The organism is Pengzhenrongella frigida, from assembly GCF_004168625.1.
In the GTDB taxonomy this organism is placed as follows: Bacteria; Actinomycetota; Actinomycetes; order Actinomycetales; family Cellulomonadaceae; genus Pengzhenrongella; species Pengzhenrongella frigida.
In genome coordinates, this window is sequence record NZ_SDWW01000017.1 from 1 (window position 1) to 57671 (window position 57671).

The window sequence follows — 57671 nt, forward strand, 5'->3', positions numbered from 1 at the left end:
GGGTGGGGACTTCTACCTGGCCACCAGCGGGGACTTTCTACTGGCCACCTGCGGGGACTTTCTCATGGCCACGGACACAGGGCCGGGTGAGCGAGTATCTTGAGTTGACCACAGAGCCGACAAACAGATGGATGGCCATTGCCCGGAAAAGACGCGCCGAGTCAGTTGGGCCAAGTTGTCGACGCAGGAGTGAACGAAATCGTCCGCCCGAGACAGTTGCTTCGTCGCGACCGGAGGACGGAATCGCTGCGGAGGTTCGGTGACGCGGGCGTGATTGCGGCCGTGCTGACGGTCTTCCTCGTTCATTTCCGTCCGTGGCAGGGAGGGCTCCTGGAGGATTGGGGGCTTGCTCTCGCATGGGATCAGGAGGGTTTTGGCGGTTTCGTGTCTCGACTGCCCATGACTCTCGGTCGACCTCTTCACCTGTTGCCCCAATACATCGGCATGGCGATGTCGGACGGGGGCTTCGTCGGGCCGTATGCAGTTCTCGGCGCGGTCGCCGTCGGCCAACTCCTGGCCGCCAGGTGGGCGGTCGCTCCGCTCACCAGTTTGCGCAGCCTTCAGTGGACCTTGGCGCTGGCCGTCGCGCTGCACCCGTGGTGGGCGGCGGGCGACATTCTGAGGTTCCTGCCAGCGCAGGTTTCGGTACTTGCCTGCGTCGTCTGGTTCGGGGCGAGCATCCGCTACCTTGCGACTGGGAGGTGGTATTGGGCGAGCGTGGTAGTCGCAGTGCCCTTATTTGGCCTTCTCGCGTACCAGGCACCGGCCGGGGCGTTGGTGATGGCTGCGGTGCTGATCGCACTGCTACGTGACACCTCGATACGACGTAGGATCACACTCGTCGCGCTCACCACCGCAGTGGTACTTGCCGTGGTGACCTGGTCTGTCGTGCTCGCGCCGTTGTACTCCTCCGACTCGTACGAAGCGCAACTCGAGTCCCCGAGCATCGCGCTGGTGGCCTCCATCCGCGCGATCCTGCGCACCCTCGCTCTGAACGCACCCACCGCGGTGGCTGCCCTCATCCTGGTTGGTGCCGGCGTGATCGCGCTCGGCTTTCGGCAGTCGCTGTCGGCGGTGCACGCGTGGCTTCTGCTCTTTGCTCTGGCAGCGACACCGTTGGCTGCCTTCACCTACGCGTCCCAGCTTGCGCACCTCAACGATCCGGAACGTGTTGCCCTGCCCGTCGGCTTCATGATCTGGGTTGTCGCGTGCTGCGCACTGCCGGCACTGAGCAGAGACCGTCAAGTTCGCCTCGCGGGGGTAGTCGCCGCGCTTGCGGGCACAGCGCTCGCGACGGTTGTCGGCTACGGCACCTGGACCACCTACGCGGCGTCGCAGGCCGTGCTAGTTGACTCCGTGCAGACGGTTCGCGAAGCTGTCCCGGAGAGCGCGCGCCTCGTTGTTTCGGATCCGAGTGGTCACTTCGGCGACATCTATACGCTGCTGCCGCCCCACCTCAATCTGGCGCTCGATGCCGAGTACGGTCCAGGCGCGGACGTCGAGCTCTGCACGCCCGCGGGAGTAGTGCGGGACCATCCGACGGCAGCCGTGTACCCGATCCCGACAACTCCGGGCTGTGGCGCGCTCCTGGATGGCATAGCGGTCACCTCTTTGGGGGCGCTCAAGACCTCCGAGGGGACTTTTGATGTCTTCGAGTTGCCGGCGCCAGAATAGTCGGCGGACATGATGTCGGCCCTTTGGTGCTCGTCGAGGTCCCGATTGCGCACACACGCGGGCGTTTGGTGACCCGAGCCGTCTCGAGCTTTCGACCATTCAGACCGTCAGCTGGCGCCGAAAAATCAATCGATTGAGGAGAAGGTAGTTCCAGCAGGCGATGAGCACCATACAACTCACCTTCGCAATCAAGGGCCAGAGCCCCGCGGTGACTAGAGCATGGATGACAAGCGAGGATGCCCCGACGTTGACGAGCGCGAGGGTCGCGTATGCGCCGAACTGACCTCCGATGGGCAAGTCATGGTCTCCGGCGAATGACCAGAGCCGGTAGCCGACGAAGCTAGTCGTCATCCCAACGAGGAAGCTCAGAGCATTTGCCGCGACGGGACCCATTCCGGCAAGCGCGAGGACCTGGAAGATGGCGAGCTCCAACAGGGCAGCCCCGCCACCGACCACGAGGAATCGTGCGACGGGCGGCCCGTGCAAGAAACGGAGCACCCTGCTCCGGATCCACCGAGATGGGCTGTCTTTGTTGGTCATCATCGGTCACCGGACCTCTGCGAAGTGGTGCGGAAGCACATCATCTACGGCCCGCGTGCGTGGCTCGGCCAGGCTGTTCGGGCTCGCCTGCACTGTTGGCTCCGCTGCGCAGACGGTCATCGGACGGCGCGTGGGGGTCGCGGGACACGCGTCTGGGGAGGGTTTCGCCCACAAGGATCTGCGGGCGGCGTTTGGCCTCGTCGAAGACGACCCCGAGATAGAGCCCGATCAGGCCAAGGGTGATCAATTGCATGCCCGACAGGAGGGCAACCATTACGACCAGGGTGGTCCAGCCTGCGGGAATATCTGCACCCGACAACCTCAGAACAAGGGACACGAGGCCGCTCAGGAGCCCCAGCGCCCCGACGACCAGGCCCAGCACGATGCCCAGGTGCAGGGGAGCTTTGCTGAAGGAGACGATGCCCGACGCGGCGAGCGAAAGACTGCGACCGAAGGAGTACTTGCTTCGCCCCGCCTGGCGGGCGGGTGCCTCGAATTCGAGCGTCGCGGTAGGGAGACCGAGCCAGGGGATCAAGCCGCGAAGGAATCGGTCGCTTTCGACGATCTCGTTGGAGAGGATGTTCACGACTCGCGACGACATCAGACGGAAGTCTGCGCCACCCTGGACCATCTGAACCTTGGACAGGTGGCCCATGAGCCAGTAGAAGCCGCGTGACAGTGCTTGCGGCAGCCAACCTTGACCCTCTGTCTTCGATCGAATGGTCTGGACGACGTCGACCCCGGTCTCGAAGAGAGAGAGCATCTGCGGTATGAGTTCGGGCGGGTGCTGCAGATCACCGTCCATGGTGACCACTGCGTCGGCTGTGCTGCACTCCATACCGGCAATGAGTGACATCTGGTGCCCCGCACGTCGCAGGAGTAGCACGGCACGGACCCGATCATCTGCTTCCACAAGCTCCCGGATCAAGAGCGCGGTGCCGTCGGAGCCGGGATCGACCACATATATCACCGACCACGAGTATCGGTCTTGAAGCGACTCCAGCACCTCGACCAAGGCCTTGTGAAAATGCTGGATTCCCTCTGCCTCGTTGTACAGGGGCACGATGACATCGAGGGTAGCTCGAACCGGTGCCTGACCGTCGGGCGCTGAGGTTGTCATATCCGATCATCCAAACGACGGTCACTCGTGACGTGGTCAAATTCAGGAAGCGTGGCGTGAATGCGCTCGAGGAGGTCCTCGACGCTGGGTCCAGGCAGCTCGTTGCAGGCGCGTCCGATCCATTGGGCGACCTCGACGCACGCCCCTCGTGGTGGGGCGGCGGCAATGATATCTACCGAAGGCAACCACGCCGAGCGTTGCTCGGCCGCGCCGATGAAGGACTCGGCGGCCTTTTCTCCGGCTGTATCCCGTGCTGTAACGAGAATGCGGGCAACTGAACGGTCTTGATTCTGACCCTCCGCGTCGCTGGCCTCCACCTGACGCCAGGTCAGCCCCAACGCGCTGAGGATGCGCTTGAGTGCAACCGATAGCTCGACGGAATCGACCGCGCCGTCGGCCGGCACGACGATTGATCCTGGCGGAGCGACGGATGCGAGCATGCAGAGCTGCCCTGCCTCGACCGGTCGGACAAAATAGCGAGTGGTATCTGCGGGGACGGGCAGCGCGTGACCGCGTCCCAAGCGAATGAGCCAGCTCTCCAGGAGAGAGCCACTCGAGAACGCGACGTTGGCAAACCGGGTGGTGTTGACCATCGGCAGTTCATGCTTCACGTACTCTTCCATGACGCGCTTGCTCGCGCCCATCAGGCTCGATGGGTCTGCAGCCTTGTCGGTCGATACCATGAAGAGGCGGCATGCGGGATTACTTTCAGCGGCGGCGCTCAGCGCCCGAAATGTGCCGTTGATGTTGACGTTCAGCATGTGGAGCGCTGACACGGGCTCTCGTTCAGTGCGCACGTGCTTTGCTGCGGCGAAAGCAAAGACCGCATCAAATGGGCCATCGTCGTGGACCACTCGGTTGAGAAGCGGGCTCGTCACGTCAACCAATCGCGGCTCAAACACCGTTTTTGCCGAAATTGCGCCTTCGGACCGAAGGTCGCGCACCAGTTCGGCGAGCCCATTTTCCCAGGTGTCGGCGACGACGACCTTCGCCGGCTCGAGCGCCAAGAGCAAGCGCAATGTCTGACCGCCGATGAAGCCGGCTCCACCTGTTATGAGGATGCGAGATCCATGGTAAGCCTGGTAGATCTCGTCATTCATCGCAGACAATGCCGGCCCAAATACGGAGTCAGTTCGGCCGGTCACCGCCTGGCCGAGTGCGTTTAGGTCGGACGCTAGGGCTATCACTTGTGCTCACCTTCAACGGAGTTTGCAGATCCCGATTGACCGCACATCAATTTCGCCAAGTCCGAAGGGGTGACCTGTTCGCAAAGCTGTGACGCTGCGAGCCATCGCTCGGGTGCCCCGATCACCACGGTTGGTGGTGACCCACGCAGGTCCTTCACTCGAATTGGCGAGTCAAGAATCGCAATTGCCAACTCAACGGATTCGCCCATGCGGACTCCAATCCCCGAGCAGATGTTGAAGAGGCCGATCGGTCGATGTTTCGCTGCATACAAGATACTTGCAATGACAAAATCAGGGCGTACCCAATCGCGCACCGTGCCGGCCGACCATAGTTCGACATCCGTTCCTGACTTGCTTGCCAACGCCAACTTGTTTGATATTTCGGCAAGTGGGCTTCCCTGCTGTGGGGGATTCGCTGCGACATTAAAAACCCGAAGAACGCTCGCACTTCCGGCCTCAAGCACAAGCGTCGTACCCGTGAGTTTCGATCGACCGTAGTCTGACTCGGGTGCGGGGACGCTCTCCTCGCGGCATATGCCGTCCGGCTGATTCGTTCCGTATTCCGCGGCAGACCCAAGGTGCACCAGATGGCCCCCCGTGTTAACGACCTGCTCAGCGAGAAGCCGGGGGAGATCAACGTTCAGCCGCTGCATTGTGTCGTGGTTCCCCACCCGGGCTCCGGCGACGTTGACGACCATCCGGTTGCGCCCCGCAAGGAGTGGTCGAAGAATCTCGCCGCGACTTGCGAGTACATCTCTTGCGGGCACTGCGACCAGGTTCGGAGCATGGTCGAGCAACTGTTTCCCGAACCACCCGGAAGCGCCTACGAGAACGATCTCGGTCATATCAGGCCACGCTCTAGAAGGTCATTCGCGGCGGCGAGATCCTCGACCCGTCCAAGATCCATCCAAAGGTCTGGCACGGTCCGACAGACCACACGCTCTCCACCGGCGGCGAGGTTCATCAAAAAATCTGGCATATCGACGCGCCCGGTCGGCAGCTGTCGGAGTGCCTTCCCGCTGATGACGTTGATTCCTGTGCTGAGCGTATTGAGCGTCGAGGGCTTCTCTTGGATGCCGACCAGATTGCCCTGCTGATCTGCCATCACTACGCCGTAGTCGATTTTGACTTCACGCTCCACACACACCATCGCCGCGCTCGCACCACGTTCCTCGAACCAGTCCAGCAGTTCGCCCATATCGAGGGAAGTGAGAGTGTCGCCGTTGACGACGAGGACCGCGTCTTCGTCCGCGACGTCGAACGGAATGAGACGAAGTGCGCCCGCGGTTCCCAGCGGTTCATCTTCCCGCGTGTACTCGACGTGGACCCCATACTTGGTCCCGTCACCGATAACGGCTTCGACGAGGTGGCCTAGGTAGCCGAGACTGATCACCACCTTGTCGAGTCCCGCGTCGCGGAAGGATCTGAGGACGCGCTCGATGATCGACTCCGCGCCGAGCGGGATCAAAGGCTTGGGTAGAACGAAGGTGTAGGGGCGCAAGCGCGTCCCCGTCCCGCCCGCGAGAATGAAGCCGTACCGCATGTTTCCTCTTCGTCTCATTCGATTCCGCCTATCCCGTCTGGCATCCTTCAGCCCAGATCAAAGAGATCGAAGGCCAGGTCTGTGACGGCGTTCACGAACATGGGCTCCCGATTCAGTCCGAGTCTGCGCAGGCGTGAGCCAAGATCGGCGTTGAGGTAGGCAATTGGCTTTGCCGCAAGGGCTAGTTCACCCGCCTCAAGAAGGGCCTCCGCGTACTTTGCGCCGCTCCGGGACTCTCGAACGTACTCCCGTGCGCGATCGCCGCGGCGTCCTCGGTCGGCACCGTCATCCACGAGTATCCTGAGGGCAACTCGGACTCCCTCGAGCGCGTCCTGCGGGTCAACCTTGATCGCGACGTCATCCGGCAGTTCGGCGTAGTGCGCATGGTCAAAGACCACGACAGGGGTCCCCGAGATCAATTGAGTGAGCACTGAGGCTGATTGTCCCTCAAGGACCGGATCGCGGAGGGCTGCAGCTATGTCAGCGCGTGCGAGGATTTCCTGGAGCAGCGAGTCCGTAACGCGCCCGGTCATCGCGAACTGGTTCTGGAGACCAAGTGTCCGCGCCAGTCCGCCGAGCTCGGCGCGTGCGTCCTCCGTGGCTGGCCCAACCGCCCACAGATGGACATTCTCAGTGAGCACCGGGTCTTTGGCGATTGCCTCAAGAAGCAGATCGATCCGTCTATTGGCATTCGCCGCCCCCACGGTGACAAGTAGGAGCGCATCGTCCGGCAATTCGCTGATAAGTGCGGATGAGCTCGCGCGCTCATTCGACTCGAACCCGATGTGGGGTGAAGGCACAGGCAGTGGCGCGACCGTCACGTGGCCGAGCGTGAGCCCATCGACTCTTCGTGCATGCCAGACCGAGTGCACCACGGCGCCCAGACTTCCCTCTGCGGCAACATCGTCGAGGGGAACCTCCGCACAGAAGCGCAGCCACTCTGCCGCCCCACCGGGTGGAGACGCAGAGCGGAGGATCCCCGCTAGCTCGGGACCCCGCTCGAGCTCCACGCGCTCGACGAGGGCCTCAAGATCATTGCCTTCGATGGCCACGAAGCGCACGAGGTTGGTCAGGGATGCATCGTGGAGGACGACCAGCCCGGGCAGGGAATGCGCGAGCGGCAAGATCCGAGAGTGCCACGGACTATCGCCGAGGACGTAGACCACAAGGTCGAACGCAGCGAGGGCGTTGACGACATCGGTGTTGGCCTCGGCGTAGGGACGCAGTGGGACCGAACACGAGCGGTAGCTTTCTTCCGTAGGGCACCAAATCTCAAGGTCCCAATTCGAACGTAGTCCTGGAATCGCTTGGCTCATCACGTCCGCGATGGCGCTCTCGGGTGCCATTGGCATGACCATCGCGACCTTCACCGCGTCAACTCCTCGATAACGTGGTGCCAGGATAGATCAAGGTTAATTGCTAGATCGTAGGCGGTCCGTCCCATCGAGGCCGCGCGTTCTCGATCGAGGGCGATCTCGTCAAATGCCATCGCGAGGGCCTTCGGCTCGGGTGCCGCTACGAGCCCGGTCTCCCCGTGTTTCACAAGCGTGAGCGTGCCGCCTGAGTCGGTCGCTGTGATTGATGGCTTGTTTGACATTGCAGCCTCGTAGCAGACGTATCCGTACGAGTCCTCGTCGATTGGTAGGTAGACCGATCCGATGCAGCGGGCCAGGAGGTCGATCTTCTCGTCCTCGGTAATGAATCGAGGAATCAACTCGACGCGGTCTTGGATTCCCGCTTTGTCGATTTCCCGGCGGATCTCGTCGAGATCCTCCGGCCTATCGGGTGCACCCGCCACCACTAGTCTGTATCCGGCCTGGGCATGCTGCATGGCTTGTATCGCAAGCCGTTGCCTTTTTCCGTCCGAGATGCGCCCGAGCGCGAGGATGAAGTCCTCTGCGACCTGTGTCTGGTGCTTCACCTCACTATGTGGCGGCGTCATCAGGACCGTGGCCTCAAGCCCCGTGCTTCGCTGCAACCTGTCAGCGATCATCGGAGATATTGCATAAAGGCGCGTCGCACTGGCGAAGGCTGCACGATCGGCAGTGTGGATGGCCTCCACTACTGGGTCGAGGACGGGGTCCGGGGCCCAGCCGACCGGCGGTGGGTCGTATGCTTGCCGCAGTTGGTGGACCAGCCAGATCACCACGTCCGGGTGCGGTATCAAGTATGCCGGGAACTTCAGCCCGATAATTCGATCAACGTTCACCGCGTGTAGAAGCGTGGCTGCAATGATGCCGTCCCGAATCTGTTCGGGCGTGTCCCCAAGGGGGAGTCGGAGTAGCTCCGCCTCATGGCCAGCACGGCGGAGTTCGACAACCAACCGCTCAGCGAGGAGTTCCGCTCCTCCTCGGACGAATGGCGCAGCGTTGTTGGCGACGAGGATCTTCACTGGTCCTCCCCAAGGAGGCGATTGATGACATGGGGCCAGGCAATCTTCAGCTCGGCACGTCGCGCGTAGCTCTGTGTGCCCATCCGCTCCGCCTCTTCCTTGTCCTCGTACAGTCTGTCGAAGGCGAGGGCCAGATTGCGAGGGTTTGGTTCGGCGATGAGGCCCTCCTGTCCGTCTCGTACAAACTCGAGTGCGCCCCCGGAATCGCTCAGGGTAACGATCGGCTTCGCTGAGTGAGACGCCTCGAGCGACGGATAGCCGTAGGAGTCCTCATCTAAGGGCAGATAGGCAAGGGCAAGGCAGCGCGACAACAGATCGACTTTGACATCCTCGTGCAGCCAGCCAAGGAGGTCGACGCGGTCCTGCAACGAATATTCGCGAATGTAGTCGCGAATTTCCTTTCCGAACAGAGCCGAGTCGGGTTTTCCTGCGATGACCAGCCGAACCGGCGTCTTCGTGTAGCGCATCGCCTGCACTGCAAGGAACTGACGTTTGATCGGTGTGATTCTGCTCGGATAGAAGATGAAGTCGCCATAGCAGTCAGTGTGGAAGCGCGAAATATCGCCGCCAATGGGTGGGAAAAGTGGCTCGGGATCGAGGCCGTTGTATGTGCGGACGCGGTCCCTGACAATAAGGGAGTTCGTGAAGACGTCCCGGGACTCACCAAGGCCTTGATTGTCGATTCTTCTCAAGGCTTCACGGTACGCAATGCCCTCGGCATTTGCTGGAACTCCCCGATAGGGCGAGTCCCAGAGATCGAACAACTGTCGATAGTGGTGGATAAACCAGGTCGCCTTGTTCTCGTGCCTGAGGACATGCGCTGGCCAGCGGATCGCTATGAGCCTGTCTCCGGAGCCGGCAAAGGGGGTGGCTCGCAGTCCCACCATGGCCGCGAGCGATGGGCGGGGTTCGGTGGGGAAGGGTAGGTAGAACTCTTCCACCTCATGTCCAGCATCGCGCATAGCCTCGGCCGTCCAGCGCGCTATGAGTCGTCCGCCTCCGTCGATGTGCGGGACGGAGGTCGACGCGATGATGACACGCATTTTCAACGCTCCAATGCGATGCGGGTGCTTCGAGGCAGGTCGCCAAGAATCTGTGCGACTTGCCGCGCCTCGGCTTCGGTGACGAGCGCGCGGAACGTTTCCAGATGGCGCCGTCCAGTTCGCCATTGGCTGAGTCGTCCGCGGAGGGCCCCGGTTGGCTCGCCGAGAAGTCGGGATTTCACCGCGGGGTTGGCTGCGTATGCGCGGATGAGCCACTCGCGCCCTACTCCGCCGACCAGCTTGTTTACCTCGAACTGCACTTCATCTGGGGTGGGTCGGCGCTGTAGCGCTACTTCGTAAAGGGCTTCGATGAAGATCTCGTGGGAGACGGTGCCACGCGTGTAGGTGCGACCGGGGTGCCAGGCGGCGATGCCCAGTTCATTAAGTGCAATCAGGCTTTCCCAAGCGATGAGATCAGAGCGCACCCGCGCAATCCGCTCTTCGGGAAGAGTGAGAGCCTCGTCAGAGTCGGCCAGTTCGTGAGCGACCTCGAGGAGTGACCTGCCTGCCTCGAGCCGGTTCGTCCAGGCCGCAAGGCCCTCAGAGTCGGCCGTGCGACCCAAGATCTCCTGATAGAGCACCAAGACCGCATCTGCCGGCGCCCTGTCGCCCAGCGCGAGTTGCAAGAGGCGGTCGAGCGCTGGGGCAGGAGGTCGAGGCAAGGCAGCGGGCGCGCCCTGCAGCAGTCGAGAAAAGGAGATTCTGCGCCGGGCGGCGCGAGTCTCCGGGTCGAATGTGAGAGCTGAGGTGTCGGGCTCTGGGGGCAGGGGGCCGGGTTCGACACGAACGTCCGCGTCGCCGTCTGCGGGTGCCGGCAGCGGAAGATCGCTGCCTTCAGGCTTCGCTGGGACCTCATCTGCGGGCACATGATCCTCCGGCCCGACATCCTCGCGCGTTGCAGGACCGTCGAGCTCGAGATCTGCTTCAGGGATTGGAACGGGTGGCGCGGCATGGACCGCTCGCAGAACGAGATTCTCACCGGCTAGCGAGGCGATCGTGGATTGCAGGTCGTGGCGTTCCCGAAGGAGGCGATCGACCAGATCTGTTTGGTACCCGTCGAGAGGGTTAGCCGGCACAGACAGCGCAGACTCGAGCTCTGGATCGACCGTAAGATAGTGATTGAGGCCATCGAAAAGGCAGTGAACATAGCCTGCCTCGACTAGCAGACCCACCGCCTCGTCACCTGCAGTTCGGCCGATTCCGGGCGCGACGCCTTCGACCACGCAAATCAGTGGTCGGATCGGGCCGTCAAGAAGGCCTCGCACAACTGCCGGTTCCGCCCCCTCGACATCGATCTTAAGGATGTCCACGCGATCAACGCCGCGCTCGGCGAGTAGCGTGTCGAGGCGCCGGATCGGGACTTCCAACGTGCGAAAGCCCATTGCGTCGCTCCCTGTCACGGCGGGAGCCAGCAGGGAGGCCCAACCGGGGTTGTCAGGGAGTGTGAGGGTGGCGACACCGTCGCGGTCCCCAACGGCCAGGCTGAGGTTGGAGTCCTCCGGGCGCTCGCGCTCGAATGCTTCAAGACGCTCGGGTTGTGGCTCGATATTGATTCCGCGCCAGCCTCGTTCGTACAGGGCTCGGGTCACCGAATCGTACGAGGGATCGAAGGCGCCGACATCGACGTAGAAGCCCGCCGGGCGCTCACCTAAGGCACGCCAAAGGATCACATCCTCGCCGTGCTGGGAGTACGAAATGAACTGAGCGGAATTGGTCACGCGGGGTACCCCATGATCTGCCCTAGGCCTTCCGTGCTTCTCTAGCCGATCGCGTCACCCGACACGACCGGGATCGCGTCGATGCGAGGAACTCCCGATTCCACGGCTTGGCCGTTAGCGCTGATCAATCATAGTCAGCGCAGACGTGCCCCACGAACAATAGTGGACCGATGCTGGCCTCTCGGGCGTCAGCATTTGCGACCGCTCCCGAATCCGCGAGGTCGATGAGCGTGGGGCGGTGCCATCAAACGGGTTTGCGGCCTCTGCGCTCATGTGTCGAGCGCACCGCTGAGGGCCTCGCAGACGGTCGCGATGTCGTTCTCCGAGAGCCCCAGGTGGGTGGGTAGCGAGATCCCCGAGGCGCCGAGTCGCTCGGCGACAGGGAAGCTCGCGTCGGGTTGCAGGTAGGGAGGGAGGTGGTGAAGGGGGTGGAAGACCGGGCGCGTCTCGATGCCCTCGGACGCGAGGTCCACGATGAGCTGGTCGCGTTCGTCTGCGCTGAGGCCCTCGACGGTCACCGTGTAGAGCCAGTTCACCCGGCGAACCTCGGGGCGCGATTCCGGAAGCGCGAGCCGAGCGTTTCCGGAAAGCAGAGCGTCGTACTGCTTGGCGATCTGGTCACGCCGAGCCAGGCTCTCGTCGAACCGCTCGAGCTGAGCGAGTCCGATGGCCGCCGCGATATTGGTCATGCGGTAGTTGTAGCCGACGTCCGTGAACCAATAGCGACGCTCAAGATCCATGCCCTGGCCACGCAGAAGGCGCATGCGCGAGGCGAGCGCGGCGTCGTTCGTGGTGACTGCGCCGCCCTCTCCGGTCGTGAGGATCTTGTTCCCGAAGAAGCTGAACGCGGTCGCCAGGCCGAACGATCCGACTCGGCCACCGTTGATCTCGGCGCCGTGCGCCTCGGCGGAGTCTTCGATCACGGCGATGCCGTGCAGTTCGGCGATCGCCGCGATCGCGACCATGTCGGCGGGGTGGCCGTACAGGTCGACGGGGATGACGGCGCGGGTGCGTGGCGTGATGGCTGCCTCGAACAGGCGGGGATCCATGTTCATGGTGTCCGGCTCGACATCGACGAACACCGGCTCCGCCCCGCAGTAACGAACCGCGTTCGCTGTGGCGATGTAGGTGAGGACGGGGACGACGACTTCATCACCCGGGCCGATTCCGAGAGCGGCAAGCACGAGGTGGAGGGCCGTTGTGCCGTTGTTCGTGGCGATGGCGTGCTTGGCGCCGCACGCGTCCGCGAAGGCGCGCTCGAAATCGGTGATGAATCGACCTGATGACGAGATCCAGGTGGAGTCGAGACACTCGTTCACGTACAGCTTCTCGTTCCCGGACAACTCGGGACTCGCAATGTGGATCATGCCGTCAGTTCCTTCTCTTCAGTGGTCGGGCTGGCACCCCGGCGACAGCCTGGCCATCGGGAATGTCTGAGATGACGACGGAGCCAGCACCGATGACGGCGCCCGCGCCGATCTTGACTCCGGGGATGACGGAAGTTCCGACACCCAGCATGGAATGGGCGCCAACCTCGACGTTTCCCGCCAGATGGGTGCCGGGAGCGATGTGCGCGTACGGCCCGATGACACAGTCGTGGTCGATGCTCGCACCCGTGTTGATGATCGCGCCTTCACCTACGCGCGAGAAGGCGCCGACGATCGCGCCGCGAAGCACGGCGGCGCCTGCCTCGATACTGGCGGTTCGCGCCACCTGTGCGCTGCCGGCGACGAGGGCGTGCGCGACGTATCCCAGCTTGACCGCGTCGCGCTGGCAGCGTTCCCGCAACCTCGAGTCGCCGAGTGCGACGAAGACGCGCACGTACCCCTGGGCGAGCAGTCCGGGAAGCACGTCGTCGGTCCCGAGGTAGGCGACCTCGCTCCGCTCGTGGGGATCGAAACCGGTGCAGCCCAACGGCTGGAACGACGATGTGGGGTTCCAGGCATCGACGCAGGAGCGCGAGTGTCCGCCGTTGCCGATCACAACTACCGGAAGCGGAGGGGACAAAGCGCCCAAATCGCCCGCGAGCGGATCTGACTCATCGGCGGACCCGCTGTCAGAGGACGAGGCGTCGAGCATGGACTTCCCTGGTAGCCGTGACGATTTGTCGTCGAGTTTACCGGACGCGTGAGTCGAGTAGGCCTAGGTGAATCCCGTCCCGGTCAATTCGGGAAGCTGCGGCGCTCGAGTGCCGGCGAAGCAAGGGCGACCGGGCTCGTCCCGGTGAAGACCAGCCGCCGGTAGAACACGTACCGAAATGCGGTGCCCAACGCGAGCCCGACGACGTTCGCCGAGATGTTGTCCGCGAGCGGGGACGTCAGGTTCAGGGCGTAGTGCGAGAACGCCAGGCAGCCGACGCCGATCACCAGCCCACCGAGGTTCACCACCACGAACCCGGCCAGCTCGCGCCGGGGCGAGGACGTCCGGCGACTCGAAAAGGTCCAGTACCGGTTGCCGAGCCACGCCACCAGCGTCGCGACGGCGACCGAGATGACCTTGGCCGTCAGCGGCTTGTGGATCAGCAGCTCTCCGGGGCCGAAGCGAAGCAGGTTGAACAGGCCAAGGTCGACGACGTAGGCGACCGCGCCGACGGAGCCGAACCGGGCGAGCTCGGCGAGCCGCCCGCGTGCCGAGGGGAGCCAGGCGCGCTCGAGCGCGGATCGAGGCGGGCCGAGCCTGCTGGTGGTCACTCCTTGAGGCTAACGGAGGCGCCTGGGCGAGGGGTGTCCAATCCGCTGGGATCCGCTGCGCCGGGCGGCGAGGCGGACCGTCTAGGCTCACGCCTCGTGGCAGCTCCTGTGGTGGCAGTGGTCGGCGGCGGACAGCTCGCCCGGATGATGGCTCCGGCGGCGGCGGCGCTGGGAGTGCACCTGCGCGCCCTGGTGGAGGAGCCGACGTCGTCGGCCGCCCAGGTCATCTGCGACTCGCGGGTGGGCGCGGCGAGCGACGAGGCCGCGATCCGTGCCCTGGTCGCCGGGTCGCAGGCCACCCATGGCCGACGCTCGGCTGCTCCCGCCGCGGACACCCCCGAGGGCGTGAGCGCCGAGGCCCGCGCGGCCGATGTGTTGACGTTCGAGCACGAGCACGTGCCGAACGCGCTGCTCGAGCAGCTGGTGGCCGAGGGGCACCCCGTGCGCCCGGATGCCGCCGCGCTGGTGCACGCGCAGGACAAGATCGTGATGCGCCGCCGGCTCGGCGAGCTCGGCGTGCCCTGCCCGCGTTGGGTCGAGCTGCCGGATGCCGCCGCGCTCGAGGCGTTCCTCGCCCAGGTCGGCGGCACCGCCGTGGTGAAGACCGCCCGCGGCGGGTACGACGGCAAGGGCGTGAGGATCGTGCGCTCGGTCGCCGAGGCCGCGGACTGGTTCGCTGCATCGCAGGCCGACGGTGGCTCCGGCATCCCGCTGCTCGCCGAGGAGAAGATCCCGTTCACGCGTGAGCTCGCGGTGCTGGTCGCACGGCGGCCCTCCGGCCAGATGCGCGCCTGGCCGGTGGTGGAGTCCGTCCAGGTCGACGGGGTCTGCGCCGAGGTGATCGTGCCGGCGCCCGGGTTGGACCCGGCGGTCGCGCGCGCGGCGACGGTCCTCGCGCTCGAGATCGCCGAGGGCCTCGGTGTGACGGGCGTGCTCGCGGTCGAGCTCTTCGAGGTGCCGGGAACAGGTGGCGGTGCGCCCACGGTCGTCGTCAACGAGCTCGCGATGCGCCCGCACAACAGCGGCCACTGGACCATCGAGGGGTCGATGACCAGCCAGTTCGAGCAGCACCTGCGCGCCGTGCTCGACCTGCCTCTCGGCGAGTCCACGGCACGCGCGCCCTGGACGGTCATGGTGAACGTGCTCGGCAACGGTCTCGTCGACCCGGTCGATGCGCTCGCCGCGGTCACCGCGCTCGACGCCGGTGCCAAGGTGCAGCTCTACGGCAAGTCCCCGCGCCAGGGTCGCAAGCTCGGCCACGTGACGGTGATGGGCGACGACCTCACCGAGGTCCGGGCCCGGGCTGCTGCCGCGGCCGCCGTCCTGAGAGGCGCCACCTCGCGCTAGGCCTGCCGCGGACCCGGCGCCGCGGGCCGGTCACCGCGCGACTCTGACAGGCTGACTGCCGAAACATGTCGGCCCCTGCGCGGGTTGTACAGCGCGTTCGGTCTGACACATCTTCAGGACAATCGGGAGCGGTCATGAGTGCAGGGTTCTCCATCGGTACGCCGGTCCCAGCGAGCAGCTCGAGCGTGGCGGGACCGCTCGTGGGCATCGTGATGGGCTCCGACTCCGACTGGCCCGTGATGCAGGCTGCTGCGGACGCGCTGGCCGAGTTCGGGGTGAGCGTCGAGGTCGACGTCGTCTCCGCGCACCGCCAGCCCGAGAAGATGGTGGCGTACGGGCGCTCCGCCGCCGAGCGCGGCCTGCGCGTGATCGTCGCGGGCGCCGGGGGAGCGGCCCACCTGCCCGGCATGCTCGCCGCGGTGACCGTGCTCCCCGTGATCGGTGTCCCGGTCCCGCTCGCGCACCTCGACGGGCTCGACTCGCTGCTCTCGATCGTGCAGATGCCGGCCGGGGTCCCGGTCGCGACCGTCTCGGTCGGCGGCGCGCGCAATGCGGGCCTGCTCGCCGTCCGCATCCTGGCCTCCGGGGCCGACGACGACGCCGCTCGGCTGCGGACCGCGATGGCCGCCTTCCAGGTGGACCTGCGCGACCAGGCGACCGCCAAGGGTGAGCGGCTCCGGACCCAGTACGGCGAGGGCAAGCGCGGCCCGTCGATGGGCTTCAGCGCCTGACCACGTGAGCAACTGATCGCCTGTCCGCGCGGAGCATGGGGCACGTGACACTGGCGACGGCTCAGAGCAGGGTCGATGAGTGTGCTCCAGCCCCGCGCGTCACATGCTCCGCGCCAACGGTTCGGACTCACCGCCGCGAGGCAGCGTTCAGGGAGCGATGCGCCCCGGGGACACGCCGAGCAGGTCACCCGGCTGGCAGTCGAGAGCGTCGCAGATGGCGGTCAGGGTCGAGAACCGGACCGCGCGGGCGCGGTCGTTCTTGAGGACCGAGAGGTTCACCACCGTGACTCCCGCCCGCTGGGCGAGCTCGGTGAGCGTGAGTCCGCGTGCAGCGAGCAGCGCGTCCAGGTGGCACACGACCCGGTGCTCCGGGGCTCCGCCCTGGCCCGGCCCAGCGCCCGGGCCAGGGTCGGGCGCCTCGCCCGCCGAACGGCTCACACGAGCCCCGCGGTGTCCGCGCTGATCTGCGTCCCGCGCCGGAACGCCTCCGCGAGCACGAAGATCAGCGCGGCGATCCCGATCGGCGCGAGCCCGAAGCCGAACACGACCGCGAACGGGTTGGCGCCCTCGGCGGCGTCGAACCCGGAGTACACCGCGAGGGCGGCGAGGTTCGGCAGGGCAGGTGCGACCATCCCGACGACCCCGACGATCGCGCCGGTCCAGCCGATCCGGGCTGCATTGCCCGGGCGGAACGGGTCGCCCGCAGCGACCGCGTTGACGACCGGGACGAGCAGCAGCGCGCATGCCCCGAACGCGAGCCCGATCAGCGCCGCGTCGCCCCGGGCGAGAAACCCTGTCCACCGGCTGGCGCCCCCCTCGGCCACGAGCTGCAGCCCGCCCTCGGCGGCCTGGAGCCGGGCGCCGTCGGGCACCACGACGCCGTCGGCGTTCACGGGCACCGGGCCGCGCACCACGCCGTCCGCCGTCTCGATGCTGATCGGGACCGTCACGGACTCAGGCGCCTGGGTGGCGCCGTTGATCGCGTAGCCGACCCCGCCGACGGCGGCCACCAGTCCTGCGACCAGCAGCAGCCCGGCGATGGCCCGGCTGGTCCGCGGTCCGACGTACTCCGAGTCGCGCAGCGCCATCCGCCGCATCGATTTCATGGCTCCCCCAGGACGTGTGTACATATCGAGGATCGATACGTTGAGACCAAACTTACATATCGATCCTCGATATGTCCAGTCCTCCGGGTTGCGGTTTAACATGTCTTTACGCTTACAGTCGATCGATGCCCCTAGCGACTCTGCCGACCTCAGCCGCGCCGCCACCCACCCCGCTCGAAGCCCGTCACACCCCCCGTCCCGAACGCGAGAAGCCGGCTGCCCCGCCGCGCCGCGCCCGCCTCGGGGCCCTCGACGCGCTGCGGTTCTTCGCCGCGATGGCGGTGCTGATCTACCACTTCACGGTGCGCAACTCGCAGGCATGGGGCCGCCCCCCGGCCGAGGTCTTCCCGAACGCGGGGGAGTGGCTGATGTATGGCGCGCTCGGCCCGGAGCTGTTTCTGGTGATCAGCGGGTTCGTCATCCTCATGACCGCCTGGGACCGGAGCGTGGCCAACGTCGCGGCCTCCCGGATCGCGCGACTGTTCCCGGCCTACTGGTCGGGCGTGCTGCTCACCGGCGCCCTGCTGCTGTGGATCTGGCCGGGCGGCAAGAACGTCACCGCCGGCGAGGTCGCGGTCAACCTCACGATGCTGCAGTCGCTGTTCGACGTCGGCAACGTCGACGGCGTCTACTGGACGCTCTGGGCCGAGCTGCGGTTCTACGTGCTGATCGTCGTGTTCGTGGCGATCGGCATCACCCGCCGCCGGGTGCTGGCGTTCGCGGCGCTCTGGCCGGGCCTTGCCCTGGTCGCCGACGCCGCCGGGCCCGGCTGGCTGCGGACCGTGCTGGTCGCCGAGTACGCGCCGCTGTTCGCCATCGGCATGCTGCTGTTCCTCATCCGCCGCGAGGGCCACTCCGCGCGAGCCTGGTGGCTGGTCGCGGCGAACACCGCCGCGGCGGTCTGGCTCGTCGTGCCCGATCAGCTGGTCAAGCAGCTCCGGAACACCGACCATGCACCGTCGGCGCTCGTCCTCGGGCTGCTCGTGGTGGCCTGTGTCGCCCTGGTCGTCGTGGTCACGCTGACGCCCGTGTCGCGGCTCGACTGGCGCTGGCTGACCACGCTCGGGGCGCTGACGTACCCGCTCTACCTCGTGCACGAGCACTGGGGCTGGTGGATCATCTCGAACCTCACCGGCACGCTGCCGCCGTACCTGGTGCTCGCGCTGGCGACGGCGTTCTCCCTCGCCCTGGCCGCCGGGATCCACTTCGGGGTCGAGCGGCGGGTCGGTCCGCGGTTGCGGTCCACGGCACAGGCGGGGCTGGAGCGCGCGGGGGACGTCGCGCGCGGCCTGACGGCGGGTCAGGGGGTCGGCAGGCCGCCCACGGGTCCGGCGGGGAGGGTCCCTGCCAGGATCGCGGCAAAGAACGCCGGCGACGTGTCCGGGTCGAGCTGCACCGTCGAGCCGATGTCCCCCGGTCGGTAGTCCGGGTTGGAGATCGGCGGCGTGCCGCGGATCCCTTCCGGGCCGGTCGCCTTGCGGAACGCGAGCGCAAGGCGCCCCAGGTCGACGATGTCCGTCTCGTTGCTCACCTGGACCGCGCCGAGGCCGGTCCGGATCAGGCTCACCTGCTTGCCCGGGTGCAGCGCGAGCGACGGCGTCGCGATCGTCGAGGTCAGCGCCGAGATGAGCTGCTGCTGGCGCTTGGCTCGGCCGATGTCGCCCTCGCGGTCGGCCTTGCGCATCCGTGAGAAAGCGAGCGCCATGTTGCCGTCGACGACCTTGCAGCCCGGTGCGTCCCAGGCGAGGCCGGAGTCGACGTCGAACAGCGGGAAGTCGACATGATTGACCGCCGGGTCGAGGCACAGCTCGACGCCGCCGGCGGCGTCGACCACGTTCTTGACCCCGCCGAGGCCGACCTCGACGAAGTGGTCGACGTGGATGCCGGTGAGCTGCTCTACGGTCTCGACGAGGAGCGGCGCCTGCCCGAGCGAGTAGGCGGCGTTCAGCTTCGCCGGGCCGTGGCCCGGGATGTCGACGTACGTGTCGCGAGGCAGGCTGATCAGCGCTGCGGGGCCGCTCTGCGGTACCTGGAGCAGCATGATCGTGTCGGTGCGGGCGCCGGGCGTCTCGTTGTCCTCGATGGTGCCGTCTGCGCGCGAGTCCGACCCCGCCAGCAGGTACGTCGTGCCGGGCGTGTTCGCAGCGCCCGACAGCGCATCGACGTGCTGGATCTTGCCGTTCGCCCAGATCAGCAGGCCGACCGGCCAGGCGACCAAGGCGATGACCACGACGGCGGCGATGAGCCCGAGGCGCCTGCGGCGTGAGCCGGGCTGGCGCGGGGGCTTCGGGGGCGATGCGGCGGGCGGGCGGGCCGGCAGGCGGGTCGGCGGCGTGGCCGTCGGCCGGGGAGGGGTCGTGCCGCGGGATGCGGATGCCCCCGCAGGCAGCTGTCCGGCGCGGGGGCGCGGGGGAGCCGACGGGGTGGGTGGGCGGCGCGGGGTGCCGATCGGGGTCGCGTGCTCGGTGGCCGCCGGACGCCGGGTCTCGCCGCCGGGCGTGAAGCTCGGCGGAGGTGCCGAGGGCGTGCGACTGGCCGGCGCGCGCGGGGGACTCGGCCGTGAACCCTGCGCCGAGCGGTGGCCGGCATCGTCGACGGGTTGGGCGTTGCCGCCCGTGCGGGCGCGGCTGGCACCCGGTGGGCGGCGCGGCTGATCGTCCTGGGGCACGGGGTCCTCAGCCGCAGACCGCGGTGACGTCGTCGGCCGTGATGGCGTCCTTGCCCGGCTCCTTCGGCTCGGTCGGCTCGACCGGAGCGGGCTCGACGGCAGGTGCTGCCGGGTCCGGTGTGGCACCCGGGGTTGCGGCCGGTGTCTCGGCGGCCGGTTCTTCGACTGCCGTGATCGGCTGGTCTGCCGCGAGGTTCGCCCAGATGGCGTCGGCGGCGTCGGTCATCACGACCCGGTTCGGATCCGACGGCGCGGTGGCGAACGGGATGGTCATGAACGTGATGCTGCCACTCGCCGTGCCGCGCAGGCTGAAGGCGAGGCCGGAGAGATTGGGGATCGATGCCAGGTTCGGGCTGGCCGTGATCGACGACGTCGCTGCGCTGAGGAACTGCAGCAGCTCGGGCACGTCGGTGAGGAGGTTCTTCGACTGCACCGCGCGCACGGTGGCGGCGAGCAGCTCCTGCTGGCGGCCGATCCGGTTCGTGTCGGAACCATCGCCGACCCCTGTCCCGGTGCGGGCCCGGGCGAAGGCGAGCGCCGTCGTGCCGTCGAGGGTCTGCTGCCCGGCGGTCAGGTGCAGGCCCGCCTTCGGCGAGTCCATGTCGTTCGGCACGCAGATCGGCACTCCGCCGAGTGCATCGACCATGCGGGTGAAGCCGGCGAAGTCGATGACCACGAAGTCGTCCAGCAGGAGGTTGGTGTTCTTCTCGACCGTCTTCCACGCGCACGCCGCCGCGTCGGAGACCTCACCGCTCTCGGATCCGATCGAGAACGCCGAGTTGAACTGCCCCTTCTGGGCCTTCGAGCTGGTGCCGTCGGAGCGTTCGCACGCGGGGATGTCGACGAGCGTGTCGCGCGGGATCGACACCAGATCGGCACGGGTCCGGTCGGCCGAGAGGTGCAGCACGATCGTGGTGTCCGAGCGCATGCCCGACACCTCGCCGCCGATCTCGGCGTTCTCGCCGTCGCGCACGTCCGAGCCCATGAGCAGGATGTTGAGCGCCCGCCCCGCGTTCGGGTCGTTCGGGTCCGGCGTGACGGCCGCTGCCGGCCGGTCGTCGCCGAGCAGGTCGCTGATGTCCGCGGACTGGATGTTCCCCTGCAGCTTCGTGTACGCCGTGGCGACTCCGGTCACGCTGAACGCGAGCAGCGCCGTGACGGCGAGCGCCGTGCCGAACACGATCCGGTGGGTCTCGGGTCGGCGGGCGTGACGCGCGGCGTGCGGGCGCGCAGAGGTTGCGTGATGAGAGGGCACCTGAGGAGTTTAGGGTGCCGGGCTGGACGTTTGCTGGATCTGGGGGGTCGCGGCGTGGAGGACCTGTGCACATCCACCGCCGCGCGGGCCCGTCTGGCCCGCGCGGTCGCCTCGGTCAGCGACCGAGCTGCACGTACTTCGCCTCGGTCGCGTCCTTCTGCGGGCGCCACCACGCCTCGTTCGCCTGGTACCACGCGACCGTCGCCGCGAGCCCGTCGCGGAAGCCGGAGAAGCGGGGAGCCCAGCCGAGCTCGGTGCGCAGCTTGCTGGAGTCGATCGCGTAGCGCATGTCGTGCCCGGGCCGGTCGCTGACCAGGTCGTATGCGTCGCGCGGCTGGCCGGTGAGCTCGAGGATCAGCTCGATGACGTCCTTGTTGTTCATCTCGCCGTCGGCGCCGATGAGGTAGGTCTCGCCGATGCGGCCACCGTCGATGATCGCCCAGACCGCGGAGTTGTGGTCCTCGACGTGGATCCAGTCGCGCACGTTCTCGCCGGTGCCGTAGAGCTTGGGGCGCACCCCGTCGATCACGTTGGTGATCTGGCGGGGGATGAACTTCTCGACGTGCTGGTACGGACCGTAGTTGTTCGAGCAGTTCGAGATCGTCGCGCGGACGCCGAACGAGCGGACCCAGGCGCGCACCAGCAGGTCGCTCGCGGCCTTGGTCGACGAGTACGGGCTCGACGGGTTGTACGGCGTCTCGGGCGTGAAGCGGTCCGGGTCGTCGAGCTCGAGGTCGCCGTAGACCTCGTCGGTCGAGATGTGGTGGTAGCGCTTGTCGTGGCGCCGGACGGCCTCGAGCAGCGTGTAGGTGCCGATCACGTTGGTCTGCACGAACGGCCACGGGTTCTCAAGAGAGTTGTCGTTGTGCGACTCGGCAGCGAAATGGACGACGACGTCCGTGGCGGCCACGAGGCGGTCGACCAGGTCGGCATCGGTGATGTCGCCCTGGACGAAGGTGATCTTGTCGGCGACCGGCGCGAGGGACGCCTCGTCGCCCGCGTAGGTCAGCGCATCGAGGACCGTGATCTGCACGTCGGGGCGGTCGCGGACCGCGTGGTGGACGAAGTTCGAGCCGATGAAGCCGGCTCCGCCGGTGACGAGCAGACGCACGAGATTCCTCCAGGTTTGCCAGGTCGGGCCGTCCCGAGCGTAATCGTCTCGATCCGACTTTCTGAAACGCGGCACAGATCGGGCGCAATCGGCTCGACCAACTCCTCAGTTTGTCTTGATAACGTGCGATGGGGAAGAAAAGGTCTCGGACGAGCGTGGCGGTGCTTGACCACGGTCCGGCGCCGCTCGACACTGCCGAAGGTCGAACTTTCCAGAGGTCAGGATTCTCATGTATCTGCAGTTCGCACTCGTGGCACTGCTCGCGCTCACCGGGCTCGCGCAATCCGGCCCCTCGGAGCACGACGCGCGCGCCCACGATCGAGCGGTCGTCGCGTCGGTCGCCAGCCCGGAAGCAGAGGCACCGACGCTCGAGGAGCGCGACATCGTCGTCCCCCCGGTCGACGCGACGGGCGGGGTCGAGGCACCCGTCGAGCCGCTCGCGACCCCGTCGGACGTCGACCCGGTCGTCGCCGACCAGCTGGTCACCCCCGAACGCCTGGAGAGCGCAGTGGTCGAAGCCGCCGGCTTCCAGACGCTCGGGATGACCTGGCCCGAGGACTCCGAGGTGGGCGAGCTCGCCGGCCAGGTGCGGACGCGGGCCGACGGAACGTGGTCCGAGTGGATCGACCTCGTGCCGGCGGACGACGCCCCCGACGCCGGCACCGCCGATGCGGCACATGCCCTGCGCGGCGGCACGGACTCCATCGCGATCGGGGACGCCGACGCCGTGCAGCTCTCCTTCGCGGCCACGGCCGAGGGGGGACCGGACGGCCTGAGCCTGGCGCTCGTCGGATCGCCGCTGTCCGCCGTGACCGACGGGGTGGTCGGCACCTCGGCGAGCAGCGACGCCACGGTACGGACGGCGGCGTACTCCACCGGACTCGTCAAGGCGGTGCCCGCACCTCGGGTGATCTCGCGCGCCGAGTGGCAGGCCCCCGCGCAGGTGTGCGCGCCGGACGTCGCGTCGTCGCTCGTGGGTGCAGTCGTGCACCACACCGCAGGCTCGAACAACTACTCCTCCGTCGCCGAGGCGATGCAGCAGATTCGCAATGACGCCGCCTATCACATCAGCGGGCGCGGCTGGTGCGACATCGGCTACAACTTCATCGTCGACAAGTGGGGAAACATCTACGAGGGCCGCGCCAACAGCCTCAACCAGGCGGTCATCGGCGTGCACGCGGGTGGCTTCAACACCGGCACGGTCGGCGTGTCCATGCTGGGGACCTACGGCGCGATGCCGTCGGCGGCGACCCAGGACGGCGTCGCACGCATCATCGGGTGGCGTCTCGGGTCCTACGGGGTCAACCCGCAGGGATCGATGTCCTACAGCACCGGCGCCGGCGAGAACTCGAAGTTCATCAACCAGACGGTGAACCTGCCGCGGGTGATCGGGCATCGCGACGTGGCCTACACGGCGTGCCCCGGGGACGGCGGCTACGCAGCGCTCGGGTGGATCCGGGCGCGCGCCGCGTCCTTCGCCTACTCCGGGCCGCTCGTCTCGGCGCTCTACTCGGACATGCTCGGACGCGTCGTCGACCAGGGCGGGCTCGCTGCCTGGACCGGTGCGCTGAACAACGGGACGAGCGCTGGCCAGCTCGCCAGCACCCTGGCGATCAGCCAGGAATACGCGACCACCGAGGTGCGGCGGGCCTACGTCGACGTCCTGCGCAGGCAGCCCGACGATGCCGGCCTGGTCAACTGGACGAACGCGGTCATGGGTGGGGTGCTCCGCCCGGAGGACCTGCGCGGTGCCCTGATCGCCAGCCAGGAGTACTACAACAACGCCGGCGGTAGCGATCCCGCCTACATCACGGCGCTCTACCGCGACATCCTGTTCCGGGCACCGCAGGCCGCAGAAGCCTCCGGGTGGCTGTCGGTCATTGCGACCACGGGCCGCGGGACGGTCTCCCACGGGGTCTGGAAATCCATGGAGAGCGCCCGGATCCGCGTGGACGAGGCCTACCACCAGTACCTCGGTCGGTCCGCCGACCAGGCGGGGATCGGTGGCTGGGCGCCCGTCCTTCAGTCCCGGGGCGAGGGTGCGTTGCGCTCGGCGATCGTCGACAGTGACGAGTACATGCAGCGGGCCTTCGCCCGATTCTGAGCCCAGCGACCCCTCGCGAGACGTTGCACTGGATCGCCCTCGGCAATCACGCCGAGTAGACTGCCAGCGCTCCGGCGTGAAGCGTGGGGCTCATGGCCTGTTGAGCGGTCGTGCCATGTCGGAGAAGGGTGCTGTGTCTTGGCGGATGACCGGGGACGGAACGTCGATCTGAGTGTCGTGATCCCCGCTTTCAACTCGGCGCCCTACCTCCGCAGCACGCTGGACGCGTGCGCACTCGCGCTCGGTCGGACGGGATGGTCCGCCGAGGTGATCGTGGTGGACGACGGCTCCACGGACGGCACCGGGGACCTCATCGAACAGTGGGCGGGTGACTTCCCGGTCGAGCTTCGGGTGGTACGGCAGTCGAACAAGGGCCGCTTCCTCGCCCGGTGGACCGGCCTCGAGGTGGCGACCGGGGGCAACGTGCTGCTGCTCGACAGCCGCGTGATCCTCGGCCCCGACGTCCTGCGGCACATCGAGCGGTCCCTCACCGCGAACCCCGCGCGGCAGGTGTGGAACGGTCACGCGATCACGGACCCCGACGCACCCCTCGTCGGACATTTCTGGGAGGTCCCGGTCCATGTGTTCTGGGGCGACTTCCTCGGCAACCCGCGTCCGATCGAGTTCGGGGTCGACAACTTCAACCGCTACCCGAAGGGCACCGGTGTGTTCTTCGCCCCTCGGCAGGTCTTGATGGACGCCTGCCGCGACGCCTGGCCCGAGGGTGATGCGGCGCTGGCCAGCGATGACACCAAGGTCATCCGAGGCATCGCGGCGCGCCACCCGATCCAGCTCGACCCGGAGTTCTGGGCGACCTACCGGCCGCGGACCAATGTGCGCGACTTCGTGCGGCACAGCTTCGGCCGTGGGACCTTCCTGGTCGACAGCTTCGGTGGCACGTCCGCCGGGTGGAGCATCGCCCTGCTCGTGCTCGCCGTCCTTCCGCTCGCCCTCCTGGCCGCCCTCGTCGCGGTGGCAGTGGCAGCAGGCTGGTGGGCGTTCGGCGCGGTCGTCGCCGCGTGTCTGCTCGCCGCATGCCTGCCGGCCGCCGTGGCCGCCGTCCGCGGCTGTCCTGCGCGCGGGGTCCTGGCCTACCTCGTCTTCCTGCCCGTGTTCGTGCTGCCGTACTGGGCCGGACTGGTGCGCGGCCTCGTCGTGCACGGGGCACGGGTCTTCGGCCGCGCGCCTGTCCCGGTCGCGTCAGCACGGGGGGCGGAGAATTGATCGTCTTCTGCTACGGAACGACGGCCGAGGCCATCAAGCTGGCCCCCGTCATGCATCGCCTGACTCGCAGGGGCGTGCCGTTCCAGCAATGGGTGACCCTGCAGCAGGCGGGCACGGTCCTGGACGCGCTGCCCGCGCTCGGCATCCCTGAGCCCGACCAGATCCTCGCGGTGGGGAGGTCCGGTCGTCCGCTGGCGGGATCGGTCGACGTCGTCGTGTGGCTGGCGCAGATCGCCCGGTGGGCCGTGCGCAACCGCCGCTCCCTGCGCCGGTCGCTCGGGAAGCACTCGGTCGTCGTCGTTCATGGCGACACGATGACGAGCGTCGTGGGTGCCGTGCTGGCGAAGTTCTTCCGGCTCGATTCCGCCCATGTCGAGGCGGGCTTGCGATCGGGCGACTGGCGCAACCCGTTTCCCGAGGAGCTCGACCGGAGGATCGTCGGCCGGCTGGCCACGGTCCACTACGCGCCGAACGACCTCGCCGCCGGTCACCTCCGGGGCCGCCGCAACGTCGTCATGACCCAGGGCAACACGGTGGTCGACGCCGTTCTCGACGGGGCTCACGAGGTGGGCGCGGCGAGCGACGACCCGTACGGCGTGCTCCTCCTGCACCGCTTCGAGTTCCTGGGAAACGAGACGTTCGTCCGCGAGACCCTCGCCCGGGTTCTCGACGGTTCTCCGCACCGGCTGGTGATGGTGGTGGACGACCTGGCCCGCCACGCCCTCCGGGACGCAGTGACGGGGCTGCCGCCCGACAAGGTGACCATCGTCGACAAGATGCCGCACTCCGAGTTCTCGGCACTGCTCGCGGGGGCGGCCTTCGTCGTCACCGACAGCGGTGGCGTCCAGGAGGAGACCGCCCTGCTGGGAATCCCCGCGCTCATCCACCGTCGTGCGACCGAACGAAATGACGGGCTCGGCGCCAACGTGCTGCTTTCAGAATGGAAACTCGACACCATGGACAGATTCCTGCGCGATTTCGAGTCCTACCGGCGGGAGCCACTGACCCTGGTCGTCTCTCCGTCCGATGCCGTGGTCGACGACCTGGTGAGCCGCGGCTATGGGAACTGAGATGAACGCGGTCTCCGTCGTGGTGCCCGCCTTCCAGGAGGAGGCGAGCATCGTCCCCGCCCTCGAGCGGCTCCTCACCGTGCTCGAGAAGTCGGGCCGCACCTTCGAGGTCATCGTCGTGTCCGACGGCAGCACCGACAAGACCGCCCAGCTCGCACGTGAGCTGGATCGTGCCGAGGTTCGGGTGCTCGAGTACTCGCCGAACCGCGGCAAGGGCCACGCCCTCCGGCACGGCTTCGCGGAGACGAGGTTCCCCCTGGTCGCCTTCATCGACGGCGACCTCGACCTTGATCCCGTGGTGATTCCCGACTTCCTGGCGATGATCGACGCCGACCAGGCCGACGTCGTCATCGGCTCCAAGCTGCACCCGGGATCGACCGTGAGCTACCCGATGTCCCGACGCATCGCGAGCTGGGGATTCCGCCTGGCCACGCGGCTGCTGATCGGCCTCAACCTCGGCGACACCCAGACGGGGGTCAAGGCGATGCGCCGCGACGCCGTCGCGCCGTCGATCGAGAAGTGCACCGCGACCGGGTTCGCCTTCGACCTGGAGCTCCTCGCGCGACTGGTCGACCGCAAGCTCCGGGTCGTCGAGGCTCCCGTGGTGCTCGAGTACGAGTTCACCTCGACCGTCGGGGTCAGCTCGATCATCGAGGCGTTGCACGACCTCGTGACGGTTGCGCGGCACCGTCGAGGCTTCGGCCGGCGCCCGCAGTCGGAGCAGAAATGAACGAGCGTCGGGCGATGCGGCTCGGATACCTCAAGCGGCACACGGGGCCGCTGATGACGGTCGGCGCGGTCAGCGTCCTGGGGATCTTCGCCACGGCCGTGTTCCACGCGGTCACCGGCCGGGGACTGGGGCCGGAGGCCTTCGGCCTGCTCGCCGCGTTCCTGTCCATCGTCAACATCGCCGCGATCGGGGCCTCGGCGCTGCAGAACTCCGTCGCGGTCGGCACTGCGCGGAGCCTGGCCGAGACGGTCGAGGGCGGCGGGGTGGTCCGCCCGACGCGGCGGTGGGACAGCGCGACGATCGAGGCGCTCGTGCTCGGCGGCGTGGGGACGCTCGTCGTCGTCGTCTTCGCGCCGTTGCTCGCCGATCAGCTCGCGACGAGCGCGCTCGCCATCTACCTCGCCGCGCTGACGATCCTGCCGAGCTTCCTGTTCTCGGTCGCCCAGGGCCGCCTCCAGGCCGTCGGCCGGGCGACGTCCGTGGCGGGCTGGTCGACCAGCTCGCAGATCCTTCGGGTCGTGCTCGCGGCGAGCGCCCTTGCCGCAGGACTCGGTGCCGTCTCGGTCCTGCTCGCCGTGCTCATCGCCATCACCGCTGCGGCCGTCGCGGCTGGTTGGCAGGTCCGCGGCTCGCACCTGCGGACCGCGACCACCGCCTTCAGCTCGCACAGCATCGTCTTGATCATGCTCACGTTGTCGTTCGCATGGCTGACGAACATCGACGTCATGCTCGTCCGCATGGGGACGTCCGAATCACATGCCGGGATGTTCGCCGCCGCGGCGGTGCTCGGCAAGATGATCCTCATCGTGCCCACGACGCTCTCGCTCTACCTGCTCCCGAGGTTCGTGAACCGTCAGGGCGACCGTGGGGCCATGAAGTTCGGCGTGAACGTGATCCTCCTGACCGTGCTCGGTTCGGGCCTGGTCGCGGTGCTGGGCATGACCCTGCTCCGGGGCTTCCTGATCTCGCTCTTCTTCGGCGCCGGGTACACCGAGGCCGCGGACCTGCTGCCGTGGCTCGCGCTGGCCTACCTGCCCTGGGCGTTGGCGCAGGGGCTGCTGATCCGGCTCACCGCCGCCGTCTCGCGCCTCGCCCTCGCCGTCCTGATCGGCGCCGCGGTGATCCAGTGGGTCGCGGTGCGCATGGTCCTGCCCGACCTCGGCGCGACGATCGTCGTCGTCGGGGTGCTCGGTGTTCTCGTTGTCCTGTCCATGCTGGTCCTGGTATCTCGTCACTCCCGAAAGATGGTCGCCGCCGAATGACGAAGATCCGATCTGCTCTGTGGGCCCTGCTCGGCACTGTGCTGCTGGCCCTCGGTGCGATACCTGCCGCTCGCGTGCCCATCATCGGGGACGACTTCCACGCATTCTTCGAGTCGTACGCCATCGTCGACGGCAATGCGGGCTCCGCCTTCGCCTACGGCTGGAATCAAGGCCTGCTCGCGGGTCACTTCAACCCGGTCGGCCAGGCGATCGGGGCCGTCTACCACTTCGGCGCGTTCGCGGTCAGCTCCTCGCTGGGGATCAGCCCCCAGTACTACGACGTGTTCTTCGGCTCGGGACTCATGTGGCTGACGGTGGCCGGCGCGGCGCTCACCCTGACGTGGGGCCTGCGCCACGCGGGCGCCGTCGGGCAGGTCTCCTACTGGCGCAACTTCGCACTGCTGGCCGCCGTCGTGGCGTCGACCCTCCAGCTGCACCCGTGGTCGAACGACCCGGTGACCTCGTTCGGTCCCGCCGGGTGGGGTTCGGCCGCGATCGGGTTCGCCTTGCTCGGGATGTCTCTTCGCTCGACCGTGCCGGGGCGGACCTCGGTCGCTGACTTCTTCCTGGTCGGCGCCCTCGCCGTCGTCGCGGTGCTCTACTACGAGATGCTCGTCGGGATGATCGCGGGCACGGCCGCCGTCTACGTCGGCGTGGTCGTGCGGGCGCGTCTTCGTCGCAACACCGCCGATCTTCGCCGCGGGCTGCTCCTCGGCGTCGTCGGGGTCGTCCTGCCCGCCGTGATCTTCGTGGGCGGGAGATTCCTCGCGATCCCGTCGACCGAGAGCAACTACACGGGGACCACGCTGTCGGTCGGCTCTGCCGCCGCGGCCACGTGGTGGACAGCGATCGTCGGGGCGCTCCCCGGCGGCGGCTGGCGCTACCTCTCCGAGATGGCCGGCAGCGTCGAGCTCGCGCTCAAGCCCGTCGCCCTGGCGCTCCTGCTCTGCCTGGCTGTCGGACTGCTCGTGGTCGCGTGGATGCGTGCGCCGCGCCTGTGGGTCCCGTGGACCCGTGCCGCGCTCATCCCGGTAGCAGGAGTCGTCGCTACCTGGGCCTTGACGACCGCGACCCACACGACCACGCAGAAGTACATCGACGAGATCAAGGTTCCGGGGCAGGTCTACCTCTACTACGTCGTCGGTGTGGTGTGCGCCGCGATCCTGATCAGCTGGGCGATCATTGCGCTCGCCCCCCGCGCACCGTCCTTCGCCGGACCGGTGGCGCTGCTGCTGGTCGGAGCGTTCCTGATGATCCAGATGCCGCTGAACTGGCGCCTGGCGACGGTCAGCGCCGACGCGTTCGCCCTGAACCGGACGCTGGCGGGTGTGGTGGTGACCGATGAGGCGTCCGAAGACGAACGTTGCGCGGCCCTCGCCGCCTGGGTGACCCGGCCGTGGCCGGACTACTACCGCGAGGCCGTCGTCGGCGACGCGCAGGAGGACTTCGAGCGCGTCTTCGGCGAGCCGTTCTGCACCGACCCGGTGGTCCTCGAGCAGGCCGCGACACCGGCCGTCGTCGGCTAGCTCGCCCGGGCAGGCCGCCCGGGGTGTCCGCCCGGGGTGTCCCGGTCGGCTCAGCCGAGCGCCGCTGCGAGCTGCGCGCCGATCGGTTCGCCGAGGCTGCGCGAGTAGGTCGCGGTCAGATGGTTGCCGTCGCGATAGATCAGCACGCCGCCGATCACGACGGGGCACCGATCGGTGGGGCAGATCCAGTCGGTGAGGTCGAGCACGTGGACCAGCGGCATGCCCTCGGCGGCGGTGACCTCGGGTGCGTCGTCCCAGACGATCGCACTGCGGTCCATCGCGCACTGGGTGAGCGTCTGCTCGTTCTGCGCGACGCAGTCGGGGACGAGGACGTCCGGGCGGGGTGTGTCGCGGAACGTCACGACGGGAACCCCCTGGGCGACGAAGGGCTCCCACGCGCCCTGGAAGCCGCTGGCCATGCGGGTCTTGCTCGCTTCCAGACTCGGGCTGCCGCCCTGCTTGAAGACCTGGTAGCGGCTGGTCGCCACCAGCAGCAGGTCAGGCGGATCCGCGAGCAGCGCGGTGGTGACGTTCTTGTTGCGCTCGTCGCACGCCTCGTTGGCGCGCCCGTCGAGGTCGACCATGACGTCCGTGAACGGGCACGAGCCCCGCGTGTAGACATCGAGCCGCCAGCCGTGCGCGAGGGCCGCCTGCTCGATCCCCGGCACGAGCTGGTCGGCATGGGAGTCGCCCACGAGGGCGAGGGTGACCGCGCTCTCGAGGTTCCCGAACGAGCACGGGGTGGCGGCGGTCGACGCGAGGTCGATGGTGCAGCCGTGCCCGTCGATCTGCGGGGCGTCCCCGGACGCGGTGAGAGCCGACGGGACGATGCTTGCGAAGGCTTCGGCGGGGATGCCGGCAGTGGCGTCCGTCGCGAGCACGGCGGCGCCGGGATTCGTGGTGCTCGGAGGCGCGGGGGCCGTCGCCGTGCCGGGGGCCCCGGTGGTTCCGGTGGTCCCGGTGGGCTCGTTCGCGGTCTGACCCAGGACGTTCACCTGGAGGCCCAGGCCGGCGACCACCCCGAGGAGCGTGCAGATCGCCCCGAGCTGGAGCGATTTGGCGTTGTCCGACTTCAACGACGGTGCCCGGAGCGCCGGCTGCTCCACGAGGTGGAGGCTGAGCCACGCCGGCACGAGGGAGAAGAGTGCGACGGCGAGTCCGTAGCGGATCCGCAGCGTTCCCGTCATGGCTGTCGCGACCACGATCAGCGGCCAGTGCCAGAGGTACAGCGAGTAGGAGAGCCCGCCCACCCACACCATCGGGCGCAGGCCGAGGAGGGTGGCCGAGCCGCTCGAATGCCCGGACGCGCCCGCCCAGAGGACGGCGGTGGCACCCAGGGTGGGGAGCAGTGCGGCGTAGCCCGGGAACGGGACCGCTGCGGTGAACGTCAGCGCGGTCACACCGATCGCGGCCAGGCCGAGCCCGCCGACCACCCGGGCCGCGCGAGGTCCCGCCCGGAACCGCGGGTCGGCCAGGACGATGGCGAGGCCGGCGCCGAGCCCGAGCTCCCACAGGCGCGTGGTCGACACGAAGTAGGCGGGCCCCGGGTCGCTCTGGGTCAGGTGCACCGACCAGGCGAACGACGGGACGGCGACCAGGGCGAGAGCGAGCAGCAGGTACGACTGCGACCCCACGCTCCGCACCCGGCGCCCGCGGCGACGGCGAAACGCGGTGGCCACGGCGGCGGCCGCGAGGAGTGCGACCGGCCAGACCACATAGAACTGCTCCTCCACGGCCAGCGACCAGAAGTGCTGGAGCGGGGAAGCGGCCTGGTCGCGGGCGAGGTAGTCGATCGACCGGCCGGCGAGCTCCCAGTTCATGAGGTAGGTCGAGCTGCTCACCACGTCCTCGCCGAGCTGCAGCCATCGCGTGCTCGGGAGGAATGCGACCGCCAGGGCGACCGTGCCGAGAAGCGTGACCGTGGCGGCCGGGAGGATCCGTCGTGCGCGCCGCGCGTAGAAGCCGGCGAGCGAGATCTTGCCGCGCACGGCAAGCTCCTGCACGAGTCCCTGGGTGATGAGGAAGCCGGAGATCACGAAGAAGATGTCGACCCCGACGAACCCGCCCGGAAGCCAGGGCAGGCCCGCGTGGTAGAGCACGACCAGGCCGACCGCCACCGCGCGCAGCCCCTGGATGTCCCGCCGGTAGCCGGCTGACGTGCCCGCAGGACGCTGCGTCGGGAGAGCCGCCGGTCGGGCGGCCGTCTCGGCGCTCATCGAGCGGCCGGGGTCTTCACCGGCGGCGCTTCCCGTCGCACCCTCGCTACCCGATTCGAGGCAGGCGACGGGAGATCCCGCGCAAGGCACGGGTGACCCGCCAGGAACGGGAGCGGAAGACCGCGCCGAGCTCGGCGGAGCTGGCCTGCGCGTCCTGCTCGGCGCGGGCCGCGCGCGCGGTCAGCTCCGCGGTCTGCGCCCGCAGGCGGGCGACCTCGTCCAGGGCGGACTGCAGGTCGACCTCGAGCTCACCGAACAGGGATTCCTTCGCGCGTGCGTGGCTGACGGACACCGACATGTCCCGGTCGCGGTCGTCGAACGACACGGCGATGAGCCCGTCGCCGCTGTACGACTCGCCGACGGTGTGCTCGGCGATGACGTGCGCGCCCAGGGCGAGGAGCCGTTCGAGGACGTGCTGATGGGTCAGCGCGCTGCCGGAGATCTGATGGTGATGGGTCGAGACGATCATGAATCGCACGGCGCCGGCCGTGAAGAGCTCCGCCGCGCGTTCGATCAGCACGGTCTCGAACCCCTGGATGTCGACCATCAGCAGGCCGACCCGGGCGAGCCCGGTCTCGAGCATCAGGGAGCCCAGGTCGTACTGGACGACCTCGATCGGCTCCCCGGTGCTCTCCGCGACGAACGTCGTCGGCTGGCCCGGTGAGTCCCCGACGGCGCCGTGCACGAACGTCGCGGTCATCGCGTTGAGCGCCAGGTTGCGCCGGCCGATCTCCAGGTAGGTGGGATCCGGTTCGAGATCCACCACGCGGTTTCCGTGCGTCCGCTGGTGGAACCACATGCTGTAGTACGCCCAGAAGCTGCCGAGCTCCACCATCGCAGCGTCCGGCTCGGTCGCGACCAGGCGTTCGAGGAGCTCGTGGAAGACCACTTCCTCCTGGGGCTCGTGATGCCCCCGGAGCGACCGGATGATCTCCGTCATCCACGGGCCGAAGTAGCACCCCTCCCGGATCAGGACGCCGTTGTGCATGCGCTGGACGGTGGTGCCGTCGAGCTCGAACACCTCACCGGCGCCGTCGACCTTCGGCAGGTCGTCGGCGTCGTGGCACGAGATCGTCAGCAGGACGCGCTCTGCGGCCGCAGGTTCGAGGTGGTCCAGGCGCGGGGCGGGGGCGAGATCAGGCATGGTGCTCCTTCGGGGTGCAGGGGCGGCACCCGATCAGACGGTAGCGAACGACGCGTCGACGGCGATGGAGCCGTGCGCTCGGCCATCGCTGCGGACCTCGATGTGGGCCGCCTCGTCGAGTCGGTGGATCTCCTGGCCGTTGGTGCCCTCGATCGCGAGCCGCAGGGTGTAGCGGCCCTCACCGAGCCGGAGATCGGGGAGCAGGAAGTCGAAGGACGCCTCCCCGGTCAGCGGCGGGAGGCGAACTCCGAGCAGCTGGGTGTTCGTGCCGTAGACCGTGGTGCCGATCGGCGTGTCGATGGCCAGGCCCAGCATCCAGTCCTGCAGGAGCGGGGAAGCCGACACGGTCACCCGGGCCCGGATCGAGTCGCCCGGGCGGATGGAACCGATCGGCTCGCGGGTGCGCTCGTCGAGCAGGGCGACGGCGCCGACCTGGGCCTGCAAGGCGGGCTTGTCCGCGACGCCGCTGCGTGCAGCGGCTCGGTCGATCTCACCCTGCCGGGTCGCCTCGAAATCGGCGCGCAGGACGCGGAGCGCTTCCTGGGGGATGCCGTCCGCGGTGACGAGTCCCCGCTCGAGGACGATCGCACGATCGCACAGCTCTGCGACCTGGTCGAGGCTGTGCGACACGAGCACGATCGTGCGGCCCTCGTGCTGGAAGCCCTTGATGCGCTCCATGCACTTGCGCTGGAACGGCTCGTCGCCGACGGCAAGCACCTCGTCCACGAGCAGGATGTCCGGGTCGACGTGGACCGCCACGGCGAACGCGAGGCGGACGTACATGCCGGACGAGTAGAACTTCACCTGGGTGTCGATGAACTGCTCGATGCCGGAGAAGTCGACGATCGCATCGAAGTGCTTGTCGGTCTGCTGGCGCGAGAGCCCGAGGATCGAGGCGTTGAGGTAGACGTTCTCCCGGCCGGTGAGGTCGGGGTGGAAACCTGCGCCCAGCTCGAGCAGCGCCGCGAGCCGGCCCCGCACCTTCACGGTGCCGGAGGTCGGCTGGATGATGCCGCCGATGGCCTTGAGGAGGGTGCTCTTGCCGGAACCGTTCGGACCGACCAGCCCCACCGTGGAGCCCGACGCGATCGAGAGGTCGACGTCGCGCAGCGCCCAGAAGTCCTCTTTGTGGAGCTTGGACCGGCCGAAGTTGACCAGCCGTTCCTTGAGCGACTTCTCCTTGCGGATGATGAACCGTTTGGAGACGTTCTCGATCTCGATCACGTTGGGGTTGGTCATCACAGCTCCTGGGCGAAGTTGCTCTGGAGCTTGGCGAAGACGCGCTGGCAGAACCACAGCAGCACGACGCCGATCCCCAGCGCGATGAGCAGCCTGGTCCCCAGATGGTCGGGTATCGGTTCGCCGGCACCGGCCACCCAGAAGGTCTGCTGGAATCCCAGGACGGCCAGCGTCACGGGGTTGGCGAGATAGACGGCCTGCATCCAGGCCGCCGTGAGCTCCTCCTGGACGAGTGCCCAGGAGTAGACGATCGGCGACGCCCAGAACAGGATCATGAACGCGATCTCCACCAGGTACTGCACATCGCGCAGGTAGACGTTGACCGCCGAGAGCAGCAGCGCCATGGCCGTCGAGAAGACGAGGAGGACCAGCAGCGACAGCGGGAAGTACAGCCAGTTCGGACCCACCGGGAAGCGCCCAACCGCCACCGTGGCGGCGACCAGGATGGCGAGCTGGATTGCGAAGTTGAACAGTGCTGACCCCACGACCGCCAGCGGGAAGACCTCACGCGGCAGGTAGACCTTCTTGATCAGGCCGGAGTTGGCGACGATCGACCCGGTACCCGGGACAACGATGTCCGTCACCAGCTGCCATGCGGTCAGGCCTGTGAAGATGAAGATGGCGAAGTCGTCGATCTGACGCGCAGCGCCGAGGAACTTCCCGATCGCCACGTAGTACACCAGCAGCAGGGCGAGCGGCTTGAGCAGGCTCCAGACGAATCCGAGCGCACTGTCCTTGTACTTCGCCTTGAGCTCGCGCCGGATCAGCAGGTCCATCAGCTCGCGGTGTGCCGCGATGTCTCGCAGGGACGTCAGGGTCCCGGTCGCAAATCCGGGTACAGGGCCGGCGAACCGGAGCGGCTCCAGCGCCAACGCAGTGGCGCGTGCCTCGCTCGTCAGTGACATCTGTCTCCTAGTTCGGAGGCGCGATTCTGGTGGTCCCCGGTCCGCGCCGCGGATCAGTGTACCGACCAGTTGGCCTAGTGACCGGCGCGCCCTTGGCGTCGGGAGTCCAAAAGCCGGACACTCAAGGAGTGAATCCCTCTCCCGCCCGAACTCGTCCGCCGCGCGCCCGGTCCCGCTCGGGAGGCAGGGCGCTGTCCACGGTCCTCACCGCACTCCTCACCGTTGCGCTCGCCTCGGTCGGGCTGGTGGGTGTGGCCTCGCCGTCGAGCGCGGAGGACAGCACGCTGACGTTCGTGGGTCGCGGCTGGGGCCACGGGCGCGGGATGGGGCAGTACGGCGCGCTGGGCTACGCGGTCGACTACGGCTGGAACTTCCGGCAGATCGTCGATCACTTCTACGCCCCCACCACGCTCCAGGGCGGGACGCCCAACTCGACGATGCGGGTCGAGCTGACGGCGCTCACCGGGGCGCCCCTGATCGTGACCGCCCCCGGGCTGTCGGTCAACGGGGTGCCGCTGGGCCGCGGCGTGGTCCAGATCGCACGGAACGCGTCGACCGGGGCTTTCTACATCCTGACCTCGGACTCGTGCGGCGGCCCGTTCACGCAATGGGGGGAGATGCCTTCCGGCGTGACCCTGCGGTCCGCGGAGGACCCCACGAACCTGGACAGCTTCCTGCGGGTGTGCCAGTCGTCGATCACCCGCGGCTACCGCGGTGCGATCTCGATGGTGTCTGCCGGGGGCACGTCGTACGCGATCAACGAGCTGCCCGTGGAGGACTACCTGCGCGGCGTGGTGCCGCGCGAGTCTCCCGCTTCCTGGGGCGACCTGGGCGGCGGGCGCGGCCTGCAGGCGCTCAGCGCGCAGGCCATCGCCGCGCGGTCCTACGCCCTCGCCGGTTCGGCCCGGACCTCAGGGGCCCAGACCTGCGACACGACGGCCTGCCAGGTCTATCTCGGGGCCTACGAGTGGCCCTACTCGGGCGTCCGCAAGCCGCTCGAGGACTATCGGTCGGACCGTGCCATCCGCGAGACTGCGGGTCAGGTCATGCGGACCGCGGCCGGTGCGATCGCACGGACGGAGTTCAGCTCCTCCACCGGCGGCTGGACCACGGGGACGTCCTTCACCAACGTGGAGGACCTCGGAGATGCCACCTCGCTGAACCCGAACCGCGGCTGGGCCAAGGGCCTCACCGTGTCGGCGGTCTCGTCCGCCCTTGGCGTCGGGCAGATCGCGAGCATCGCGGTGACCGGTCGCAATGGGCTGGGCCCGGACGGTGGCCGGGTCACCGAGGTGACCGTACGCGCGACCGACGGTCGGGTCACGGCGCTGTCGGGTGCGACGGTGCGTGCCCGGCTCGGTCTGAACAGTGACTGGTTCTCCATCAGCGGGACGACCCCGGGCCAGGCGAGCGCGGTGGTCAAGGCCCTGTACCAGGACGTCCTCGGGCGTGCTCCGGACGCGGCCGGGCTGGCCGGCTGGACCAACCAGCTTCTCGTGACGGGCAACCCGCAGGTGGTCACCAACGGGATCGTGTACTCGCCCGAACGCATCGCGACCCTGATCGCCGCGGAGTACCGCGGCGCCCTGCACCGTGAGCCCGAGGCCGGTGGGCTGCAGAACTGGCGGCTGTACCTTGAGCGCGGTGCGGGGGTCTCCGACCTCCAGGTGGGGGTGTACTCCTCACAGGAGTCCCTCAACGTCCTCGGTGGTGGCGACACCCGCACCTGGGTCGGGGGGATGTACGCGGCGATCCTCGGGCGTCCCGCGTCCGACTCGGAGCAGTCGATGTGGGCGGACGTCGCGTTCCGGTCCGGTCGGGTGACGGCCGTGACCGGTATCGCCAAATCGTCCGAGGCCGGTCTCCGGCGCCTCGACGCGTACTACCAGACCTACCTCGGTCGTTCGCTGGACCCCGCCGGCGCCTCGGTGTGGCTCCCCTACATGAGCGGGGCCGGCGACTTCCAGGTGCCGGGCCTCATCGGCGGCAGCCCCGAGTACTGGGCGCGCGCACAGGTCCGCTACCCCTGACGGGGACCGCCGGCCGTGCGGGTCGGCCGCCGGGCTCCGACGGGCGTACCCGTCAGAGACCGGCGGCCGCGCTCACGTTCTGGTCGACGAGGTAGTCCCACGTCTCCGCGGCGTACTGATCCCAGGTGCGCTGCGGACGGCTGCGCGTCTCGAGGACGAGGCGCTCATGCAGTGCGCGGTCGGTGAGCAGCGACCGGAGCGCCGCTGCGAGGGAGTGGTCGTCGCGCGGGTCGACCGTCAGCGCGCCGCCGTCGCACGCGATCTCCAGCATGCTGCCGAACTGCGACGTGATCGCCGGGGTGCCGCTCGCCAGGGATTCCGCGACCGGAAGGCCGAAACCCTCGTTGACCGACGGGAAGACGGTGCAGTGCGCAAGGGAGTACAGGGCCCAGAGCAGCCGGTCGGACAGTCCGAGCACGGACTCCACCGGGCGACCGCTCGCGCGGAGCTCGGCGAGCCGCTGGGTGAACCCCTCGCTCTTCCAGGCGTTCCCGCCCACGAACAGCAGCGAGAACTCCACCCCGCTGCGCCAGAGCAGCTCGGCGGCGTGGAGCACGGCGAGGTGGTTCTTGCGCGGCTCATGGCTGCCGACGCACAGCACCATCGGAATCGTCGGAACGACGTAGCGGCAGCTCGCCTCGGCCAATGCTGCCGGCGAGGGCTCGGCGGCCTCGACCGGGAGGCTGATCGCCGCGATGTCCGGACCCGCCAGTCCCATGCTTCTCACCATGGTGCGCCATCCGAGGTACTCGGTGCCCGCCGCCTCGGAGATGGTCGCCACTCGGTCCACGTGCCGGATCGCGGCCAGCTCGAGCGCGAAATGGGGCGGCACGTCGGCGGCGGAGGTCTCGGCCGACGTCAATGGCACGGTGTCGAACCCGATCGCGGCCGTGCGTGAGCGGGAGAACCGGAACAGCGGTTCGAGTCGGCGGGTGCGGCCGGGCTCGAGCACGACCTCGGGGAGCACGTAGGTCGACTCCCACGGGACGATGACCTGCGGGCGCCGGACGGCGGGGGCCATCCCGACGGGTGCCAGGACTGCCTTGGTGTGGCCGAGCGCGACCGAGAGCTCCGGCTCGGTGAGCCGGCGCATCGCGGTGTGGTCGGTGAGCCAGCCCGCCGCGGTGATCTCGTGATCCTTCGCCCAGCGCTTGAGCGTCTCGCGGGTGACGCGCTGGATACCTGTTCCCAGCGAGGTGCGCGACAGGTGCTCGATGTCGATGACGACGGCACCGCTCGCGACCTGGACCTCGGCCCGCCCGCCCTCGATGCGGAGCGCCTCGAGAGCGGCCTTGAGGATCACCTCGGGGCCGTCGAGCTGCGCCGCGCGGCGGACCCGCTGCACGGTCGCGGTGGTGGGCAGCTGACCCGAGATCACGGCGAGAGCGAGCCAGGTGACGTCGTCGTCCGCGCCGGTCAGGAGGGTGAGCACCTCGGCCCGCGCATCGCCGGATGCCGTTCCCGGTCCGCGAAGTGCCGCGGCGAGCACCGGGAGGCGCTCGCCGAGCGCGCGGTCCATCATGCTCGGCGTCGTTCTCGTTCGATCACGCCTCATCTGCAGCACCTACCGTTGTCGTCACGAGCGCTTCCCAGAGCTCGCTCGCATACGCGCTCCAGGTCTTCGGCTCGTAGGCGCGCGCCTCCGCGCGCAGCCGGGCCAGGTCCTCCGGGTTCGTCAGGAGCCGCCGCATCTGCGCTTCGAGTGCGGCGTCGTCGCGCGGGTCCACGAGGACGCAGCCGCCGGCTGCGGCGATCTCCCGCGTGCTGCCGTAGTCGGTCGTGATGACCGGCGTCCCGCACGCGAGGGACTCGGAGACCGGCAGCCCGAAGCCCTCGTGGAGGGAGGGGAACACCGTGAAGGAGGCGTCCCGGCACAGGCGCCACATGTCGTCGTCCGGGAGGCGGCCGTGGTCGACGAGGGGTCGTCCCTGGCTGCGGAGCGCATCGGTGCGGCTGCGGAAGTCTGACATGTCCCACCCGTCGCCGCCGACGAAGTGAAGCTCGAACTCGAGGCCTGAGCGCCAGAGCATCTCGGCGCAGTGCAGCACCGCCAGGTGGTTCTTGTGGAGCTCGTGGCTTCCGATGCAGAGCACGCGGGGGAGGCCCGAGACGGGGGCGGACCCGGTGCCGGGCGCGATCTGGGTGGCCAGCATGACCTCGACCACCGAGGGCCCGGGCAGGCCCTGCGCGGCGAGCGCCTCGCTGAACCCGCGGAACTCGGACGCGGACGACGCACTGATGCCTGCGATCCGACGGGCATGCTTGAGGACCGTCAGGTACTTGACGAAGACGCCCGCGTCGACCACCGGCCGCAGCTCGGCGCTCGTGACGGGGATGGCGTCGTAGCCGATAGCGACGACGTCGCTCCCCGAGAACTCCGCGAGGGCCGCCAGGACAGCGGCCGCCGGCTCGGGCGGCACCTCGGTGAGGACGACGGTGCAGCGCCACGGAACACACAGGAGTGACGTCGGCTCCGGCATCAGGTGGTCGTCCGGCTCGACCGGCATGCCGTGCCGGAGCACCCGGAGGGTCTCGCGGCGGGTGAGCCGCCGGTGACCGTTGTGGTCCGCCGACCAGGCGAGCAGCGTGGTGGAGTGGTCCGCATCCCACAGCGCGCACACCCGGCGGGTCACCCGCTGGATACCCGTCTGCTTGTCGTTCTGCGCAGAGAAGTCGACGTCGACGACGACGCCCCCCTCGAGGATCTCTATCTGCACCGGTGGCAGCCCGTCCGCGGAGACCGTCGCCGCCATGTGGTCCATCACCATCAGCTCGGCGTCGGTGGCGTCATGGGTCAGCTCGAGAGCGCGCCGCAGCCCGACGACGTCGTCGGCGGTCGGGTAGGCGCCCGTCACCGCGGTCAGCAGCAACCAGGTGGGACCGGCCGTCGCGCTGTCCCGGGCGCAGCCGACCAGCGCGGAGAGCAGCTGGGCGGCGTCGCGCGCGGGATCGGGATCGACAGCCGGGGATTCGACGAGCAGCACGTCTCCGGCCGCACGCAGCCGCTGCGCGAGCGCAGCGACTGCTGTCGGTTCCCGGCGGGCGGCCACGGCCGTCACGCGCGCCACCGGGCGCGGACCGCGCGCAACGGTGCCGTCACTCGCCACGAGAGAGTTCCATGGATCGCCTCGAGCTCGTGGCGAAGCCGCTCGATCTCTGCCGTCTGCTCGGTCGAGCCGCGCATCCCGGCACGCTCGGTCCACCGCTCGAGCGCCGCCGCCCGCCACCGGAACACGTCCGAGACGAGCTGTCCCCGGGCCAGGCGGGCGTCGAGCGCGCTGCGCGTCTCGAACGCGTCGTGCGGGCAGGCGGGATAGGACAGGAGATCTTTGAGGTCCGCCGCGTGCTCGCTGCTGACGTAGAAGCGGGAGACGCCGTCGAACAGGCAGAACTCATAGCCGGCATCCAGGACCAGCTGTTCCCACTCGCCGTGCGTCTGCGTCTTGCTCAGGGGTGCGGTGGCTTCGACGACGAGGATCCACGGCCGCCAGACGGTGAGGTCGATGCTCTCGATCACCTTGCGCTCGGCCCCCTCGGTGTCGATCACCATGAAGTGGATGGCGTCGGCAGGGTCGAGATGCGCGTCGAGCAGGGCGTCCAGTCGCGTCGCGGGCACCGTGATGTCGGTGTGGGCCCAGCCGGACGTGCCGTGCCGGTCGCTGACGTCGTCCATCAGGGTCGACAGGCCCGTGCCCGGGATCTCGTGGAGCGTGATGGACGCGACGTCGTCACTCGTGACCGCAGCCTGGACGAGCGTGTCCCGGGGGCGCTCCGCCCGGTGCAGGTCCGCGAAGAACGGCACCGGCTCGACCGTGATCCCGCTCCACCCGCGGTCGTAGAACGACCGGGTGATGGACATGTCGCTCGGGTGGTTGGCCCCGACCTCGACGTACCGGCCGTTCTGCACCGGATGGAGGGACCGCCAGAGAACGACGTCTTCGCCAGTCTGGGCATAGGAGATGAACACCGAGTCGGACACCGGTGCAGCATAGGCGACGCGACCTTGCGTCGGCCGCGGTGCGTCAGCCGGACGGACAGCCACCGGTAAGGTGAACCGACCCCTGTCGCTCGACGTCTGAGGAAAAATGCCCCGCGCACTGATCACCGGAATCACGGGCCAGGACGGCCTGTACCTGTCCGAACTGCTCCTCGCGAAGGGGTACGACGTCTACGGCCTGATTCGCGGGCAGAACAACCCCAAGCTCGATCTCGTACGCGAGACCGTCCCCGGTGTGAAGCTCCTGACCGGCGACCTGACCGACATGTCGAGCCTGATCCGTGCGCTCAACGTCGCTCGGCCGGACGAGGTCTACAACCTCGGTGCGATCTCGTTCGTGGCGTACTCGTGGGAGAACGCGATGCTCACGACGGACGTGACCGGCAAGGGCGTGCTGAACATCCTCGAGGCCGTGCGGCTGTACTCGGGCGACGACCCGACCAAGGTGCGCTACTACCAGGCGTCGAGCTCGGAGATGTTCGGCAAGGTCCAGGAGGTCCCGCAGCGCGAGAGCACGCTGCTCTGGCCGCGTTCGCCCTACGGCGTCGCGAAGGTCTTCGGCCACTACATGACCATCAACTACCGCGAGTCCTACGGGATGCACGCGTCGTCGGGGATCCTGTTCAACCACGAGTCCCCGCGCCGTGGCTTCGAGTTCGTGACCCGCAAGGTCTCCCAGGCGGTGGCCCGGATCTCGTTGGGCATGCAGGACGGCATCACGATGGGCAACCTCGACGCCAAGCGCGACTGGGGCTTCGCCGGCGACTACGTCGAGGCGATGTGGCTGATGCTGCAGCAGGACACGCCGGACGACTACGTGATCTCGACCGGGGTCACCCACTCCATCCGGGACCTCCTCGAGGTCGCGTTCGAGCGCGTGGGCATCACGGACTGGGAGCGCTTGATCACCCAGGACCCGCGGTTCATGCGTCCGGCGGAGGTCGAGCTCCTCATCGGCGACTCGGCCAAGGCCAAGAGCGTGCTGGGCTGGGAGCCCAAGGTCGGCTTCACCGAGCTCGTGCAGATGATGGTCGACAACGACCTCGAGCTGCAGCGCGAGCAGAAGGACAAGTAGGCAGTGCCCCGCGCTTTCGTCACCGGGATCACGGGGCAGGACGGCGGCTACCTTGCTGAGCAGCTGCTCGCCGAGGGGGTCGAGGTGCACGGCATGGTCCGGGCGGGCGACGACGACGCGGTCGGCGCCCTCCTGGGTCGCTCTCCCGACGTCGTGCTGCACGAGGGTGACCTCGGCGACGCCGAACGGTTGGGGGCGCTCATCGCGCAGCTCAAGCCGGATGAGATCTACAACCTGGCGGGGATCAGCTCGGTGGCCTACTCCTGGAAGGAGCCGGTGCTCACCGCCCAGCTGAGCGGCGTGGCCGCGGCCGTCGTGCTCGGTGCGGCGTGGCGGCTGCAGGAGGACACCGGTCATCGGGTCGCGTGCCTGCAGCCGTCGAGCGCGGAGATCTTCGGTGACGCCGAACGCTCCCCGCAGGACGAGTCGACCCCGGTGCGTCCGATGTCGCCCTACGGGGCGGCGAAGGCCTACGCCCACCACATGAGTGGCGTCTATCGCGGTCGAGGCCTGCACGTGGCCACCTGCATCTTCTTCAACCACGAGTCGCCCCGGCGTCCGCTGGCGTTCGTCACCCGCAAGATCACGGCCGCGGCCGCGCGCATCGGCGCGGACGGATCGGGTGTGATCCGGCTCGGCAACCTCGACGCGGCGCGCGACTGGGGCTGGGCCCCGGACTATGTCGATGCGATGGTCCGTGCCGTACGGCACCCCCAGCCGGACGACTACGTCATCGCGAGCGGGCGGACGCACACCGTGGCCGACTTCGCTGAGGCCGCGCTGCGGCGGGCGGGGGTCGGCGACTCCTGGCGCGAGCACGTCGAGGTGGATCCTGCGTTCCTGCGCCCCGCCGACGCGTCGACGCCCGTCGGGGACGCGAGCAAGGCACGCGAGGTTCTCGGGTGGGAGCCGACCGTGCGCTTCGAAGAGCTGGTCGGGCGCATGGTCGATCACGACATGGAACTGCTGCGAAGGAGTGGGCGATGAGCGCGCACATGGGCGCCGAGCCGCCGGAGATCGTCCCCGGAGTCGTCTCGGTCGTACTGGTCAACTACCGCGGCGCCGAAGACACGATCACGTGCCTGAAGGCGTTCGACGACGTCGACTGGCCGCGCGAACAGCTCGAGCTCATCGTCGTCGACAACGACTCCGGCGACGGCAGCGTCGAGCGGATCCGCGCGGCGGTGCCGTCGGCCGTCGTGATCGAGGCCGGGGGCAACACCGGCTTCGCCGGGGGCTGCAACTTCGGGGTGTCCCACGCGAAGGGGCAGTACGTCGGGTTCATCAACAACGACGCCCGCCCGCACGCGCAGTGGGTGTCGGCCGCCGTCGCCGCGTTCGACGCCGAGCCGACCGTCGGGTCGGTGGCGTCGAAGGTGCTCGACTGGGACGGCAAGCTCATCGACTACGTCGACGGGTCGATGACGTGGTTCGGGATGGGCTACAAGCGCGAGGTCGAGAAGCCGGACTCGTCCGCCTACGACCAGCCCAAGGACGTGCTGTTCGGCACGGGTGCGGCGATGTTCGTGCGGACCGCGCTGTACCGCGAGGTCGGTGGCTTCGACGAGCGGTTCTTCATGTTCTACGAGGACGTCGACTTCGGCTGGCGCCTGAACCTGCTCGGACACCGCGTGCAGTACGTGCCCACGTCGATCGCGTACCACAAGCACCACGTGACGATGAAGAAGTTCGGCAGCTTCCGGGAGAGCTACCTCCTCGAGCGCAACGCGCTGCTCGCGATGTACAAGAACTACGACGACGAGTCGCTCGCCCGGGCGCTGCCCGCGGCGATGGCGCTCGCCGTGCGCCGCTCGGTGGCCCGGACCGGTCTGGACGCCAGCGTCCTGGACCTCCAGCGCTCACCCGGCGGAGACGACGTCGAGACCCTCGAGGTCCCGAAGATGGCGCTGACCGGACCGCTCGCGATCGACTACTTCGTCGAGCAGCTGCCGAGCCTGATCGTGACCCGCCGAGAGCTCCAGGCGACCCGGCGTCGCAGCGACCGGGACCTGTTCCCGCTGTTCCGCGAGTCGATCGAGCCGGCCTACGGCATGCCCAGCTACCTGGCCGCCCATGAGGTGCTGATCGAGGCGTTCGAGATCGTCGAGCACTTCAACGCCCGCCACCGCATCCTCATCGTCACCGGCGAGCCGCTCACCGAGCGCATGGCCGGGCCCGCCATCCGCGCCTGGGAGATCGCCAAGGCCCTCGCACCGGACCACGACGTGCGCCTCGTCTCGACGGCTGGGGCCAAGCGCGACGGTGCTGGCTTCTCGGTCGAGTACGCGGCCGGCACCGGTCTGCGTGAGCCCACCGGCTGGGCCGACGTGATCATCTTCCAGGGGTTCCTGCTGGAGACGGCGCTGTGGGTCAAGCCGAGCTCGGCGATCATCGTGGCGGACATCTACGACCCGATGCACCTCGAGCAGCTCGAGCAGGCCAAGGACCTCGGTCCCGCCGGTCGCCAGAACGCCCTGCAGGTGACCACGCACGCCCTGAACGAGCAGCTCCGCCGAGCCGACTTCCTGCTGTGCGCCTCCGACAAGCAGCGCGACTTCTGGCTCGGCCAGCTGGCCGGCCAGGGGCGGGTCAACCCGGCCGTCTACGACGAGAACGCCAATCTGGACAACCTGATCGCCGTCGTGCCGTTCGGGATCGAGGACACGCCGCCCGTCCAGAAGCGGCACGGGATCAAGGGCACGGTGCCCGGCATCGGACCGGACGACAAGGTCATCATCTGGGGCGGGGGCATCTACAACTGGTTCGATCCGCTGACCCTCATCCGGGCGGTCGACCGGCTCAAGGACCGCCACCCGGAGGTTCGGCTGTTCTTCATGGGGCTCAAGCACCCCAACCCGGGCGTCCCCGACATGCAGGTGGCCTGGGAGACCCAGGAGCTGTCCCGCACGCTCGGACTGACCGGCCGGCACGTCTTCTTCAACGAGGGTTGGGTTCCGTACGCGGAGCGTGCGGACTTCCTGCTCGACGCCGACGTCGGCGTCTCGACCCACTTCCAGCACGTCGAGACGGCCTTCAGCTTCCGCACCCGCATCCTCGACTACCTGTGGGCCTCGCTCCCGATCGTGGCGACCGACGGCGACACGTTCGCTCCGCTGATCCGCGAGCACGGTCTGGGCCGGGTCGTGCCCGCGCAGGACGTCGACGCCCTCGAGGCTGCCCTCGAAGAGATGCTGTTCGACGAGGCGGCGGCCGGTGCCGCGGTTGCGGCCGTGCGCGAGTTCGCCGGTGGTTACGCATGGGCGACCGTGCTCAAACCGTTGGTCGACTTCTGCCGGCAACCACGGCGGGCACCGGACCTCGCGGTGACGGCGGAAGCCGCTCCGCGTCGGGCCCGGGCCGTGCGGCCCCGCCCCTCGATCCGGGCGGACGCTGCCCTGGCTCGCGACTACCTCCGTGCCGGTGGCGTGCGCGAGGTCGGTCGGCGTGCGGTGGGGCGGCTCCGGCGGGTCGGCGGGGCGTCGACGAGCTGATCCGGCGGCTGCGTCGGGCCGAGCTGGCTCAAGCGGCGAACGAGCTCGCTCAAGCGGTGCAGCAGATCAGCGGAATGTTCGCCGCGCCGCCTGCGCGGTCTTGCGGAGCTGCGAGGCCAGCGTGAGCCGGGACCTGGCGCGGCGTTGCGCGCTGGTCTCCGCGAGCCGGGCGGTGATGTGGCGCGCCGCGGCCTGCGGTGAGTGGAGCGCGACGAGGTCGGCCACCGCGCGGGCGCCGCGGGCGGCTGCTTCGTCCGGCTCAGCGATCACCTGACGCATCAGCTGGGCCGCCACATCGAGGTCCGGATCGGCCCAGATCCCGTCCGCCGGGTACGGCTCGGCGCCCGCGCCGATCGCCGTCGGCCGCCACGGGACCAGGAAGCTGTTCTGCTCGGTCATGAACTGGAGATTGCCGCTGTACCCGGTGGCGATGACGGGTTTGCCCCACGCCATGGCCTCGGCCATGGTCAGGCCAAGTCCCTCGGACCGGTGCAGCGAGACGTAGCAGGTGCACAGGGCGACGAGCGCGTCCCGGTCCTCGGCACTGAGGTAGTCCTCGAGGAGCAGGACGTCGGTGGAGCCGGCGACGCGGAGCCGGAGCCGTTCGGCCTGGTCGGGGCGCTGCGCGGCGTTGATCGACTTGATGACCAGGAGCGGGCCCTGCCCGGGGCGGAACGCCGCCTCGAAGGCGTCGACCAGCCCCCACGGGTTCTTGCGCTCCGCGGTGCTCAGGTAGTCGAACGTGAACAGGAAGTAGGGCCGGTCGGGCAGGCCCAGGTCGGCCCGGGTCCGGTCGGGGGCGGCCCGGGGCTGCGGCAACGGAGGCGTGATGGTGCGCACGGGGACCGGCGAGTGCGGCTCGACCGCGCGCCGGACGAAATCGGTGGCCACCCAGACCTCGTCGACGTGGCGGAAGCCTTCGTGCTGGGAGAGCGGGAAGTCCTCGACCTCCCAGTACCACATGCCGATCCGGTAGCTCGTGGTCAGCAGCGACGGCACGGACGCGGCGATCGTCGGCGTCATGTCGGCGTTGACGCAGAGCAGGGTCGTGTCGAACGGCGCGCCGACCTCGGCGGCGGCGTAGCGGGCGCCCTGCCGGCTCTGCAGATGGGCGTCGACGGACGCCGTGGCGTGGGGGATGCCCCCGGCCGCCAGCGCGGTCACCATCAGGCGCGCCGATTCGCCGACCCCGAGCTCGGCCCGCAGATAGCCGACGACGTTGACCCCGGATCGTGCGGGGCCCCGACGCGGGTGTGGCCGCGGGGTCGCCCCCTCGGGTCGGATCGCGGCCAGGGTGAGGTCGATGAGTGCGGTGCTGTAGGTGGGTTCGTGGCGTCCGTGGAGGTCCGCCCACTCGAGGAACGGGCCCACGTGCTCACCGGGCACTCCCGGGTAGGCAGCGAGGAGGTCGGGCCGGGACCGGTACACCGACGCGAGGTAGCGACCCAACCCGCCGTCACGGCCACCCGGCGTCGGCTGCACGAGCCAGGCGGCGAACTCCGCACTGCGGTTCGGGTCGACCGGGTCGGGCAGCGCCTCGAGGCAGGAGTCCTGGCTCTCGCTGAGCGCCGCACGGAACACGGCCCGCAGCTGGGGGTGTACCGCGGCACCCAGGGACGTCATGGGGGTCACGTCGGTCTGCGCGATCGCGACGGGATCCTCCCGAAGCTCGTTCGCGTGCTCGGCAGCGAGGAGCGCCAGGCCGGGGTGCTCGCTGAGCAGGACGCGGGGTGGTCGGGGGGAGCGCGGGTCCAGGAGCCACGGGGCCTGGGGATCGAGAACCGTGAGGTCGACGGCGACGGCTGCGGTGCCATCCACCGACAGCGCCCCGGCGGCATCGGTGCCGATCCGGGATGCGGGGCAGGTCCAGGCTGAGACGAGGAGCCCGGGGGAGTGGACCGCGAGGTGCGGCAGTGTGCTCGCCGCCAGATCGAGCCAGCGGTCGCCGGACGTGCTCGGGTCGGCGGCGAGCCGCTCCCAGAGGCTCAGGAAGGCCGTGGCGCGACGGCTCACCGCGATGAGCCCAGGAGCGTACGAGCCCGCGTCGAGCAGGTCGCTGGGGCCGGGCCACCGGTCGTCGGTCGGGAGGGTCTCGACGGCCCGGGAGAGCAGGGCGACCTGATGCTCGGCCGCGAGGTCGGCGAGCTCGGCCGGGTCGCGCAGGAGCACGACCCCTGCGCCCACGGCGATCGCCGTCGGCCCCGACTCGAGTGCGTGGCGGAGGATCGCGGGCTGCATCCAGCGCACCTGGCCCGCAGGATCGAGCAGGACGGACCGCACATGGTGCTCGTGCGCGGCGATCCCGAGGTCGTCGGGAGTGACGACCTGTTCGTCGCGGACGGGGACGTAGCTGTCGTCGAGGTCCAGGACATGGACGTTCACGGCGGGCGCGCAGGCGAACGCCGAGCGGACCGTCGCGCGTGCCCGGGCGTGCGTCGGTGAGGTGCTCACCACCGCGATCTGCACTCTGGCGTGACCTCTCACCGGATGGGGACGACGCCCTAGACGGACAGCAGTCGGACGAGGGTGGCCAGCAGCATGCCGGCTGCTCCCAGCGAGACGAGCCAGGTCGCCTCCCGGGTCTTGAGCAGCCCAGCGGTCAGCACTGCCACCACGGGGACCAGCGTGGCCGCGTACCGCCCCGGCGGCGGGACGTAGACCCCCTGACCGTAGAAGCTGACCAGCACGAAGATGGGGCCGCCGATGATGGCGGTCAGGAGCAGGGCCTGCGCATAGGACCGGGTCCGGATCGACGGGGTCCAGAAGAGCGCGGCGCCGACCAGGCCGGCGACGAAGAAGGTCCCGATCGCTCGTTCGGTGATCATCTGCAGCAGCCCGTTGCCGACGGAGACGCCGCTCGCACCGAGGGGGTACAGGAAGACCCCGATCTGCTCGATCATGCCGCGCAGCGGGAAGGCGTCGACGGCGAACCGCTCGCTCATCGGGGTCACCGCGTTGCCGTGGGCGAGCGCACCCTGGATCGCCATCGTCGCGCCCAGGACGACGACGGTCGTCACCGACACGACGATCCCCCCGAGGATCCAGGGGGCGACAGCCCGGTCATCTGCGTCGTGGGACGCGTCGCGGGGCAGATCGGACGACCGGCGTTCGACGAGCGCCCGCACGATCCGGATCACGAAGTACAGGCCGACCGCGAGCAGCAGCATGACGTTGGTCATCTTGATCAGGAGCGCGACGGCGACCACGAGCGCCAGGACGGGCCATCGGCGACGCGGCGCGCCTTCCCAGTACAGGCACGCCAGAAAGATGCCCGCGCCCACGGCGAAGCTCGCGGCGTCGGGAGTGATCGTGGCGGACGGGTAGAGCACCGAGGGAGCGCACGCGAACGCGATCAGGACCGCCGCGAGAGGCACCCGGTCGATCCCGAGCCGGCGACCGGACGCGTAGGCGAGCAGCAGCCCGACCGCGAGCCACAGACCGCCCACCAACCGGCCCGTCGTGACGAGGCTGCCGATCCCGGTGACGAGCTTGAGGGGCAGCGCGAACACCTTGGTCAGCGTGTAGTAGACCGGGGTGTTGATCGAGGCCGTGTTGTAGCCGAGCTCCTGGAACACGCGGGGGTTGTACACCGCGGTGGTCGAGCAGGCGGGGGTCACGAAGCCGGCCGAGTCGATGCCGCGGCAGGCCTCCTCGCGCATCGCGTCCTGGCCGACGCTGTCGCCGGGGGCGACGATCGCCGGGCTCTTGTACAGGTAGTCGATGTGCTGGAGCTCGTCGACCGGCCCGACCTTCGCGTACTCGGTGACGTGCAGCCCGACCAGGATGAACGCGACGAGCACCAGGACCGCGGGTGCGCTCCAGTGGCGAAGGGTGGTCGGGTCGATTCGCCGTCGGGTCCGGGTGCCCAGATCGGCATCCGGGACTTCGGCAACCTGCGGAACGACGCTGGACACGCAACCACCCTCTTCGAGCGTCGCCAAGGGGGACGGACGCGTTTCGGGCGGCAGTCTAGCCGAGCGAGCCGCTAGGACCCGGTCGCCTGGGCGTACGCGGCGGCCGTCAGCTCTGCGGCATGTGCCCAGGTGAACTGCAGGGACCGGTCGAGCGACGCGGCCGCGAGGCGGGCGTGCTCCGGCCCGCAGGCCGCGCGGATCCCCCGGGCGATGTCGGTCGGTGAGGTCGGCTCCACGAGGATCCCGGCGTCGTCGCCCGTGATCTCCCGCATGGAGGTTCCGACCGAGGTGATCACCGGCAGCCCGAACGACATCGCCTCCAGCACGGGCAGGCCGAACCCTTCCCAGAGCGACGGGAAGCAGAACGCCGTGGCGTGGCGGTAGGCGACGCGCAGGTCCGCGTTGCTCAGGCGGCCGAGGTGGTGGACGCGCGCCGCCCACGGCCGCCCGGCGAGCAGGTCCGTGATGCTCACGTCGCCCCAGCCGGGCTGGCCCACGAGGACGAGGTGCAGGTCGGGGTCGTCACCGGCCACCAGGCCGAAGGCCTCGAGCAGGTTGCTGACGTTCTTGCGGGGCTCGAGCGTGCCGCACCACAGGACGTACCTCGCGGGCAGGGTGAGGTCGTGGGGTGTCCCGGTCGGCTCGCCGACGGGGTGCACGCCGTGCGGAACGACGTGGATCCGGTCCGCCTCGATGCCGGCGGCGATGCAGTCCTCGGCGGTGGCCTGCGACGGCACGATGACCACGTCGGCCTCGGCCCGGGTCCGCTCCAGCGCACGCGTGAAGAACCTCACGCCCCGGGGCGTGAAGTGCGTGGGATCGCGCAGGAACGCCACGTCGTGCACGGTGACCACGAGCGGCCGACTGGTCCGGGGGATCGCCCAGGTGGTGGCATGGACGACGTCGAGCCCGTGGACGGTCCACTCGGGGCGGGGGAACGGTGCCCGGTTCCACAGGCGGTAGAGCGCCGCGCGGGGCAGGCCGAGGGACCGGACCGGGATCGACAGCGAGAAGTCGGCGCCCGGGGGCGAGCGATGGGGTGCGGCGAGACCGATCGGTTCGACCCCAGGGTGCGCCATCAGCGCCGCGGCGAGCTCGACGATGTACGTCGCCGACCCTCCCGGCACGCGCTGCCAGCACTGCTCGACGGTGAGTCCCACGCGCATCATCGGGTGCCGCCGTCCGGCACGAGGTAGCGGGCCACGACCTGGCGCGGAACTCGGGCGGCCCGGTCGACGGCGCGACGTCGACGCAGCGATCCCGGCAGCCGCGCCGCGACGTCGCGCAGGACCAGCAGCCGCCGCCGGCGGTCCGGCCCGAGGAGTGCGCGTCCGGCGGCCCGCGCGGTCCCTCGCCCGACGACGGGCCAGGGTGCATGCATGAGGGCCACCGAGAGGCGGTTGCGCTCGTTGTTGTCGAGGAAGACCGTCGATCGCTCACCCGACGACGCCGCGTGGTCGTGCACCGTGCGCGCCTCGTCGACGTGTCGCACGGACCAGCCCCCGCGGCGCAGGCGCCAGGACAGCTCGGAGTCCTCGTAGTAGACGAACAGGGTCTCGTCGAGCAGGCCGACGTCGTCGAGCGCGAGCCGGCGCAGGGCGGCGCACCCGCCGTTGAAGCCGAACACGTCCGCAGGGGCTCCGGGGCCGTCGGACGGTGCCAGCCAGTCGCGGTCCCGCCCGTTCCCGCTGACGGTGACCTCGTTCCCGGTGCTGTTGAGCAACGTCACGCCCGCCCCCGCGTCGACCCGGACCCACCGCTTCCCGGCGGCGGAGACCAGCGCGGCCGGATCGGTGGGGGCCGCCGGCTCGAACGCGCCACTGAGCTGCACCCTGCCGGTGGTCGCCCCCAGCCGCGGGCCGCCGCGCTCGGCGTCGGCGTCGGCCAGGAGCGGGGCGGTGATCGTCCGGACGAAGTCGGGATCGGCCGTGGCGTCGTTGTTCAGGAGCACGACGACCGGGGTGCTGGTCGCTCGGATCCCGGCGTTCACCGCGCAGGCAAAGCCGGTGTTGTGCCCGAGCTCGATCAATCGGGCATCACGGCGCAGGCGCAGCGCCTCGACGGAGCCGTCGGTCGAGCCGTTGTCGACCACGACCACCTCGAACCCCACCTCGTGGTTCTGCGCGAGGAGCGAGTCGAGGCAGCGCAGCGTCAGCTCACGGGCGTTCCACGACACGACGATGACGCTGGCGTCGACGCTCACACGTCCTCGGAATCGGGTGCCTCGACCGGTGGCGAGGCGGCCGGTGGCAGCAGGAGGAGGACGGCCTCGCGGTCGCGCCGCGCCTCCAGCCGCTGCAGGGCGATCTCCTGCGCGAGGGTCCGGGTCTCCTCCTCGAGGTTGGAGATCTCGGTGCTCAGCTGGATGCAGACCGCGAGCAGGACGACGATGGCGATCGCGAAGACGAGATTGGCCGGCGTGCGCACCCCCACGAGGCTCGACAACCAGAACGCCAGCTGCGGAAAGGCGCCGATCAGCAGGACTGCCACGGTCAGCACGATCCAGATCGCCGCGTACTTCTCCCGGATCCGGCGGGTTCGCAGCAGGTAGACCAGCGATCCCACGAGCAGCAGGCAGACGAGCACCACCGTGGCGTAGGCGCTCATGCGGTCACCTCGGGAGGCAGCGGTTCGGTCGGTCGGGACAGGGCGATGAAGAGTGCGAGGACCGCGCGGGCGAGAAAGACCGCGGCCTTGAACGGTCCGTGGGACGGCTGCCCGCCGGCTCGCGGCCGCATGGACACACCGACCTGCCGGATGGTCAGTCCTGCGCGCGACGCGATCACGAGCGACTCCACCGTGTCTCCGAGGTATTCCGCCGGGTAGTTGGAGGCGAACAGGCGGATCGCGCGGGTGTTGGTGGCCTTGAATCCCGACGTCGTGTCGGTCAGATGGGTCCGGGCCACGCGCGACAGGACTCGAGCGAGGAACTTCATGGACCACCAGCGTGGGCCGCGCGTGGTGTAGGTGCCCACACCGGCGAAGCGCGCTCCGATCACGACGTCCGCGCCGTCTCGCGCGATCGCATCGAGGAGCCGAGGGATGTCGGCCGGATCGTGCTGTCCGTCGGCGTCCAGCTGGACGGCGACGTCGTACTTCTGGCGCAGTGCGTACATGTAGCCGGCCCGCATCGCGCCGCCTACCCCGAGGTTGATCGGCAGATCGAGGACGCGTGCGCCGGCCGCCCAGGCGACCTCCGCCGTGCGGTCGCTGGATCCGTCGTTGACCACGAGCACATCGGCGCTGGGTACGCACCCGCGCAGCTCGGCGATGACCGCGGGGAGGGTCTCCTGCTCGTTCCAGGCGGGGAGGACCACAAGCAGCCGCTGGGGTCGGGCGGAGGGCATGGCTGGCACTCTACCGTCGGCTCCTCAGGGTGGAACGGATCCAGGCGGCGTGGACGACCGTCCCGGCGACGGGTCCGACGGCGAGGCTCGCGATGACGCGAACCTCCAGGCCACCGGGCATCAGCAGGACGGCGGCCGACAAAGCCGTGGCGGCCAGCCAGCCGACCGCGTACGCGCGGTGGCCGTCGAGCGCGAGGCACGCCGCGCCGGTCATCGTGAGCAGCGCGAGCATCGCCGCAGTCAGGGTCAGTGCACCCAGGACAGCCGGCTCGACCCGGTAGCCGTCCCCGAGGAGGGTCTCCATGAGCCACGGGCCCACGAGGGCTGCTGCGATGGCACCGACGACGCCGACGGCGCCGATCATGGTCGCGAGCCGCAGCAGCGGCCGGGCCCCCTCGTCGCGGTGGTTGACGAAGTGGGTGATCGCCACGCCCTGGTAGGCGTTGAGGGGGATGAGCAGCGGGGCCCGGGTCAGCTGGACCGCCAGGAGGAGAGGGGCCGCGACCGCGAACGCCTCCGGTGGCGTGGAGACCCGCAGCAGGACCGGAAAGCCGACCACGAGCGCGGCGCTCGAGGCGGCCCCGATCATCGCCTGCCGGCTCGAGGCGAGGAACGCCTGCCGGGTGGCCTCGGTCCGCTGGCCCCACGCGTCACGCACGTTCGAGGCGAGCGACATCAGGAGCCAGGTCGCCGCCGCGGCGGCCGTGGCGGCCTGCAGCCCGACCTCGGTGGCCCCGGCCACCGCGACGCCGGTCACGAGCGCGAGCCGCATGAGGGCCTCGGCGCCGACCAGGCGCGAGTAAACCGTCCAGCGGCCCCGCCCGGCGAGCGAACCGGCGACCGCACTGTGCCCGCCGAACGCGATGACGGCGAGCGCGATGAGCATCACCGCCACCACCGGTTGCGGGCCGAGGACCGTGCGACCCCAGATCGGCGACGTGATCGCGATGGCCGCCGCGAGGCAGGCGCCGACGAACAGACCGAGCGGGAGGACCCGTGTGCCGCTGCCCGCGGGGGCGCCGGTCGTCGGGCTCGCGGTCCGCGCGACGTGCACCGACCGGGTGACCTCGCTCTGGAGCCCGCCGAGGGTGCCGAACAGGAAGAACAGCAGGCCCCAGAAGACGAGGAACTCGGCGTTCTGGGCCTTGTCGAGCACGTTGGCTGCGATGACGAGCACGACGTACCCCGAGGCGGCCGCGACCAGTGAGGCCACCCCGACGCCGGTGGCGCTGCGCGCCGAGATGCCGGTCACCCGGTCCGCCGTGCCGCGGCGAGGTACGCGTCCTCGTGCGCAGCCACACAACGCGCCCAGGTGAACCTGCGCGCCTGGGCGAGCCCGAGCTGCTGGAGCTCGACGCTGCGCCGGCGTGCCTCGGTGACGGCCGCGGCGATCGCGGCCGGGTCCTGCGCGTCGAACAGGACGGCTGCCTCGCCGCACACCTCGGGGAGCGAACCGGCGTCCGACGCCGCGACCGGGCACCCCGAGGCCATGGCCTCGAGCGGGGGCAGGCCGAACCCCTCGTACAGGCTCGGAAACACCAGGCAGGCGGCTGAGCGGTACAGCTCCCGCAGCTCGGTGAGTGGCACCAGTCCGCGAACGTCGACCCAGTCCGGCAGCGAGCCGAGCGACTCCAGTCCGCCCCCGGTCAGCACCAGCCGGAGGGTCGGGTCGTCCACGCGGAGCAGGCGCACGGCCTCGACCAGACGTGCGTGGTTCTTGTGCGCCCAGCCGCGGGCCGGGTAGAAGAGGAAGTTGCTGCGTTCGCCGAGGTGGGGCGAGTACGCGGCTGCATCGACACCGAGGTGCGCGACCGTGATGCGCCCGGGGTCGATCCCGAGCCTCGCGACGATGCTCGCCTTCGCGAACTCGCTGATCGTGATGACGGCATCGGCCCGGCGGGCCGCGGCGTCGTAGTAGTGGCGCCGGTAGAGCCGTTCGGCGCGCGAGAACAGGTGGGGCAGGTCGAGGTGCTGCACATCGAGCAGGCTCTGCACGAAGGCGGCGCCCGACGGCGGGCGCGGCACGGGAGCGGTGAACGGGTAGTGCACGACCTCCGCGGTGCCCATCGCGCCCACGATGCCGCGTCGGTGTCGGGTGGCCTGTGCCAGCGTCCGCAGGCGATCGGCCGTGCCGGAGCCCCCTGTCACGGCCGGGACCACGTGCTCGGGGATGCCTTGACTGAATCCCGCGCCGATCGATGCCACGTGGGCCGTGGCGTCGATCCGGGCGGATCCGGCGAGCCCGCGGGTCAGCTCACGCGCATAGGTCTCGCTGCCTCCCATGCCTCCCGGGACCAGGGTGAGCATGGCGATCGCAACGCGGAGCCGCTCGATGCCGCCTCGCTCGGGCTGGTCCGGCACGCGGGTCTCTCTCTGCTCGGGTCGGCCGGGCTCCTGCGCGGCGCACCTAGTCTGGCCTATGCAGCCCATCCATCACTCCCCGCGGAGGTCCCCGACCCATGCCCCTCGACATCCTCTTGCCGTTCTGGGGTGACCCTGCGCTCCTGCGCGAGACCGTCGCGAGCGTGCTGGCCCAGCGCAATGACGACTGGGTCCTGACCGTCGTCGATGATGCCTACCCCGACGAGTCCGTGGCCGACTGGTTCCGGGACCTCGGTGACCCCCGGGTGACCTACGTCCGCAAGCCGGTCAACGAGGGCATCACCGCGAACTACCGCACCTGTGTCGGCCTCGCGACGCAGGAGGTCGTCGTCATCCTGGGGTGCGACGACGTGCTGCTCCCGAACTACGTCGACGTCGTGCTCGCCGCGCACGCGGCGTTCCCGGGTGCCGCCGTGATCCAGCCGGGCACCCGGATCATCGACGAGCACGGGGCGATCGTCGAGCCGATGGCCGACCGGATCAAGCAGCGCGTCGTCCGGCCGCGTGCCAAGGGGCCGCGCCTGCTCGCCGGTGAGCAGCTGGCGACGAGCCTGCTGCACGGGGACTGGCTGTACTGGCCCTCGCTCGCGTTTCGGCGCGAGGTGCTGGTGGCGACGGCCTTCCGGGACGACATGCCGCTGATCCAGGACCTCGCCATCGTGCTGGACGTCGTGGCTGCTGGGGGTTCGCTGCTGCTCGAACCGACCGTCTGCTTCCACTACCGCAGGCACGGTGCGAGTGCGTCGTCGGCCGCGCTGCTCGACGGACGACGGTTCGCGGGCGAGCGCGCGTACTTCGAGCTCGCCGCCGGGCAGGTCGCGGCACTCGGCTGGCGCCGGGCCGAGTGGGCCGCGCGGCTGCACATCACCTCCCGACTGCACGCGCTGATGTTGATCCCGCAGGTCGTGCGCAGGAACCCCGGACGGGTCGGCATGCTCGTGCGCCACGCCTTTGGTCCGACCCGCCCGTGAGAGACTGCCGCGAGCCCGCCCGCCCGGACGCTCAGCGCTGAAAGGAAGTCCAGTGACCGCAGCTGACCACCGGAGTGCCCCCACCTCGCGGGGCACCTGCCTCGTCACCGGCGGTGCAGGGTTCATCGGTACGGCGATGTCCGCCGGCCTCGTCGAGCGCTTCGACCGGGTCGTGGCACTCGACAACCTCCACCCGCAGATCCACCCGACGCCCGAGCGTCCGGCTGCGCTCGCGGCGCAGGTCGAGCTCGTCGTCGGCGACGTCACCGACCCCGACGCGTGGGACACGCTGCTCGCGGACGTGACCCCGGACGTCATCGTGCACCTCGCCGCCGAGACCGGCACCGGGCAGTCCCTGGCCGAGTCGACCCGGCACGCGATGACCAACGTGGTGGGAACGACCCAGATGCTCGATGCGCTCCTGCGCAACTCGGCCCTGCCTCGTCGCATCGTGCTGTGCAGCAGCCGTGCGGTGTACGGCGAGGGCGCGTGGCGCCGCGAGGACACCGGTGAGCTGTTCTACCCCGGGCAACGGACCGCGGAGATCCTCGAGCGGCACGAGTGGGACTTCGCCGGCGCCGAGCCGGTGGCGATGGCGGCGTCGACGACGACTCCGGCCCCGGTCAGCATCTACGGGGCGACGAAGCTCGCCCAGGAGGCTCTGCTCACGGCGTGGGCCCAGTCCTTCGGGGTCGAGCCGGTCGTCTTCCGGCTGCAGAACGTCTACGGCCCCGGGCAGTCCCTGATCAACCCGTACACCGGGATCATGTCGCTGTTCTGCCGGCTCGCGAAGGCCGGAGAGTCCATCCCGCTGTACGAGGACGGTGAGGTGCGGCGCGACTTCGTCCTGATCGACGATGTGGCCCGGGCCGTCGTGGCGGCGACGACGGCACCCGCGCCCGGACGGCTCCCGATCGAC

The 57671-nt window shown here is 69.2% G+C and carries 48 protein-coding genes and 1 pseudogene (1 of these 49 running past the window's edge); 17 read left to right on the forward strand and 32 right to left on the reverse strand.

Going from position 1 to position 57671, the window contains the following annotated elements; translation table 11 throughout:
• Positions 1–189: 189 nt before the first annotated feature.
• Positions 190–1674 (forward strand): hypothetical protein, encoded by a 1485-nt coding sequence (locus tag EUA98_RS08610; RefSeq protein WP_130102271.1) that lies wholly within the window; start codon positions 190–192, stop codon positions 1672–1674.
• A 99-nt stretch (positions 1675–1773) separates the two neighbouring features.
• Here EUA98_RS08610 and EUA98_RS08615 read toward each other — a convergent pair whose 3' ends face one another.
• The 12 genes from EUA98_RS08615 to EUA98_RS08670 form a co-directional block, all read right to left on the reverse strand.
• Positions 1774–2217, reverse strand: coding sequence for a GtrA family protein (locus EUA98_RS08615; protein ID WP_130102272.1), 444 nt, complete (start codon positions 2215–2217; stop codon positions 1774–1776).
• 37 nt (positions 2218–2254) lie between these two features.
• Positions 2255–3277, reverse strand: a complete 1023-nt coding sequence (locus EUA98_RS08620) for a glycosyltransferase family 2 protein (protein WP_165372768.1) — start codon at positions 3275–3277, stop codon at positions 2255–2257.
• 53 nt (positions 3278–3330) lie between these two features.
• Positions 3331–4434 carry a polysaccharide biosynthesis protein gene (locus EUA98_RS08625; RefSeq protein ID WP_130102274.1) on the reverse strand — a complete coding sequence of 368 codons (1104 nt, stop codon included), beginning with the start codon at positions 4432–4434 and terminating at the stop codon, positions 3331–3333.
• Between the two features lie 83 nt (positions 4435–4517).
• Complete coding sequence (locus EUA98_RS08630) at positions 4518–5366, reverse strand: NAD-dependent epimerase/dehydratase family protein (RefSeq protein WP_130102275.1); 849 nt, start codon at positions 5364–5366, stop codon at positions 4518–4520.
• On the reverse strand, positions 5363–6064 hold the full coding sequence (locus tag EUA98_RS08635; protein ID WP_165372769.1) for a sugar phosphate nucleotidyltransferase: 702 nt from the start codon (positions 6062–6064) through the stop codon (positions 5363–5365). Before EUA98_RS08635 ends, EUA98_RS08630 begins: the two co-directional genes overlap by 4 nt.
• Before the next feature lie 47 nt (positions 6065–6111).
• A complete protein-coding gene (locus EUA98_RS08640) occupies positions 6112–7434 on the reverse strand; it encodes a glycosyltransferase (RefSeq protein WP_130102277.1) in 1323 nt (440 codons plus the stop codon).
• Complete coding sequence (locus EUA98_RS08645; RefSeq protein ID WP_130102278.1) at positions 7431–8456, reverse strand: glycosyltransferase family 4 protein; 1026 nt, start codon at positions 8454–8456, stop codon at positions 7431–7433. The genes EUA98_RS08640 and EUA98_RS08645 overlap by 4 nt, the downstream gene beginning before the upstream one ends.
• The gene (locus EUA98_RS08650; protein WP_207219018.1) at positions 8453–9499 is read right to left on the reverse strand and encodes a glycosyltransferase family 4 protein; all 1047 of its coding nucleotides are present in this window, start codon (positions 9497–9499) and stop codon (positions 8453–8455) included. The genes EUA98_RS08645 and EUA98_RS08650 overlap by 4 nt, the downstream gene beginning before the upstream one ends.
• 2 nt (positions 9500–9501) lie before the next feature.
• On the reverse strand, positions 9502–11217 hold the full coding sequence (locus EUA98_RS08655) for an FkbM family methyltransferase (protein WP_130102279.1): 1716 nt from the start codon (positions 11215–11217) through the stop codon (positions 9502–9504).
• 269 nt (positions 11218–11486) lie between these two features.
• The gene (locus EUA98_RS08660) at positions 11487–12584 is read right to left on the reverse strand and encodes a DegT/DnrJ/EryC1/StrS family aminotransferase (RefSeq protein ID WP_130102280.1); all 1098 of its coding nucleotides are present in this window, start codon (positions 12582–12584) and stop codon (positions 11487–11489) included.
• Between the two features lie 4 nt (positions 12585–12588).
• Positions 12589–13296 (reverse strand): acetyltransferase, encoded by a 708-nt coding sequence (locus EUA98_RS08665; RefSeq protein WP_130102281.1) that lies wholly within the window; start codon positions 13294–13296, stop codon positions 12589–12591.
• An 83-nt stretch (positions 13297–13379) separates the two neighbouring features.
• Positions 13380–13907, reverse strand: coding sequence for a GtrA family protein (locus EUA98_RS08670; RefSeq protein WP_130102282.1), 528 nt, complete (start codon positions 13905–13907; stop codon positions 13380–13382).
• 96 nt (positions 13908–14003) lie between these two features.
• Between EUA98_RS08670 and EUA98_RS08675 the strand changes: the two genes are divergently transcribed.
• Positions 14004–15254 (forward strand): 5-(carboxyamino)imidazole ribonucleotide synthase, encoded by a 1251-nt coding sequence (locus EUA98_RS08675; RefSeq protein WP_130102283.1) that lies wholly within the window; start codon positions 14004–14006, stop codon positions 15252–15254.
• Between the two features lie 134 nt (positions 15255–15388).
• Positions 15389–15985 (forward strand): 5-(carboxyamino)imidazole ribonucleotide mutase, encoded by a 597-nt coding sequence (gene purE, locus EUA98_RS08680; protein ID WP_130102284.1) that lies wholly within the window; start codon positions 15389–15391, stop codon positions 15983–15985.
• Positions 15986–16132: 147 nt separating this feature from the next.
• Here the strand turns inward: purE and EUA98_RS08685 are convergent, their stop codons facing one another.
• Entirely contained in the window at positions 16133–16342 is a 210-nt protein-coding gene (locus tag EUA98_RS08685; RefSeq protein WP_207219021.1) for a helix-turn-helix domain-containing protein, read from the reverse strand.
• Positions 16343–16419: 77 nt separating this feature from the next.
• Positions 16420–17091, reverse strand: coding sequence for a DUF2975 domain-containing protein (locus EUA98_RS08690; RefSeq protein ID WP_130102286.1), 672 nt, complete (start codon positions 17089–17091; stop codon positions 16420–16422).
• A gap of 125 nt (positions 17092–17216) precedes the next feature.
• Between EUA98_RS08690 and EUA98_RS20235 the strand changes: the two are divergent.
• Positions 17217–18275 (forward strand): annotated as a pseudogene (locus EUA98_RS20235) (acyltransferase family protein); the annotation flags it as partial.
• 116 nt (positions 18276–18391) lie between these two features.
• Here EUA98_RS20235 and EUA98_RS08700 read toward each other — a convergent pair.
• On the reverse strand, positions 18392–19321 hold the full coding sequence (locus EUA98_RS08700; RefSeq protein WP_242511356.1) for an LCP family protein: 930 nt from the start codon (positions 19319–19321) through the stop codon (positions 18392–18394).
• On the opposite strand from EUA98_RS08700, the gene EUA98_RS20240 reads away from it, so the two are divergent.
• Positions 19314–19745 (forward strand): hypothetical protein, encoded by a 432-nt coding sequence (locus tag EUA98_RS20240; RefSeq protein ID WP_242511357.1) that lies wholly within the window; start codon positions 19314–19316, stop codon positions 19743–19745. The two genes, EUA98_RS08700 and EUA98_RS20240, sit on opposite strands and share 8 nt — an antisense overlap.
• 21 nt (positions 19746–19766) lie before the next feature.
• Here the strand turns inward: EUA98_RS20240 and EUA98_RS08705 are convergent, their stop codons facing one another.
• Entirely contained in the window at positions 19767–21014 is a 1248-nt protein-coding gene (locus tag EUA98_RS08705; protein ID WP_242511358.1) for an LCP family protein, read from the reverse strand.
• 115 nt (positions 21015–21129) lie between these two features.
• Complete coding sequence (rfbB, locus tag EUA98_RS08710) at positions 21130–22125, reverse strand: dTDP-glucose 4,6-dehydratase (RefSeq protein ID WP_130102289.1); 996 nt, start codon at positions 22123–22125, stop codon at positions 21130–21132.
• A 229-nt stretch (positions 22126–22354) separates the two neighbouring features.
• Here rfbB and EUA98_RS08715 point away from each other — a divergent pair, with 229 nt between their 5' ends.
• From EUA98_RS08715 to EUA98_RS08740, 6 genes are all read left to right on the forward strand, one after another.
• Positions 22355–24229, forward strand: a complete 1875-nt coding sequence (locus tag EUA98_RS08715; protein ID WP_130102290.1) for a DUF4214 domain-containing protein — start codon at positions 22355–22357, stop codon at positions 24227–24229.
• 177 nt (positions 24230–24406) lie between these two features.
• The gene (locus tag EUA98_RS08720; RefSeq protein WP_165372771.1) at positions 24407–25453 is read left to right on the forward strand and encodes a glycosyltransferase family 2 protein; all 1047 of its coding nucleotides are present in this window, start codon (positions 24407–24409) and stop codon (positions 25451–25453) included.
• A 50-nt stretch (positions 25454–25503) separates the two neighbouring features.
• A complete protein-coding gene (locus EUA98_RS08725) occupies positions 25504–26523 on the forward strand; it encodes a UDP-N-acetylglucosamine 2-epimerase (RefSeq protein ID WP_242511359.1) in 1020 nt (339 codons plus the stop codon).
• A 1-nt stretch (position 26524) separates the two neighbouring features.
• Entirely contained in the window at positions 26525–27253 is a 729-nt protein-coding gene (locus EUA98_RS08730) for a glycosyltransferase family 2 protein (RefSeq protein WP_165372772.1), read from the forward strand.
• A complete protein-coding gene (locus EUA98_RS08735) occupies positions 27250–28515 on the forward strand; it encodes an MATE family efflux transporter (RefSeq protein ID WP_130102294.1) in 1266 nt (421 codons plus the stop codon). Before EUA98_RS08730 ends, EUA98_RS08735 begins: the two co-directional genes overlap by 4 nt.
• On the forward strand, positions 28512–30041 hold the full coding sequence (locus tag EUA98_RS08740) for a hypothetical protein (protein WP_130102295.1): 1530 nt from the start codon (positions 28512–28514) through the stop codon (positions 30039–30041). Before EUA98_RS08735 ends, EUA98_RS08740 begins: the two co-directional genes overlap by 4 nt.
• Before the next feature lie 50 nt (positions 30042–30091).
• Here EUA98_RS08740 and EUA98_RS08745 read toward each other — a convergent pair whose 3' ends face one another.
• The 4 genes from EUA98_RS08745 to EUA98_RS08760 are packed head-to-tail and all read right to left on the reverse strand — an operon-like array spanning position 30092 to position 35545.
• Positions 30092–32257 carry an acyltransferase family protein gene (locus EUA98_RS08745; protein ID WP_130102296.1) on the reverse strand — a complete coding sequence of 722 codons (2166 nt, stop codon included), beginning with the start codon at positions 32255–32257 and terminating at the stop codon, positions 30092–30094.
• A gap of 46 nt (positions 32258–32303) precedes the next feature.
• Positions 32304–33401 carry an FkbM family methyltransferase gene (locus EUA98_RS08750; RefSeq protein WP_130102297.1) on the reverse strand — a complete coding sequence of 366 codons (1098 nt, stop codon included), beginning with the start codon at positions 33399–33401 and terminating at the stop codon, positions 32304–32306.
• Between the two features lie 33 nt (positions 33402–33434).
• Positions 33435–34640 (reverse strand): ABC transporter ATP-binding protein, encoded by a 1206-nt coding sequence (locus EUA98_RS08755; RefSeq protein ID WP_130102298.1) that lies wholly within the window; start codon positions 34638–34640, stop codon positions 33435–33437.
• The gene (locus EUA98_RS08760) at positions 34640–35545 is read right to left on the reverse strand and encodes an ABC transporter permease (RefSeq protein ID WP_207219019.1); all 906 of its coding nucleotides are present in this window, start codon (positions 35543–35545) and stop codon (positions 34640–34642) included. Before EUA98_RS08760 ends, EUA98_RS08755 begins: the two co-directional genes overlap by 1 nt.
• 128 nt (positions 35546–35673) lie before the next feature.
• Between EUA98_RS08760 and EUA98_RS08765 the strand changes: the two genes are divergently transcribed.
• The gene (locus EUA98_RS08765; RefSeq protein WP_130102299.1) at positions 35674–37575 is read left to right on the forward strand and encodes a SpoIID/LytB domain-containing protein; all 1902 of its coding nucleotides are present in this window, start codon (positions 35674–35676) and stop codon (positions 37573–37575) included.
• Between the two features lie 52 nt (positions 37576–37627).
• Here the strand turns inward: EUA98_RS08765 and EUA98_RS08770 are convergent, their stop codons facing one another.
• Genes EUA98_RS08770 through EUA98_RS08780 form a run of 3 tightly spaced genes read right to left on the reverse strand, consistent with a single transcriptional unit; the run spans position 37628 to position 41554 of the window.
• Positions 37628–39130, reverse strand: a complete 1503-nt coding sequence (locus EUA98_RS08770; RefSeq protein WP_130102300.1) for a glycosyltransferase family 4 protein — start codon at positions 39128–39130, stop codon at positions 37628–37630.
• Entirely contained in the window at positions 39120–40634 is a 1515-nt protein-coding gene (locus EUA98_RS08775; RefSeq protein WP_130102301.1) for a glycosyltransferase, read from the reverse strand. Before EUA98_RS08775 ends, EUA98_RS08770 begins: the two co-directional genes overlap by 11 nt.
• Entirely contained in the window at positions 40631–41554 is a 924-nt protein-coding gene (locus EUA98_RS08780) for an FkbM family methyltransferase (protein ID WP_130102302.1), read from the reverse strand. The genes EUA98_RS08775 and EUA98_RS08780 overlap by 4 nt, the downstream gene beginning before the upstream one ends.
• A gap of 106 nt (positions 41555–41660) precedes the next feature.
• Between EUA98_RS08780 and EUA98_RS08785 the strand changes: the two genes are divergently transcribed.
• From EUA98_RS08785 to EUA98_RS08795, 3 genes are read left to right on the forward strand one after another with little or no spacing between them, the layout of a single operon-like run.
• Positions 41661–42647 carry a GDP-mannose 4,6-dehydratase gene (locus tag EUA98_RS08785; RefSeq protein WP_130102303.1) on the forward strand — a complete coding sequence of 329 codons (987 nt, stop codon included), beginning with the start codon at positions 41661–41663 and terminating at the stop codon, positions 42645–42647.
• Between the two features lie 3 nt (positions 42648–42650).
• Positions 42651–43634, forward strand: a complete 984-nt coding sequence (locus EUA98_RS08790) for a GDP-mannose 4,6-dehydratase (protein ID WP_130102304.1) — start codon at positions 42651–42653, stop codon at positions 43632–43634.
• Positions 43631–46138: a glycosyltransferase gene (locus tag EUA98_RS08795; protein WP_130102305.1), complete on the forward strand. Its 2508-nt coding sequence runs from the start codon at positions 43631–43633 to the stop codon at positions 46136–46138. The genes EUA98_RS08790 and EUA98_RS08795 overlap by 4 nt, the downstream gene beginning before the upstream one ends.
• Positions 46139–46204: 66 nt before the next feature.
• Here the strand turns inward: EUA98_RS08795 and EUA98_RS08800 are convergent, their stop codons facing one another.
• The 8 genes from EUA98_RS08800 to EUA98_RS08835 form a co-directional block, all read right to left on the reverse strand.
• Positions 46205–48589 (reverse strand): glycosyltransferase, encoded by a 2385-nt coding sequence (locus EUA98_RS08800; protein WP_130102306.1) that lies wholly within the window; start codon positions 48587–48589, stop codon positions 46205–46207.
• Positions 48590–48639: 50 nt separating this feature from the next.
• Positions 48640–50052 carry a glycosyltransferase family 39 protein gene (locus EUA98_RS08805; protein WP_130102307.1) on the reverse strand — a complete coding sequence of 471 codons (1413 nt, stop codon included), beginning with the start codon at positions 50050–50052 and terminating at the stop codon, positions 48640–48642.
• A 71-nt stretch (positions 50053–50123) separates the two neighbouring features.
• Entirely contained in the window at positions 50124–51218 is a 1095-nt protein-coding gene (locus EUA98_RS08810) for a glycosyltransferase family 4 protein (RefSeq protein ID WP_242511363.1), read from the reverse strand.
• Positions 51218–52255, reverse strand: coding sequence for a glycosyltransferase family 2 protein (locus tag EUA98_RS08815; protein WP_165372773.1), 1038 nt, complete (start codon positions 52253–52255; stop codon positions 51218–51220). Before EUA98_RS08815 ends, EUA98_RS08810 begins: the two co-directional genes overlap by 1 nt.
• The gene (locus EUA98_RS08820) at positions 52252–52659 is read right to left on the reverse strand and encodes a DUF2304 domain-containing protein (protein ID WP_130102310.1); all 408 of its coding nucleotides are present in this window, start codon (positions 52657–52659) and stop codon (positions 52252–52254) included. The genes EUA98_RS08815 and EUA98_RS08820 overlap by 4 nt, the downstream gene beginning before the upstream one ends.
• Positions 52656–53399, reverse strand: a complete 744-nt coding sequence (locus EUA98_RS08825; protein WP_130102311.1) for a glycosyltransferase family 2 protein — start codon at positions 53397–53399, stop codon at positions 52656–52658. Before EUA98_RS08825 ends, EUA98_RS08820 begins: the two co-directional genes overlap by 4 nt.
• 10 nt (positions 53400–53409) lie before the next feature.
• Positions 53410–54651 (reverse strand): polysaccharide biosynthesis protein, encoded by a 1242-nt coding sequence (locus EUA98_RS08830; protein ID WP_130102312.1) that lies wholly within the window; start codon positions 54649–54651, stop codon positions 53410–53412.
• Entirely contained in the window at positions 54648–55760 is a 1113-nt protein-coding gene (locus tag EUA98_RS08835; RefSeq protein ID WP_165372774.1) for a glycosyltransferase family 4 protein, read from the reverse strand. Before EUA98_RS08835 ends, EUA98_RS08830 begins: the two co-directional genes overlap by 4 nt.
• 98 nt (positions 55761–55858) lie before the next feature.
• Here EUA98_RS08835 and EUA98_RS08840 point away from each other — a divergent pair, with 98 nt between their 5' ends.
• Positions 55859–56752 (forward strand): glycosyltransferase family 2 protein, encoded by an 894-nt coding sequence (locus EUA98_RS08840; RefSeq protein WP_130102314.1) that lies wholly within the window; start codon positions 55859–55861, stop codon positions 56750–56752.
• Positions 56753–56804: 52 nt separating this feature from the next.
• Positions 56805–57671: the 5' portion of an NAD-dependent epimerase/dehydratase family protein gene (locus EUA98_RS08845; RefSeq protein WP_242511360.1), read on the forward strand. It continues 228 nt past the right edge of the window; only the first 867 of its 1095 coding nucleotides appear in the window; its start codon is at positions 56805–56807; the stop codon falls past the right edge of the window.

Excerpts from the sequence above, each read along its gene's own strand:
- EUA98_RS08810 (WP_242511363.1), bottom strand. The coding sequence starts at position 51,218 with ATGCGCGTGGGACTCACCGTCGAGCAGTGCTGGCAGCGCGTGCCGGGA.
- EUA98_RS08825 (WP_130102311.1), bottom strand. The coding sequence starts at position 53,399 with ATGCCCTCCGCCCGACCCCAGCGGCTGCTTGTGGTCCTCCCCGCCTGG.
- EUA98_RS08820 (WP_130102310.1), bottom strand. The coding sequence starts at position 52,659 with ATGAGCGCCTACGCCACGGTGGTGCTCGTCTGCCTGCTGCTCGTGGGA.
- EUA98_RS08750 (WP_130102297.1), bottom strand. The coding sequence starts at position 33,401 with ATGCCTGATCTCGCCCCCGCCCCGCGCCTGGACCACCTCGAACCTGCG.
- EUA98_RS08635 (WP_165372769.1), bottom strand. The coding sequence starts at position 6,064 with ATGCGGTACGGCTTCATTCTCGCGGGCGGGACGGGGACGCGCTTGCGC.
- EUA98_RS08725 (WP_242511359.1), top strand. The coding sequence starts at position 25,504 with ATGCATCGCCTGACTCGCAGGGGCGTGCCGTTCCAGCAATGGGTGACC.
- EUA98_RS08665 (WP_130102281.1), bottom strand. The coding sequence starts at position 13,296 with ATGCTCGACGCCTCGTCCTCTGACAGCGGGTCCGCCGATGAGTCAGAT.
- EUA98_RS08730 (WP_165372772.1), top strand. The coding sequence starts at position 26,525 with ATGAACGCGGTCTCCGTCGTGGTGCCCGCCTTCCAGGAGGAGGCGAGC.
- EUA98_RS08785 (WP_130102303.1), top strand. The coding sequence starts at position 41,661 with ATGCCCCGCGCACTGATCACCGGAATCACGGGCCAGGACGGCCTGTAC.
- EUA98_RS08840 (WP_130102314.1), top strand. The coding sequence starts at position 55,859 with ATGCCCCTCGACATCCTCTTGCCGTTCTGGGGTGACCCTGCGCTCCTG.
- EUA98_RS08630 (WP_130102275.1), bottom strand. The coding sequence starts at position 5,366 with ATGACCGAGATCGTTCTCGTAGGCGCTTCCGGGTGGTTCGGGAAACAG.
- EUA98_RS08735 (WP_130102294.1), top strand. The coding sequence starts at position 27,250 with ATGAACGAGCGTCGGGCGATGCGGCTCGGATACCTCAAGCGGCACACG.
- EUA98_RS08615 (WP_130102272.1), bottom strand. The coding sequence starts at position 2,217 with ATGATGACCAACAAAGACAGCCCATCTCGGTGGATCCGGAGCAGGGTG.
- EUA98_RS08625 (WP_130102274.1), bottom strand. The coding sequence starts at position 4,434 with ATGAATGACGAGATCTACCAGGCTTACCATGGATCTCGCATCCTCATA.
- EUA98_RS20240 (WP_242511357.1), top strand. The coding sequence starts at position 19,314 with ATGACCACGACGGCGGCGATGAGCCCGAGGCGCCTGCGGCGTGAGCCG.
- EUA98_RS08745 (WP_130102296.1), bottom strand. The coding sequence starts at position 32,257 with ATGAGCGCCGAGACGGCCGCCCGACCGGCGGCTCTCCCGACGCAGCGT.
- EUA98_RS08690 (WP_130102286.1), bottom strand. The coding sequence starts at position 17,091 with ATGAAATCGATGCGGCGGATGGCGCTGCGCGACTCGGAGTACGTCGGA.
- EUA98_RS08650 (WP_207219018.1), bottom strand. The coding sequence starts at position 9,499 with ATGCGTGTCATCATCGCGTCGACCTCCGTCCCGCACATCGACGGAGGC.
- EUA98_RS08795 (WP_130102305.1), top strand. The coding sequence starts at position 43,631 with ATGAGCGCGCACATGGGCGCCGAGCCGCCGGAGATCGTCCCCGGAGTC.
- EUA98_RS08740 (WP_130102295.1), top strand. The coding sequence starts at position 28,512 with ATGACGAAGATCCGATCTGCTCTGTGGGCCCTGCTCGGCACTGTGCTG.
- EUA98_RS08770 (WP_130102300.1), bottom strand. The coding sequence starts at position 39,130 with ATGAGGCGTGATCGAACGAGAACGACGCCGAGCATGATGGACCGCGCG.
- EUA98_RS08660 (WP_130102280.1), bottom strand. The coding sequence starts at position 12,584 with ATGATCCACATTGCGAGTCCCGAGTTGTCCGGGAACGAGAAGCTGTAC.
- purE (WP_130102284.1), top strand. The coding sequence starts at position 15,389 with ATGAGTGCAGGGTTCTCCATCGGTACGCCGGTCCCAGCGAGCAGCTCG.
- EUA98_RS08760 (WP_207219019.1), bottom strand. The coding sequence starts at position 35,545 with ATGTCACTGACGAGCGAGGCACGCGCCACTGCGTTGGCGCTGGAGCCG.
- EUA98_RS08715 (WP_130102290.1), top strand. The coding sequence starts at position 22,355 with ATGTATCTGCAGTTCGCACTCGTGGCACTGCTCGCGCTCACCGGGCTC.
- EUA98_RS08755 (WP_130102298.1), bottom strand. The coding sequence starts at position 34,640 with ATGACCAACCCCAACGTGATCGAGATCGAGAACGTCTCCAAACGGTTC.